Annotated in this window: 45 protein-coding genes (2 of these 45 running past the window's edge); 23 read left to right on the top strand and 22 right to left on the bottom strand. The window is 48.6% G+C overall.

What is annotated here, in order from left to right:
* The 3 genes in view from DXN05_RS19880 to DXN05_RS19890 are tightly spaced (at most 3 nt apart) and all read left to right on the top strand, a layout consistent with a single transcriptional unit that may run on beyond the window.
* Positions 1–591, top strand: partial view of a YfhO family protein gene (locus DXN05_RS19880; RefSeq protein WP_116849100.1) — the 3' portion only. Its footprint begins 1,893 nt before the window's first position; only the last 591 of its 2,484 coding nucleotides appear in the window; the start codon falls outside the window, past its left edge; it ends in the stop codon at positions 589–591.
* Positions 588–1,706: a glycosyltransferase gene (locus DXN05_RS19885; protein ID WP_116849042.1), complete on the top strand. Its 1,119-nt coding sequence runs from the start codon at positions 588–590 to the stop codon at positions 1,704–1,706. The genes DXN05_RS19880 and DXN05_RS19885 overlap by 4 nt, the downstream gene beginning before the upstream one ends.
* 3 nt (positions 1,707–1,709) lie before the next feature.
* Positions 1,710–2,495 carry a glycosyltransferase gene (locus tag DXN05_RS19890; protein ID WP_116849043.1) on the top strand — a complete coding sequence of 262 codons (786 nt, stop codon included), beginning with the start codon at positions 1,710–1,712 and terminating at the stop codon, positions 2,493–2,495.
* A 4-nt stretch (positions 2,496–2,499) separates the two neighbouring features.
* On the opposite strand, the gene DXN05_RS19895 is transcribed toward DXN05_RS19890, so the two are convergent.
* Genes DXN05_RS19895 through DXN05_RS19910 form a run of 4 tightly spaced genes read right to left on the bottom strand, consistent with a single transcriptional unit; the run spans position 2,500 to position 5,771 of the window.
* A complete protein-coding gene (locus DXN05_RS19895) occupies positions 2,500–3,141 on the bottom strand; it encodes a class I SAM-dependent methyltransferase (protein ID WP_116849044.1) in 642 nt (213 codons plus the stop codon).
* 41 nt (positions 3,142–3,182) lie between these two features.
* On the bottom strand, positions 3,183–4,151 hold the full coding sequence (locus DXN05_RS19900; RefSeq protein WP_116849045.1) for a glycosyl transferase: 969 nt from the start codon (positions 4,149–4,151) through the stop codon (positions 3,183–3,185).
* Positions 4,148–5,032 carry a glycosyltransferase family 2 protein gene (locus DXN05_RS19905; protein ID WP_158559361.1) on the bottom strand — a complete coding sequence of 295 codons (885 nt, stop codon included), beginning with the start codon at positions 5,030–5,032 and terminating at the stop codon, positions 4,148–4,150. The genes DXN05_RS19900 and DXN05_RS19905 overlap by 4 nt, the downstream gene beginning before the upstream one ends.
* A gap of 7 nt (positions 5,033–5,039) precedes the next feature.
* On the bottom strand, positions 5,040–5,771 hold the full coding sequence (locus DXN05_RS19910) for an FkbM family methyltransferase (RefSeq protein ID WP_116849047.1): 732 nt from the start codon (positions 5,769–5,771) through the stop codon (positions 5,040–5,042).
* Positions 5,772–6,255: 484 nt separating this feature from the next.
* On the opposite strand from DXN05_RS19910, the gene DXN05_RS19920 reads away from it, so the two are divergent.
* Entirely contained in the window at positions 6,256–7,782 is a 1,527-nt protein-coding gene (locus DXN05_RS19920; RefSeq protein WP_147314009.1) for a lipopolysaccharide biosynthesis protein, read from the top strand.
* Positions 7,783–7,801: 19 nt separating this feature from the next.
* Here the strand turns inward: DXN05_RS19920 and DXN05_RS19925 are convergent, their stop codons facing one another.
* Positions 7,802–8,566 (bottom strand): menaquinone biosynthetic enzyme MqnA/MqnD family protein, encoded by a 765-nt coding sequence (locus DXN05_RS19925; protein ID WP_116849050.1) that lies wholly within the window; start codon positions 8,564–8,566, stop codon positions 7,802–7,804.
* 59 nt (positions 8,567–8,625) lie between these two features.
* Between DXN05_RS19925 and purB the strand changes: the two genes are divergently transcribed.
* The gene (gene purB, locus DXN05_RS19930) at positions 8,626–9,972 is read left to right on the top strand and encodes an adenylosuccinate lyase (protein WP_116849051.1); all 1,347 of its coding nucleotides are present in this window, start codon (positions 8,626–8,628) and stop codon (positions 9,970–9,972) included.
* A gap of 174 nt (positions 9,973–10,146) precedes the next feature.
* Here purB and DXN05_RS19935 read toward each other — a convergent pair whose 3' ends face one another.
* Positions 10,147–11,733: a peptide chain release factor 3 gene (locus tag DXN05_RS19935; RefSeq protein ID WP_116849052.1), complete on the bottom strand. Its 1,587-nt coding sequence runs from the start codon at positions 11,731–11,733 to the stop codon at positions 10,147–10,149.
* A 253-nt stretch (positions 11,734–11,986) separates the two neighbouring features.
* On the opposite strand from DXN05_RS19935, the gene DXN05_RS19940 reads away from it, so the two are divergent.
* The 4 genes from DXN05_RS19940 (at position 11,987) to DXN05_RS19950 (ending at position 15,740) form a co-directional block, all read left to right on the top strand.
* The gene (locus DXN05_RS19940; protein ID WP_245975254.1) at positions 11,987–12,916 is read left to right on the top strand and encodes a hydroxypyruvate isomerase family protein; all 930 of its coding nucleotides are present in this window, start codon (positions 11,987–11,989) and stop codon (positions 12,914–12,916) included.
* Positions 12,917–12,926: 10 nt separating this feature from the next.
* Entirely contained in the window at positions 12,927–13,379 is a 453-nt protein-coding gene (locus DXN05_RS19945; protein WP_116849053.1) for an acyl-CoA thioesterase, read from the top strand.
* 291 nt (positions 13,380–13,670) lie between these two features.
* Positions 13,671–13,847 (top strand): hypothetical protein, encoded by a 177-nt coding sequence (locus DXN05_RS24765; RefSeq protein ID WP_158559363.1) that lies wholly within the window; start codon positions 13,671–13,673, stop codon positions 13,845–13,847.
* A 39-nt stretch (positions 13,848–13,886) separates the two neighbouring features.
* Positions 13,887–15,740, top strand: a complete 1,854-nt coding sequence (locus tag DXN05_RS19950; protein ID WP_170148883.1) for an ABC transporter ATP-binding protein — start codon at positions 13,887–13,889, stop codon at positions 15,738–15,740.
* A 521-nt stretch (positions 15,741–16,261) separates the two neighbouring features.
* Here the strand turns inward: DXN05_RS19950 and DXN05_RS19955 are convergent.
* Positions 16,262–18,217, bottom strand: a complete 1,956-nt coding sequence (locus DXN05_RS19955; protein ID WP_116849054.1) for a sialate O-acetylesterase — start codon at positions 18,215–18,217, stop codon at positions 16,262–16,264.
* Between the two features lie 228 nt (positions 18,218–18,445).
* Between DXN05_RS19955 and DXN05_RS19960 the strand changes: the two genes are divergently transcribed.
* The 3 genes from DXN05_RS19960 to DXN05_RS19970 are packed head-to-tail and all read left to right on the top strand — an operon-like array spanning position 18,446 to position 20,965.
* On the top strand, positions 18,446–19,390 hold the full coding sequence (locus DXN05_RS19960; RefSeq protein ID WP_116849055.1) for an ABC transporter ATP-binding protein: 945 nt from the start codon (positions 18,446–18,448) through the stop codon (positions 19,388–19,390).
* Positions 19,359–20,234, top strand: coding sequence for an ABC transporter permease (locus tag DXN05_RS19965; RefSeq protein ID WP_116849056.1), 876 nt, complete (start codon positions 19,359–19,361; stop codon positions 20,232–20,234). The genes DXN05_RS19960 and DXN05_RS19965 overlap by 32 nt, the downstream gene beginning before the upstream one ends.
* A gap of 5 nt (positions 20,235–20,239) precedes the next feature.
* Positions 20,240–20,965, top strand: coding sequence for a LolA family protein (locus tag DXN05_RS19970; RefSeq protein ID WP_245975255.1), 726 nt, complete (start codon positions 20,240–20,242; stop codon positions 20,963–20,965).
* Positions 20,966–20,993: 28 nt separating this feature from the next.
* On the opposite strand, the gene DXN05_RS19975 is transcribed toward DXN05_RS19970, so the two are convergent.
* Complete coding sequence (locus DXN05_RS19975) at positions 20,994–21,335, bottom strand: DUF7674 family protein (protein WP_116849057.1); 342 nt, start codon at positions 21,333–21,335, stop codon at positions 20,994–20,996.
* 243 nt (positions 21,336–21,578) lie between these two features.
* On the opposite strand from DXN05_RS19975, the gene DXN05_RS19980 reads away from it, so the two are divergent.
* The 3 genes from DXN05_RS19980 to DXN05_RS19990 all read left to right on the top strand — a co-directional run bounded on the left by DXN05_RS19980 (position 21,579) and on the right by DXN05_RS19990 (position 23,387).
* Positions 21,579–22,115, top strand: coding sequence for a Crp/Fnr family transcriptional regulator (locus tag DXN05_RS19980; RefSeq protein WP_245975256.1), 537 nt, complete (start codon positions 21,579–21,581; stop codon positions 22,113–22,115).
* A 46-nt stretch (positions 22,116–22,161) separates the two neighbouring features.
* The gene (locus DXN05_RS19985; protein ID WP_116849059.1) at positions 22,162–23,031 is read left to right on the top strand and encodes a class I SAM-dependent methyltransferase; all 870 of its coding nucleotides are present in this window, start codon (positions 22,162–22,164) and stop codon (positions 23,029–23,031) included.
* A gap of 77 nt (positions 23,032–23,108) precedes the next feature.
* Positions 23,109–23,387: a hypothetical protein gene (locus DXN05_RS19990; protein WP_116849060.1), complete on the top strand. Its 279-nt coding sequence runs from the start codon at positions 23,109–23,111 to the stop codon at positions 23,385–23,387.
* A gap of 15 nt (positions 23,388–23,402) precedes the next feature.
* Here the strand turns inward: DXN05_RS19990 and DXN05_RS19995 are convergent, their stop codons facing one another.
* The 8 genes from DXN05_RS19995 to DXN05_RS20030 form a co-directional block, all read right to left on the bottom strand.
* Positions 23,403–24,860 carry a SusD/RagB family nutrient-binding outer membrane lipoprotein gene (locus DXN05_RS19995; RefSeq protein WP_116849061.1) on the bottom strand — a complete coding sequence of 486 codons (1,458 nt, stop codon included), beginning with the start codon at positions 24,858–24,860 and terminating at the stop codon, positions 23,403–23,405.
* A 17-nt stretch (positions 24,861–24,877) separates the two neighbouring features.
* Positions 24,878–28,519, bottom strand: a complete 3,642-nt coding sequence (locus tag DXN05_RS20000; protein WP_158559365.1) for a SusC/RagA family TonB-linked outer membrane protein — start codon at positions 28,517–28,519, stop codon at positions 24,878–24,880.
* Between the two features lie 136 nt (positions 28,520–28,655).
* Positions 28,656–29,180 carry a DinB family protein gene (locus DXN05_RS20005; RefSeq protein ID WP_116849063.1) on the bottom strand — a complete coding sequence of 175 codons (525 nt, stop codon included), beginning with the start codon at positions 29,178–29,180 and terminating at the stop codon, positions 28,656–28,658.
* A gap of 46 nt (positions 29,181–29,226) precedes the next feature.
* The gene (locus DXN05_RS20010; protein WP_245975258.1) at positions 29,227–29,754 is read right to left on the bottom strand and encodes a hypothetical protein; all 528 of its coding nucleotides are present in this window, start codon (positions 29,752–29,754) and stop codon (positions 29,227–29,229) included.
* Between the two features lie 147 nt (positions 29,755–29,901).
* Positions 29,902–33,090: an efflux RND transporter permease subunit gene (locus tag DXN05_RS20015; protein WP_116849065.1), complete on the bottom strand. Its 3,189-nt coding sequence runs from the start codon at positions 33,088–33,090 to the stop codon at positions 29,902–29,904.
* A gap of 88 nt (positions 33,091–33,178) precedes the next feature.
* The gene (locus DXN05_RS20020) at positions 33,179–34,327 is read right to left on the bottom strand and encodes an efflux RND transporter periplasmic adaptor subunit (protein WP_116849066.1); all 1,149 of its coding nucleotides are present in this window, start codon (positions 34,325–34,327) and stop codon (positions 33,179–33,181) included.
* Between the two features lie 45 nt (positions 34,328–34,372).
* Positions 34,373–35,581 carry a TolC family protein gene (locus DXN05_RS20025; protein WP_245975259.1) on the bottom strand — a complete coding sequence of 403 codons (1,209 nt, stop codon included), beginning with the start codon at positions 35,579–35,581 and terminating at the stop codon, positions 34,373–34,375.
* A gap of 572 nt (positions 35,582–36,153) precedes the next feature.
* Complete coding sequence (locus DXN05_RS20030) at positions 36,154–37,014, bottom strand: DUF4382 domain-containing protein (protein WP_116849067.1); 861 nt, start codon at positions 37,012–37,014, stop codon at positions 36,154–36,156.
* Positions 37,015–37,499: 485 nt separating this feature from the next.
* Here DXN05_RS20030 and DXN05_RS20035 point away from each other — a divergent pair, with 485 nt between their 5' ends.
* The 7 genes from DXN05_RS20035 to DXN05_RS20070 all read left to right on the top strand — a co-directional run bounded on the left by DXN05_RS20035 (position 37,500) and on the right by DXN05_RS20070 (position 45,974).
* Positions 37,500–38,933, top strand: coding sequence for an SDR family oxidoreductase (locus DXN05_RS20035; protein WP_116849068.1), 1,434 nt, complete (start codon positions 37,500–37,502; stop codon positions 38,931–38,933).
* Between the two features lie 103 nt (positions 38,934–39,036).
* Complete coding sequence (locus DXN05_RS20040) at positions 39,037–39,498, top strand: DoxX family protein (protein WP_116849069.1); 462 nt, start codon at positions 39,037–39,039, stop codon at positions 39,496–39,498.
* A gap of 580 nt (positions 39,499–40,078) precedes the next feature.
* On the top strand, positions 40,079–41,908 hold the full coding sequence (locus DXN05_RS20050; RefSeq protein WP_211330107.1) for a M61 family metallopeptidase: 1,830 nt from the start codon (positions 40,079–40,081) through the stop codon (positions 41,906–41,908).
* Between the two features lie 156 nt (positions 41,909–42,064).
* On the top strand, positions 42,065–42,664 hold the full coding sequence (locus tag DXN05_RS20055; protein WP_116849071.1) for a hypothetical protein: 600 nt from the start codon (positions 42,065–42,067) through the stop codon (positions 42,662–42,664).
* A 263-nt stretch (positions 42,665–42,927) separates the two neighbouring features.
* Positions 42,928–43,233, top strand: a complete 306-nt coding sequence (locus tag DXN05_RS20060; RefSeq protein WP_116849072.1) for an RNA recognition motif domain-containing protein — start codon at positions 42,928–42,930, stop codon at positions 43,231–43,233.
* A 469-nt stretch (positions 43,234–43,702) separates the two neighbouring features.
* Complete coding sequence (locus DXN05_RS20065) at positions 43,703–44,401, top strand: DUF1963 domain-containing protein (RefSeq protein WP_116849073.1); 699 nt, start codon at positions 43,703–43,705, stop codon at positions 44,399–44,401.
* A gap of 247 nt (positions 44,402–44,648) precedes the next feature.
* Positions 44,649–45,974, top strand: a complete 1,326-nt coding sequence (locus tag DXN05_RS20070) for a DEAD/DEAH box helicase (RefSeq protein WP_116849074.1) — start codon at positions 44,649–44,651, stop codon at positions 45,972–45,974.
* Positions 45,975–46,184: 210 nt separating this feature from the next.
* Here DXN05_RS20070 and DXN05_RS20075 read toward each other — a convergent pair whose 3' ends face one another.
* Genes DXN05_RS20075 through DXN05_RS20090 form a run of 4 tightly spaced genes read right to left on the bottom strand, consistent with a single transcriptional unit; the run spans position 46,185 to position 52,177 of the window.
* Complete coding sequence (locus DXN05_RS20075; RefSeq protein WP_116849075.1) at positions 46,185–47,291, bottom strand: sensor histidine kinase; 1,107 nt, start codon at positions 47,289–47,291, stop codon at positions 46,185–46,187.
* 12 nt (positions 47,292–47,303) lie between these two features.
* Complete coding sequence (locus DXN05_RS20080) at positions 47,304–47,882, bottom strand: chemotaxis protein CheB (protein WP_211330108.1); 579 nt, start codon at positions 47,880–47,882, stop codon at positions 47,304–47,306.
* Between the two features lie 6 nt (positions 47,883–47,888).
* On the bottom strand, positions 47,889–48,716 hold the full coding sequence (locus DXN05_RS20085) for a CheR family methyltransferase (RefSeq protein WP_116849077.1): 828 nt from the start codon (positions 48,714–48,716) through the stop codon (positions 47,889–47,891).
* A complete protein-coding gene (locus tag DXN05_RS20090) occupies positions 48,716–52,177 on the bottom strand; it encodes a response regulator (RefSeq protein WP_116849078.1) in 3,462 nt (1,153 codons plus the stop codon). Before DXN05_RS20090 ends, DXN05_RS20085 begins: the two co-directional genes overlap by 1 nt.
* Positions 52,178–52,320: 143 nt before the next feature.
* Between DXN05_RS20090 and DXN05_RS20095 the strand changes: the two genes are divergently transcribed.
* Positions 52,321–54,366 (top strand): M13 family metallopeptidase, encoded by a 2,046-nt coding sequence (locus DXN05_RS20095; protein ID WP_116849079.1) that lies wholly within the window; start codon positions 52,321–52,323, stop codon positions 54,364–54,366.
* A gap of 107 nt (positions 54,367–54,473) precedes the next feature.
* On the opposite strand, the gene DXN05_RS20100 is transcribed toward DXN05_RS20095, so the two are convergent.
* The gene (locus tag DXN05_RS20100) at positions 54,474–55,487 is read right to left on the bottom strand and encodes a dipeptide epimerase (protein ID WP_116849080.1); all 1,014 of its coding nucleotides are present in this window, start codon (positions 55,485–55,487) and stop codon (positions 54,474–54,476) included.
* A 183-nt stretch (positions 55,488–55,670) separates the two neighbouring features.
* A protein-coding gene (locus tag DXN05_RS20105; RefSeq protein WP_245975260.1) for a 4-alpha-glucanotransferase crosses the window boundary here: on the bottom strand, positions 55,671–57,671 show its 3' portion. Its footprint extends 987 nt past the window's final position; only the last 2,001 of its 2,988 coding nucleotides appear in the window; its start codon lies beyond the right edge, outside the window; the stop codon is at positions 55,671–55,673.

Here is a 57,671-nt window from a genome sequence, read left to right on the forward strand (position 1 = left end):
AGGGCAACGCCCAATATGCGCGTATTGAACATGCTTGACACGCGTTACTTTATTATACCTGCACAGCAGAACAGCGGCCCTTCTGTTCAACGCAACGACAGCGCCATGGGCGCCTGCTGGCTGGTGAAGAATGTGACGTTTGTAAACGGTCCTGCCGAGGAAATGAAAGCACTCGACAGCTTTAACCCGCTTACCACCGCCATTGCAGATAACAGCTTCAAAAGCATTATCGGCAACCAGCCGGGTGCAGATACCACTGCCCGTATTGAGCTGGTTAATGCAGACAATGACCACCTGGTATACCGTTCGCAGGCTGCTGCCAACCAGTTTGCCGTGTTAAGTGAAATCTACTACCCCAGCGGCTGGAACGCATACATCGACGGCAAAAAAACAGACTACGCCAAAGTAAACTACGTACTGCGCGGTATTGCAATACCTGCCGGTGCCCACACTGTTGAATTTAAGTTTGAACCTTCGTTGTACCATACCGGTCAGACATTGAATTATATCGCCAACATCCTGTTATGGTTATCCATACTGGCTGCGGTGTTTACACTTTATAAAAGGCAAAAGCCAGGTGCCGTTGCATGATAAAACTGTTGAGTATTGTTCCTTATAAATTTTTGCCTGCCCAAACGGGCGGGCAAAAATTTATTGCCTGGTTTCATCGCTTTCTGGCGCATCACATCAGTATTACCTGTGCAGGCACGCAGCAAAACATACCTGAAGCGGCTGCGGGTTACGAGCTGCTGCCGGTGATGACCGGATCGTTTACACGATACTTTAATCCCCTGCTTGCATTGCGTTTGCAACGCTTAATACGCACACGGCAGTTTACCCATGTAATGATACAGCACCCCTACATGGGCTGGCTGGGCGTTTGCCTGAAACAGCTGACCGGTGTAAAACTGATTGTACAATCGCACAACATAGAGGGACAACGGTTTAAAAGTATTGGCAAGAGCTGGGCGCCGTTGCTGGCGCAATATGAACGTTGGGTACACCGCCGGGCAGACTACAATTTTTTTATTACGCCCGAAGATGCCGCATATGCCATTGAGCGCTTTAAACTGGCAGCCCACAAATGCATGGTGGCAACATACGGCATTGCAGCTACTGCCCCTCCCCGGCCTGCCGAAAAACAGGCAGCACAGGCCATATTACGCGCCACGCACAACATTGCACCCGGCGAACGTATTGTGCTGTTCAACGGCACATTTGACTATGCGCCCAATGCTGCCGCACTCAACCTGCTGGTACAGCGCATTTATCCTTTGCTTCAACAGCAGCAACAGCCATTTACACTCATCATCTGCGGCAAAGACATACCGCAGCACATACAGCAGCTGGCATTACCCGGGCTGGTTATAGCAGGGTTTGTGCCTGATATGGATTTGTACCTGCGTGGCGCCGAGCTGTTTCTCAATCCCATTACACAGGGTGGCGGTATAAAAACAAAACTGGTAGAAGCCCTGGCCAGCGATATGGCCTGCATCAGCTTTGCCAGCGGTGCCATAGGGATACCGGCAGCTGTTACCGGCGGGCAATTAGCCATTGTACCCGATCATGATGTAGCAGCGTTTTGTAATGAAACGGCCCGCATAATGTTATCTTTACAACCGCAACAACACATCCCTGCCGCGTTTTTCAGTTATTTTAACTGGGAGCATATTACAGAAAAGGCAGCGGCATTTATCAATTCGTGAAGTATGAACACGCGTATATCTGTTATTACCATCTGTTTCAATAACCTGGAAGAATTAAAGGTAACCTGTGCTTCAGTTGACATGCAAACCACCCCTCCGTATGAGCACTGGATTATAGATGGCTCATCAAATAATGAAATACGCGATTACCTGCAGCATACGCCCCAGCCCGCTTACCGCAAATGGCTGTGTGAACGCGACCGCGGTATTGCCGATGCATTTAACAAAGGCGTACTACGCGCAACAGGCGATATTGTAAACATGCTGAACTCGGCAGACTATTACATTAACGAACACATACTCGCCATTGTAACAAAAGCATTTGAACAAAACCCGGACATACGCTGGCTGCATGGCAAATACCAGCTGCTGCGCGGCAACATATGGGTCACAATCGGCAAACCGTTTGAAGCTTCAAAACTATACAGGGGAATGCGCAGCCTGGCACACCAAAGCATGTTTGTTCGCAAAGACCTGCATGACCAGTATGGTTTATACAAGGAAAATATTTCCATAGCCATGGACTATGATTTTGTATGCCGCATTGCCGCAGAACCCATGCTGTTTGTGCCCGAACCATTAATTGTTTTTGCACCGGACGGCACCAGCCAGCAGAATTACATGGAATCCCTTAAACAAAACAAGCAGGTATACAAAAGTTATTTCGGCAGCTCACTCAGGCTCGATGCCTGGCAAATACGCCTTAAACTGTTGCATTACCTGCTGCATTCACCGGTTGGACACCAGCTGTATAAATTAAAGGTTGCCCTGAAAATGGAAAACGTGTAAGCGCTTACTTTTTATTTAGTATCCTGCTCAGCAACCCTGTATTTTTCTGACCGAAACGGCGCTCAAACTGTGCCACATAATCCGCATCATATACACCTATCAAATCTGGCGGTATACAGTAAATAACATCGTCAGCAATTGTTACCAGGTTATCGGGGTATTGCTGTTTCAGCAATGCGAAAACCTCGTCAATACGGGGCCAGTCTGCATTGTTGTGCGGCGGGGGCAAAGGGCCAAGGAAAGCGCGCGCATCATCAATCAAAATCACAGCATCTTTCAGGTGTGCCAGTGCCCTTATCTCGTCCATCAGGGGGCATTCCATATCCTTGCCCATTTCTGTTACATTACACCAATGTCCATCCAGCCAGAAAATAGAACGGCCGGTGAGCGGTTTTACCATCTCAGGCAACACATCCTTGCTGTTGCCCACATAAAACCGGATATTGGCCGGGCAGTCGGGCTTTGAAGCAGTAGCCTTGCTGATAGCCGGATCTATTTCTACGGTGGCCACCTGTTCAAAATGGCGCGCAGCCCAAAAGCTTGTGCCACCCTGGTAGGTGCCTGTTTCTATAAAGTTGCGGATATTGCCCTTGTCTTTAAACTGCAGCACAATTTCACGAGGCATTGAAAAGCTGATATAACCCATAAAGACGATGTTTTTATAAATGAATTGGTTGTATGTTGATTTTAAACAGCCAGGTCTTTTCTAATGCGGTACCTGTTGTAATAATATTGCCATTTACCCAGCAGGCTTCGTTGGGTAAACACACAGGGCACCTGCGAGCTGTATACTGTTTTGGCATGCTGATATGCTTTTGCATATTGCTCAAACAGTGTTTTTACATCCGGACGTGTTTCAACAGTGTAACGTGTTTGATAACTTGCCAGTGACTGCCAGCTGTTAATTCTGAACGAACTGAAATGAAAGAACAGCAGATCACAGGCATCATTTACCTTATAGCGGCCGTTCTGCTCAGAAAATTGCCGTTCATGCAGGTTCCAGAAAGCTGCATTCATGCCCGGGTGGCGGGACACGTATACGTTATTGAAAAATACCGGCAACAGGTTTACCCACAACTGATCGGTGTATACACCCAGCTCTGCTTCGGCATAACACAAAGCAGCAAGGCGCTCTTTCAGCCACTGGATATAGGCACTGCTGTCAGGTGATTTACGCAGCGCTATAAAACCCAGGTTGTAAACACCATACTTGGTAAAAGCACGCTCCTGCGGGTGATGGCCGTCCAGCGGAATGGGCGTTAAACAATGCGGTGTAATAACCATGTCGTGCTGCTGCAACAGGTCATCAATTTCCTTGAAACTGTTGTACACATAAATATCCGGGTCAAGGTAAATAACCTGGCAGTTATCGTATTTGTTAAAGAAATACTCCACATAAAAAGGCTTTACGCTGGTATTCAGTTCTACAATTTTATACCTGGCTGCCATTTGCTGCAACAGGGCTGCGGGTACTACTTCCCTGCAGGAGATTATTTGCAACCCTTCACGCGCAGGATACCTGATGGAAGGCAGTACATCATCTACCAGGCCGATATAAAATTCATAATCTGCATTCAAATCCATAAAAGACTGTACCAGCAACGAAGCCTGTGCAAGGTAATTATTGGAGCAGATGGTAAAGGCAATTTTTTTCATGCAGGAGAATCCTTGTCGTTTTTGAAGATCAGGTAAAAAGGCAAAGTGCCTATCATCCAGGCCATGGCCAGGTAACAGGTAAGGCTATGCCCGGGCACCTGGCATGCTTTCTTCCACACGGCAGCCGGGTAACGTTGTACCAGCTTCCTGAATACCTTGGACAACAGGTTGATTTTTTGTGCAGCCGGCCATTGTCCCTGCGCTACCAGCCGGGTGGTGATAGCCGGGTAATCATGTACCAGCTGTGTATCACGGCCTGCCCCGCTTAAGCCGCCCTGTGCATACCAGGCAATGGTTAAAGGTACATATATTTGTTTCACCCGGCCGCTGAGCCAGCAACGCAGGTTAAATTCATAATCTGCCTCGCTTGGATATAACAAGGAATAATTGCCGAGTGCAGCAAAAACCGTGGCCCGGTAAAAAACAGCCTGGTGGCAAACATTGCGCTTTAATATTTTTTCGTGATCAAACATGCCATCGTACAGGCGGCTGTAAGCTTCATAATATACATTGCCGTACAAGAGCTGTACATCACTGCCGGCCTGTTGCAGGTGAGTGCCTATTTTTTCCAGCACATCTGTGCTGTACAGGTAATCATCTGCGCCCAGGAAAAAAAGCCATTGACCATTGGCATGCTGAATGCCCTTGTTCATGGCATCATAAACACCCTGGTCTTTTTCACTTACCAGGCGCAGGTTGGCATAACGTTGCTGGCAGTCACGTACCAGTTCAACAGTATTGTCGTTCGACAAGCCATCCACTACCAGGTGTTCAAAATCGACTGAGCTTTGCTGCTGCAGTTTTTCGATACACGATACGATCAGTGATGCTGCATTGTATACAGGAGTAATAATGGTGATCAGCGGCCTCTTTGCTTGCATAGCCATGTTATTGTCTCACAAAAATACCATCGGCCTGCAATACCTGGTTGGTTTCGGGGCTGCGCAGCTGCTCAAGACTGCCTGCATACCTGAACCCCAGCTGCTTCAGTTTTTCAACGATATCGGCAAACAGCAGCTGGCCTTTGTACAATTCCACGAAAGACAATTCACAAATGATCATGGTAGCCTGTTTCAACACATGGCCGCCACCGTTAATTACTTTGTCTTCGTAACCCTGCACATCAATTTTAACCAGCAGCGGCTGCTGCAGGGCAGCAGTATCCAGCACCGCATCGAGCTGTTCTATTTTAACGGAGATCTGCTGTGTTTTTACCGCAGTATCAAAATTGGAGATATGTGCGTCTGCCATTGGCAGCAACGAAGAAGAGGGCGTGTATTCGTTCTGGAAAAGCTGTAGTTCACCGGCTGTTTCACCCAGTGCTACATTAAACGCCTTGAATTTATTGTCATTGCGGAAATGCTGCTGCAGCTGCTGAAACGATTGCGGAATAGGTTCAAAAGCATAGATAAAGGCATCCGGCAGCAGCAGGCGCATTTTTTCAGAAAACTGGCCGTCGTTTGCGCCAATATCCACAACAGCAGCAAACTGGTAAGCTTTCAGCCATTTCAGCTCCTGCTCTACCGATTCACGGCTGATTTCGCCGGGCACAAATGGCCGGTTATATTTTACGATATCGTAACCAAAACGCTGTAGGAATTTCCTGATTAATTCTTTCATAAAATGCTATGACTTCGCCGTTTACCGGTCGAAAGCGGTAAATATAAGACAAACTCCGTTTTCTGCTGATGCGCCCGGTTATTTTTTGGTGCTGCGCTTTCTGCGTTAACACGCTCTTTAACGGATGAGCACCAGCGTACCTTCCTGGTTACATCACCGCACAATGTTTTCGCCAAAATCCAGTACACATAAGGTACCCGGGGCTGGGGCACATTTTTGTACCTGCCATCCCACGCACTGTTAACACGCTGGATATAGATGCCATTGCCGGCTCCGTAATGAGCATAGCCCTGGTATATACCATTTAACTGCACAGGAATTATATTTTCAGTATAAGGCTTTAAAAACAAGGCGTAAAAAATGTTGCAACATTAAGCCAGGCACCAACACCGTGGTACCGGAGGGCAAAAGAATCCCGCCGTTTTGGCTTTTTCCGGCTGTTTTGGTGCATCTTGCAGGTATTTTACACCGCAGTATTGTTGAAATGGGTATCATTCAAAAGCAAAGCATTCGTTCTACGTTCATTATCATGTTTGGTTTTGCGCTCGGTGCGTTCAATATCTTACTGCTGGCACCCCAGATATTAACCGCCGAACAACTTGGCTTAACACGGATGATCACCGATATTGGCCTTACCATGGCTACTTTCTGCACTTTCGGTTCGCTGCCGGTGATTTACAAATTCTTCCCGTTTTACCAGAGTTACCTGCCTGCAAAAAAAAATGATCTCCCGTTTGTTACACTTGTTATTTGCCTGCTGGGCTTTACGCTGATGCTGATTATAGGGCATTTTTTGAAACCGGTGATCATACGCAAGTACTCTACACAGTCCAAACTTTTTGTTGATTATTACTACCTCGTATATCCTTTTTGCCTTTTCATGTTGCTGTATATGTGGATGGAATGTTTTGCCTGGTCATTCAAGAAAACAGTACTGTCCAATACCATTAAGGAAACCACCCACCGGCTGATATTTGTGGTGCTGATGGTATTGTTTGCAACAGGCCTCATTAACCTTACACAATTGCTGTGGATATTTTCGTTTGCCTACCTGCCTGCCGTATTGTTATTGCTGTGGAGCCTGCGCCGGAGCGAAGGTTTTGCACTGGTGCCGCATATCAGCAGCGTTACACGCAGAATGAAGGGACGTATGGCCAACTTCGGTTTGTTTTTGTTTGGCGCACAATTCCTGAACCTGCTGTCTAAAACCTCAGACACGATGATCATCGCTGCCAAAACCGAAAACGGCCTGGCAGGCGCAGCGGTTTTCACCATTGCTACCTATGTGGTTACACTGATGGAAATTCCGCAGCGCAGCATTACCTCCATCAGCATTCCCATTTTGTCAGAATCCTGGCGCAACAAGGATATGGCCAACATCAACCATATCTATAATAAAAGCGTGACCAACCTGCTTGTGGTGGGACTTATCATGTTTAGTCTTACCCTGCTTAACTCCCATAATTTCGAAGCTTCGCTGAGTGGTGATTACAAAGGCATCGGCACCGTGATTTTCTTTATGGGCATTGGCAAGCTGATTGACCTGGGCACTGGCGCCAATGCGCAAATCATCGGCACATCCAGTTACTGGAAAACGGATTTTATTTTCAACGCGGTGTATACATCGCTCGCTATCCCGCTTAACTATATACTGATCTCCCACTATGGCCTCATCGGCGCAGCTTATTCTTCCTTGCTGTCACTGACTTTCTTTAACCTGATGCGTTTCAGTTTTCTCTGGTATAAATTCAAACAGCAGCCTTACACCTGGAAACACCTGCTGGTAATAATGCTTGCCCTGGTATGCGGCCTAATTGCCTATGCCCTGCCTGAAATGCACCTGCAGATGCAATTACCCAAGGTAGTACGCCGTGCACCCGATGTTTGTGTACGCTCACTGGTATTTCTTGCATTGTTTATACCCGGTCTTTATTATTTCAGGATATCTGACGAAATAAACGGCCTGCTGAAAAAATACACAGGTATGGCTTTCGGTTGGATCAAGCGCTGATACCGGTAAGGACTTAAGCTTATACCGTTTTCAGCAATTCCAGGAACTTCGCCAGTCCCTGCCGTTTTTCTTCGGTTACGATATAATCAATGTTCTGTGTGTAATAAGTATGCAGGTCATACACATCGTAAGGGTTTTCAGCAATCACTGCATCCAGGTGCTGCAACCCTACTGCATTGGCCTGGTTGAACAGCTGCAGGTAGTCTTCAGGCAAGGGCTTGTTGGATACCCAGGCCGCAAACATAAACGGCAAACCGGTAAAGCTGATCCATTCCCCGGCCAGGTCGTACACATACGGCGATATTTTACGCTGCTCCAGCGCCCGGTCGCCAATCACCACTCCTGCCGTAGTGCCTTTAATGTGTTCGCGGTAATCCTGCCTGCCGTCTTCCAGTACAGGCGCCTGTTTCCAGTGGTGTTTCAGCAGTATTTTGGCCAGGTTTACCGAGCTGCGGCTCTGGTAATCGAGCAGCACTTTTTCCACCTGTTCAATGGGTACTTCACTGAAAAGGCATACGGAAGCCACGGGACGAACGGCGCCAATGCAATAATCCGATACAATATGCCATTCCTTCAGTTTCGGGATCACCGCCACCGGCACCAGCCCCACGTCAATGGTTCCGTCAACCAGCATCTGCGCAATACGGCTGGGGTATTCTTCCAGCAGGTCAGTCCTTTCCATAAGGGCTGCAGAGCGTTTTACCCCGTATAAAAGGGGTTTCGTGTTCAAATAACTGACTGCGCCAACGCGTATCTTCTTCAATTCGTCTATTTTTGCGTGCAAAAGTAAGGCTTCCGCATTTTCTCACATTGATAAAAAGCAAAGCCGTTTAAAACAGAATCATGGAGTTAAACAATCTCACTGCCATTTCACCGGTAGATGGCCGTTACCGCAAACAGGTGGCTTTTCTGGATGAGTATTTCTCAGAATATGCGTTAATCAAATACCGGGTGCTGGTAGAAGTGGAATATTTTCTTTTCCTGGCCGACAAAAAGATCTTCAAACTTGCGGCCAAAGGCAGGACTGCCCTGCGCGCAGTGGCTGATAATTTCAGCATCGACAACGCACAGCAGATTAAACAGATTGAAGCAGTAACCAACCACGACGTAAAAGCGGTTGAATATTTCCTGAAAGAACAATTGGAAAAAGCAGGCATTACCGATGTAACAGAATGGATACATTTCGGTTTAACCTCGCAGGACATCAACAATACTTCTATCCCCCTGAGCTGGAAACACTGCATGGAAAATGAATACCTGCCCGGTATCCTGAACCTGCAGAAAAACCTGCACGAGCTGGCTGCCACCTGGAGGGATATTTCCATGCTGGCCCGCACCCACGGTCAACCCGCTTCCCCCACCAAGCTGGGCAAGGAGCTGATGGTATTTGTAGAACGCATCGATAACCAGGTGCAGCTGTTCTCCCACATTCCCTATGCAGCCAAATTCGGCGGCGCTACGGGTAATTTCAATGCACACGCAGTGGCCTTCCCTGCTAAAAACTGGGTGGCACTGGGCAACGAGTTTGTAGAAAACAGGTTGTCGCTGCAACGCATGCAGTTTACCACGCAGATTGAGCACTACGATAACCTTGCCGCCCATCTCGATGCCATTAAACGCATCAACAATATTCTCATCGATCTTTGCCGCGATATATGGACGTATATCAGCATGGACTACTTTAAACAGCAGGTAAAAAAGGGGGAAGTAGGTTCTTCTGCCATGCCGCATAAAGTAAACCCCATCGATTTTGAAAATGCAGAAGGCAACCTCGGTATTGCCAATGCCCTGCTCGAACACCTGTCTGGCAAACTGCCTGTAAGCCGCCTGCAGCGCGACCTTACAGACAGCACTGTGCTGCGCAACCTCGGTGTTCCCGTAGCGCATGTAGCCATTGCACTGCGTTCTATTGAAAAAGGCCTGGGTAAACTGCTGCTCAATGAAGCCAAACTGAAACAAGACCTGGAAGACAACTGGGCCGTAGTGGCAGAAGCCATTCAAACCATCCTGCGCCGCGAAAACTACCCCAAACCTTACGAGGCGCTGAAAGATTTAACAAGAGGCAAATCGGCCATCACCAAAACCGATATACAGCACTTTATACAGTCACTCAACGTGAGCGCTGCTGTAAAAAAAGAACTGAAAGCCATTACACCGCATAATTACACGGGTGTGTCTCCACAATATTAACGCCAGTCGTTGTGATTGTTTGAAGTTTAATGTTTGAAGTTTAACGTTGGAAGTTTAACGTTGGATTAGTTGGGAGAAAGCAGTTAAGGCCTCCCTTCGCACAAATGGAAACTTTAAACATTAAACTATTAAACTTGAAACATAAAAAAGCCTCCCGCAAAACGGGAGGCTTTTTTACTTGTGAATCTCACTCGTAAAGTGAAACTGTATATCCGGGTTGTTCTGTATCTCCGTGTTCAGGAACCATTCGCTTTGCGCGAGGTAAACAGGATGTCCGTCCTTGTCTTCTGCAGAGTTCTGCTGTTTAAAACGCAGGAAGTCTTCCAGCTTGGCGGCATTGTTACTGGTTAACCAGCAGGCTTTGTAAAACGGCAGCGCGCGAAACTCACAGGCTGCACCATACTCCTGCAACAGGCGGTACTGTATTACTTCGAACTGCAGTTCGCCCACACAACCGATAATCTTTTTGTTACCGCCAAACTGCGTGAACAGCTGGGCTACACCTTCATCGGTTAACTGGCTAACGCCTTTCTCCAGCTGCTTGGTTTTCATCGGGTCTTTGTTCACCAGTTCCTTGAATATTTCAGGAGAAAAGGATGGTATACCGGTGAAATAAAAATCTTCGCCTTCCGTTAAGGTATCGCCGATTTTAAAGTTGCCGGTATCAAACAAACCTACCACATCGCCGGGGTAGGCATCTTCAATAATATCTTTACTGCGCGCCAGGAAAGAATATGGGTTGCTGAAACGCATCTCTTTGTCAATGCGCACATGGTGATAATACTTGTTGCGCTCAAAACGGCCGCTGCATACGCGCAGAAACGCAATACGGTCGCGGTGTTTGGGATCGAGGTTGGCATGTATTTTAAACACGAAACCGCTGAACTTGTCTTCACCAACAGACAGCATGCGCTTGGTTGTTTCACGGCTGCGCGGAACCGGTGCAATGCGGATGAATGTATCCAGCAGCTCTTTCACGCCAAAGTTGTTGATGGCACTACCGAAGAACACGGGCGCCACCTTACCGTCCAGGTAATTTTGCACGTTCAGCTCACCATACACACCTTCAATCAGCTCTGCATCTTCACGCAGCTGGCTGGCATCTTTTTCGCCTACTTTTTCGTCGAGCACTTTATCATCCAGGTCTTCAATTACCACGCTGTCTTCTTCTTCTGCCTTGGTATTTGCGGTAAACAGCAGCAGGCTTTTATCGTGCAGGTTGTATACACCTTTAAAGTCTTTACCGCTGTTGATGGGCCATGTCATGGGGTGCAGCGGCAGGCTCAGTTCTTTCTCGATTTCTTCGAGCAGGTCGAAACGGTTTTTACCGTCACGGTCCATTTTGTTGATAAACACAATTACCGGTGTATCGCGCATGCGGCACACTTCCATGAGGCGGCGCGTCTGGGCTTCTACCCCGTTCACGCTGTCAATCACCAGCACCACGCTGTCAACGGCAGTCAGCGTACGGTAGGTATCTTCTGCAAAGTCTTTGTGACCGGGTGTATCCAGCAGGTTAATGAGGTGATCATGATATTCGAAGGTCATTACCGAAGTAGCGACCGAGATACCACGCTGGCGTTCAATTTCCATGAAATCGCTCGTGGCATGTTTTTTTATTTTATTGCTTTTTACCGCGCCCGCAGTTTGAATGGCGCCACCAAACAACAGGAATTTTTCTGTTAACGTTGTTTTACCGGCATCCGGGTGCGAAATGATAGCGAATGTTTTGCGACGGTTAATTTCCTTTTCGTATTTCATATTTTGTAAAGTCCGGCAGGGGCTGCATATACAGGCTTGCTGGCAGTTGAACAGCCGCAGCCTGTTTCCCCGGCTTTTTTTCAGCTTGCAAAGGTACAATTTTGCCCCTTACCATTTTGGCTATTTTGGGCATTAATGGCATGTGCTGTAAATATTTAGCCTTACATTAGGAGCCACAAATTACCAAACACGGTATGGCGCTGAACCAAACACCTAAAACATTACTACACAGCCCGTATCACAACACGATGTTATGCCTATGCAACGAAAAGACTTTATCCGGAATTCACTGCTTACCGGTGGCGCAATGGTCGCCGGAAAACTCACCGCCTCAGCCAGCGCCGCCAACACAACAACCCCGGCCGAAGGCACCCCGTTTCACCTGAATTACGGCGTACACGACGGCATGTTTAAAGAACAGGCCGGGAAGGAATACACCGATCAGCTGAAATTCGCGTACGACCTGGGTTTCAGGGCCATGGAAGACAATGGGTTTGTAAACCGCCCGGTTGACCAGCAGGAAAAAATCGGCAACACCATGGCCAAACTGGGCATGCAGATGGGCGTTTTCGTGGTTGACAAAGGCGGAAACGGCGCCAATACCCTGGCTGCCGGCAAACAGGAATACATCGATATTTTCCTGAAAGGATGCCGCCAGGCAGTAGAAGCCGCCAAACGCATCAACGCCACCTGGGTAACCGTAGTACCCGGCGATTTTTACAACAGGCTGCCGCTGGATGTACAAACCGCCAATGTGATCAGCGCACTGCGCCAGGGTGCTGCCATCCTCGAGCCGCACAAACTTGTTATGGTGCTCGAACCGCTGAGCGATACGCCCGACCTGTTTTTACGTACCTCTGCCCAAACCTACATGATCTGCAAAGCAGTAAACAGCCCCTCGTGCAAAATACTGTTCGACATGTACCACATGCAGCGCAATGAAGGCGATATCATTAACCACATTAACCAAACCTGGGATGAGATTGCCTATTTCCAGATTGGTGATAACCCCGGCCGCAAAGAACCCGGCACCGGCGAGGTGAATTACAAAAACATTTTCAAGCACCTGTACAACAAGGGCTACAAAGGGGTGTTAGGTATGGAGCACGGCATTTCGGGCAAGGGCGTTGATGGCGAAAAAGCCCTGGTAGCCGCTTACCGCGATGCCGATAATTTTATGTAAAACACAAGCTATGGCGCAACCATTTACGCAATCGTTCCCTGTTCAGTGGGCAGACCTTGACCCGAATTTTCATGTGCGGCACAGCGTGTATTACGATTGGGGTGCCAGCACACGTTTATATTACCTGCAATACCAGGGAGTAGATACCATGTTCCTGCTGCAGAACAATATTGGCCCTATTTTATTCAGGGAAGAAGCCATTTTTAAACGGGAAATACGCATGGGCGATACGATTGCCGTAGATGTAAAATTGCGACGTGCCCGCCGCGATTACAGCCGCTGGGGCTGGACACACCAGATCATCAAAAACGGGGATACCCTGGCAGCCATTATCAACGTAGACGGCGCTTTTATGGATACCCAGGCCCGCAAGCTTATTGCCCCGCCTGCCAAATTGCTCCACCTCATGGAAGACGTGCCCCGCACCGACAACTTCAGCTGGGACGAAGACGGGGCAATTTGAAAATGACATACAAAAGCACACCAGGCCCTGCCCTCGTGTGCTTTTCCTTTCCCGAATCATGACATCCTTCCCCAAAGCACCATTGAACCCGCTTAGATCATTGACTATTCACTTTTCACCAAAGAAAAAACACGCGGCGAAGCCGCCTCTTTAACCACGCTCCTGGTTGCCCTGCATACATGTTTGTACATTGATTTAATCTAAGCAATTTTTCCTCGAATAACAAACAGAAATTACGCGCTGCAACGTTACATTTGTCGCTTAAACGGGTAGAAAAACAAGAAGCATAGTATGGACGCAAGCGAGTATGGGATGATCACTGCCATTGTGCAAATGATTGAACAAAAACAATACAGCCAACAGCAAATTATAGAACAGATACAACAAACCAGTCACCAGCCTGTAAATACTGCCTGGCTCGAAAACAAGGTACAGCAGCTGTATGCAAGGCACAACACAACAGAATAGCCGCAGCCGGGCTTGGGTGTATTTGCGTAACTTGGTGTAATGAAGTGGAGAAAAATAACGACGCCTGCTGCCGTAAAGGCAACAGACCAGGTGAGTTTTAAAGATAGATTGGCAGCATTACGCGTATTACCCGCATTTTTTAAACTGGTATGGAGCGCCAGCGCCTGGATGACGCTGGTGAACATTTTACTGCGTGTTATACGCGCTGCATTACCGCTGGCGATATTGTATGTAGGCAAACTGATTATAGACGAAGTGGTGCTGCTGAACAGCACACACAACACCATACCCTCGCACACCTATCTCTGGAAGCTCGTGGGTATTGAATTCGGGCTGGCCGTTTTATCAGATGCACTGAGCCGCGCGGTGAGCCTGGTAGACAGCCTGCTGGGTGATTTATTCGCCAACCTCACTTCCGTTAAAATAATGGAACACGCGGCCACACTTGACCTTGACCAGTTTGAAGATTCGGTGTTTTACGATAAACTGGAAAGGGCAAGGCAGCAAACCACCGGCCGTACCATCCTGTTATCACAGGTACTAAGCCAGGTGCAGGATTTAATTACCATGGGTTTCCTCATTGTAGGGTTCGTGGTGTTCAATCCATGGCTCATTGTATTGCTGCTCGCCGCCATTGTACCCGCTTTTCTCGGTGAATCGCATTTCAACAACAAGAGTTATGCGCTTACCCGCGCGCAAACCGCACAACGCCGCGAGCTGGATTACACGCGTTACCTGGGCGCCAGCGACGAAACAGCGAAGGAAGTAAAGATCTTTAACCTCTCCGGTTTTATCATCGATCGCTTTAAAGCGCTCTCCAACAAATTTTATGTAAGCAGCCGCGCATTAACCATACAGCGTTCTGCCTGGGGTACTGTGTTTGCCTTACTGGGCAGTATCGGTTATTATGCGGCTTATGGTTATATCATTTATAAAACCATCAACGGCTCCATCACCATCGGTACCCTCACCTTCCTTGCCGGTTCGTTCAGGCAGCTGCGCAGTTTGCTCGAAGGCATACTGGGCCGTTTCACCACCATTTCGCAAGGCGCCATTTATTTGCGTGATTATTTTGATTTCTTCGATATACAACCACAGATCAACCAGCCACCACATCCATTGCCTTTTCCGCAGCCGCTGCGCGAAGGCTTTCGCTTTGAGAATGTGGGTTTCCGTTATACCAACTCAGAACGCTGGGCCAACCGGCATCTTAATTTTACCCTGCATGCAGGCGAAAAACTGGCGCTTGTGGGTGAAAACGGTGCAGGCAAAACAACACTGGTAAAATTACTCGCCCGTTTATATGACCCCACAGAAGGCCGCATTCTGCTGGATGGCATTGACCTGCGGCAGTACGACCTGGTACAGCTGCGCCAGAACATTGGTGTGATATTCCAGGATTACCTGCGGTACCAGATGAGCTTTTCGCAGAACATTGCAGTAGGTAATATTGGCGAGAAAGAAAACCGGCCGCTGATTGCAGAAGCCGCGCGGCAAAGTCTGGCCGATGCACTGGCCGCCAAACTACCCAATGGGTACGACCAGGCACTGGGCCGCCGCTTCAACAACGGCGTGGACCTCTCCGGCGGCGAATGGCAAAAGCTCGCACTGGCAAGGGCTTACATGCGCAATGCCCAGGTATTGATACTCGACGAACCCACCGCCGCCCTCGACGCCCGCGCAGAGTACGAAGTGTTTCAACGCTTCGCCGAACTCACACAGGGCAAATCAGCCATCCTCATCTCCCACCGTTTTTCCACGGTACGCATGGCCAACCGCATACTCGTGCTCGACAAAGGCCAGCTTCTTGAAATAGGCAGCCACGAAGAACTGCTCGCCAAACAAGGCCGCTACGCCGAACTGTTTCAGCTGCAGGCTGCGGGATACAGATAGATGGTGGGATGGTTATATAGTTTGATGGCTTGATGGTTATAAAGAAAACAACTCATAGCGTCATGCTAAGAGCTGTAACCTTGTTTAGTGCAAATCGCCTCCGGCGAAACCTATAATACTTGCTACGATCGTCTCGACTGTCGATGTCTCGATTCTCGAAACTAATACTCGCTCAGATCACTCACGACTGACGACTGACGATTCACGGTCTCGACTGTCGATGTCTCGATTCTCGAAACTAATACTCGCTCAGATCACTCACGACTGACGACTGACGATTCACGGTCTCGACTGTCGATGTCTCGATTCTCGAAATTAATACTCGCTCAGATCACTCACGACTGACGACTGACGATTCACGGTCTCGACTGTCGATGTCTCGATTCTCGAAATTAATACTCGCTCAGATCACTCACGACTGACGATTCACGGTCTCGACTGTCGATGTCTCGATTCTCGAAACTAATGCTCGCTCAGATCATCTCGACTGTCGATGTCTCGACTCTCGATGGCTTTCCCACTCACTTCGCCAACGTATACACCTTGCCTTCCGTTATGCCCTTCCATTGATCTGTGCGGAAAGGCACTGCAGGAAAACCGGCATTGTTAAACAGGTTGGCTTCACCAGCATCATCTGCCCAGGCATAACGCACTGCTACCGGGTGTGCTACATTAGCTGCAGATACCACTACCGTGCTGCCATGAATTGTAGCTGCTGCAGGATAAAACTGCTTGTCTGCACCGGCAACGTAAAAGCCTTTCAGCACATCAGTTCCGGTTTTGGTTTGCATACCTTCTGCATGGGTAAACGATAGCGTAACCTGGCTGCCGCTTGTTTTCATAGATGCATAAACAGGCCCGGTATATTCGCTGCTTAAACCATAGGTATTGTGCAACGCAACAGCGGCCAGTCTTTTGCCTACATCCTGTTTGTTTTTGGGATGAATATCTTTTGATTCACCAATATCCGTGGTAACAGCCATGCCTGTTGCAGGTAATGACAACGTGCGGGTTTGCGCTTCACGCAACTCGGCCCATGTGCTGCCATTGGCATTGCCGCCTGCGGAATTGAAGCTGGCCAGCTGTACAAAGTAAAAAGGGAAATTACCCTGCTTAAAATGTTTGCGCCAGTCGGTGATCATCAGCGGGAACGAAGTGCGGTACTGGTAAGCACGGCCTGCATTGTTTTCTCCCTGGTACCAGATAGCGCCTTTAACAGACAGTGGCAGCAAAGGATTGATCATGGCGTTGTACAGCAACGAAGGCATGGAATTAGGACCTACCGAAGTACTGATGGTCGATATGGCTTCCACCTGGAAAGACCAGTTGCCTGTTAATGATTGTTTGTGCCCGTTTACATCAAGAAACATTTCCGCAGCATCACCGTATATGCCGCCGCCACCACCGGTATCAAGCACCTTCACGGCAATCACATTCTTACCGGCTTTCAATACGCCTGCGGGAATAGTGTACACACGTTTGTCATTGTATACTTTACTGCTGCCTACATGCACACCGTTTACATAACTGTCATCAATATCATCAATAGTACCGAGCGATAATACGGCTGTTTTACCCGCATCGGCCGCATCTACGGTAATGGTTTTCCTGAACCACGCCGTTCCGTCAAAGTTTACAAGTTGTTTGGTTTCCCAGAGTGCGGGCAGTGCCATAACAGGCCATGACTGGTCGTTAAAATCAGCCTGGTTCCAGCTTGCCGTTGCACCCGGTGCAGGTAAGCCGTTCTGCAGCTGCTGAATCAGCTGCATCATTTTTTCGTGCTGGCGTTTGGCCAGTGCTTCCACATCACCGGGTTTTACAGTTGCTACCGCCTGCTTCAGCTGCGGATCGCCCGCAATACCGTCAGGACTAATCCATGTCTCCACATCCGTACCGCCCCATGATGTATGAATCAAACCAATGGGCACATGCAATTTCTGGTACAACGCTTCTGCAAAGAAATAACCTACTGCAGTAAAATCTCCTGCATTCGCCGGGTTGGCCGGCAGCCAGGCGCTTTTGTCCACATCATCTTTCGGTGTGCCCGATACGGTTCTGGGTAAATAAAAGTGACGGATATTGGGATTGTTGATCTGCTGGATTTCCTGTTTGGCATTTACCACACCACTTACATGAAATTCCATATTCGACTGGCCACTGCAAATCCATACATCACCCATCAGCACATCGCTGAGTGTAATGCTGTTGGTACCATTTACCTGCAAAGTGTATGGGCCGCCGGCCTGTTCGGCACGCAGCTGCACCATCCATTTGCCGTCTGCACCTGTAGTTACTGTTTTAGACTGGTGGTTGAACTGAACGGTTACCTGCTCCCCCTTGTCGGCCCAGCCCCATACCGTAATGGGTTTGCCGCGTTGCAGCACCATACCGCTGCCGAAAATATTGGGTAAACGCACCGTACTGAAAGCTGAGACACCCAGCAGCAGGGATGCTGCCAGCAAAAGATTTTTTTTCATATGCATTAGACAATTACAGTATGGTGCAACTTACTTATTTAACCCCGAAAAAAAACACCGTATCGGTGAGGCACGTTAAATAATTGTTGAAATGACAAATGACGGTTCGGTGGTTTCATTTGAACACTTGAACAATTGAACGATCAACCACGTGTTGAGTAACATGCAACTTCAAACATTAAACGTTAAACCCTTAAACAATTGCACCTCCTTTCCTGTATTACACACATGCAGCCAGTTATAGCTATCAACGATCTTTGCAAGCAGTTTGGCCATGTGCAGGCAGTCAGCCATTTATCGTTTACGGTACAGCCCGGTGATGTGTATGGCTTCCTGGGGCAGAATGGCGCGGGCAAATCAACCACCATTCGTATGCTGCTTACACTGATTGCGCCAGACAGCGGGGATATAACCCTGTTCGGGCTGCCCCTGCGCAGCAGAAGAAAAGAAATACTGCGCCAGGTGGGCGCTGTGATCGAAAAACCTGATGTATACCCCTACCTCTCCGCCTACGATAACCTGCGGTTGTTTGCACGCCTTAAGCAGGCACATACAGGCAAGCAGCAGCTACTGCAGCAACTGGAATTACTGGGATTGGCAGAACGTGCGTTTGACAAGGTAAAAACCTTTTCACAGGGTATGAAACAACGCCTCGGTATTGCCATTGCACTCATCAACGATCCGCAGCTGATTATACTCGATGAACCAACCAACGGCCTCGACCCGCAGGGCATTGCCGATATCCGCAACCTGGTTTTGTGGCTTAGCAGGGAGCGCGGGAAAACAATACTGGTTTCCTCGCATTTGTTGTCAGAAATACAGCAGGTGGCCACCAGGCTGGTGATCATCGACAAAGGCCGCCGGTTGCTGGAAGGCGAAACAGCACAATTGTTTAATCCCGCTGAAACCATCGTGGAATTACAAACCGGCAACAATGAACGCACCCTGCAATTGTTAGCGCAAAGCGAGTGGCAGCAAGGGCTGCAGCCTGCCAGGCAAACATCGGTGGTATTAAAAATGCACAGCAACGATATACCTGCATTGAACAAATGGCTGGTAGCAAACGGCGTGGCAGTAAACCTGCTGCAACCCCGGCATTCACTGGAAGACTATTTTTTACAAATAACCTCAGGCAAACAGCATGTGGACGATTTTACAGGCAGAACTGTTTAAGATATTCAAACGGCCGCGCACATATATCGCCTTCGCCGCCATTGCAGCATTGATCACCATGGTGCAGGTGGGCATGAAGGCAGATGGCGACAGCTATGTGAAATTTATGCTCAGCACACTCGGCGGCAATTTTGATGTACAGGGCAAGATTATGAACGGCTACCTGGTTTGTTACATCATTCTGCAAATGCTGCTGGTGCACGTGCCGCTGCTGGTAACACTGATAGCAGCCGACACCTTTTCCGGCGAAGCCAATACCGGCACCCTGCGGTTGTTACTCACTACACCGTATTCGCGCACGCAATGGGTACTGGCCAAATTTACCGCCGTGGTTATTTATACCCTGCTGCTGCTGGTATGGCTGGCCATACTGGCCCTGGTACTAAGCATGGCCGTGTTTGGCACAGACGACCTGTTTTTATTCAAATCAGATTATGTGGTACTTATCCGCGAAAACGATGTATTCTGGCGTTACTGCGCTGCTTTTGGCTTTGCAGCCCTGGCCATGATTACTGTTGCCGCCGTAGGTTTCCTGCTGTCCATATTTGCAGACAATTCCATCGGCCCCATTGTAGCCACCATGAGCATCATCGTATTTTTCTCTGTGCTCAGCACCATGAATATTCCCTTGTACAATACCATTAAACCCTACCTCTTCGTTACCCACATGAACAGCTGGAAAGAGTTTTTTGACGAACGCGTTACAGAGAACAACGAAGCGGTTGCAGGCAGTATTCAATACCCTATGCGCATTGTACACAGCGTGCTGGTATTGGGTATTCATATCCTAGTACTGCTGGGCGCAGCTGTATGGTTCTTCCGTAAAAAAGACATCTTAAGTTAAACAACATGAACATCGCACACCATAGTTTCCTTGTCCGTTACCGCCGTATGCTCTGCCTGTTATGCTGCATTGGTTTTACAGCTACCGCAGCACAGGCACAGGATGTATCGGCCCTGGTGGCCAAAGTACGCGCCAAGATTGACCAGGTAAATGACTATACCGCAGAAGGCCGCTTAAAAACCAATATTGCTTTTTTAAAAGTGCCGGTGAGCAGGATCAAGACCTATTTCAAGAAGCCCGATAAATTCCGGTTGCGCAAGGAAGGCGGCATTTCCGTATTGCCCAAAGGCGGCTTCAGCGTAAACATGCAATCACTCATACTCTTTAACGATGCCATGGCCATTGCAGCAGGCGATGGTGTGGTAGACGGTGTAAAGACAAAGATTGTAAAGCTGCTGCCCAACAATGAAAACAGTGATGTAATACTATCAACTCTGTACATTGATGAAACCAACCTGCTGGTAAAAAAAGCGGTAACCACTACCCGCGAAAACGGCACCTATGATATTACCCTTACCTATGGCCAGTATGCCGCCTATGCCCTGCCAGACAAGGTGATCTTTGCATTTAATACCAAAGATTACAAGCTGCCCAAAGGTGTAACCCTCGAGTTTGAAGATGCAGAGAAGCCCGCAGATGCCAGCCAGCTGAAAAACAAAAAAGGAAAGGTGGAGATTGTATACAGTTCTTATGTAATCAATAAAGGAATTGATGATGCGGTGTTTAAATGAAACCCCGCTGTTGCGGGATTTGTTACATTCAGTGTTTATAACACAACGAGATATAAATGTGGTAAAGCGAATAAGGCAGGTAAATCTTCAGCAGCTTTCCGCCCGCACATTGTCGCTCCATGCGGTTTTTGAGCACAGGCACATACACCCGTTCTATAATGTGTTTAATTTCTTCATCGCCGTGCTGGTACAGGTCGTCCACGGTATCCAGGCAGTCTTTCAGGTGCGATACATTGCACTGCTGCGCCTGGCGGCAGGTGTAAATAGCGAAGCCCAGTATTAATTCTTCCGTATCGCAATTGTAGCGATTGGTGTCTGGAAAACGTTTGGTTAAAACACCGGCTAATTGTTTTGACTGAATCATATCCATAACGCATGACCGTTTAAAAAAGTCATACAGCAATTATCACAAGCGCAATGCCGCATCCCGGCGCCGTGCCAATGCCTGCTGCCATTACATTTCAATAAATATATACGATAAAACCGCCATCTCCGCCCTGCCGAAATGAAAAAAACATTACCATTTTGATAAACGGCGGCGCATTACAACAAGTCCTTTTGTATCATTGCGGAAACACTGCCGCTGGAAAAGCTGAAAACATATCTCGAAAGAATGGGGCCCATTCCGCAGGCCGACTGGGAGCTGTTTGCCACTTACCTGCAGCAACGCTGTTTCAGTAAAAAAACGGTGATACTGCAGCCGGGCATGGTAGAAAACCATTTATCCTTTATAGAAAGCGGCATCACCCGTCATTACACGGAGCAGGGTGAAAAAGAAATCACTTTTGATATCGGGTTCGAAAATACTTTCGGCACAGCCTACGATTCCTTTTTAACCAGGCAGCCCTGCACCTATTTTGTTGCAGCCCTTACCGATGTAGTGCAGTGGAGTATTCAATACGATCACCTCCAGGAAATCTACCTCCGCACCAGTGTGGGGCAAAAAATCGGCCGCCTCAGCGCAGAAGAACAGTTTGTACGCAAAAGTAAACGCCAGATTTCGCTGCTGAAAGACACGGCTGAACAACGGTATCTCGGCCTGTTTACCGATTACCCGCACCTGCTGCAGCACATCCCGCTCAAATACCTGGCTTCGTATATCGGCATTACGCCGCAGGCGCTCAGCCGTATCCGCAAACGCATTTCTTAACCCAGGTTCATTGTACAGGTAACCGGCATGCTGTAGGTTTACAGGCATGAAACAACATACTGCAAGCAAAACCGCACGGTACATGGCTTTGTTCCGCGCTATGGAAACCCGGCGACCGGCAGGTGAAAGATTATTCAGCGATCCTTATGCTGCACGCTTTTTACCCGGCATACTGCGCCTTGCTGCAAAGCTGTTTGCCCGGCCAGGCATGCGTACTTTGTTAACCCGTTATATTGTAAAAAGAATACCCGGTGCCATGTCATCTGCACAGGCACGTACACGGTATATTGATGACCTGCTGCTGCAAACATTACCGCATAGCCGGCAATTGATTATACTTGGTGCAGGCTTCGATACCCGGGCATTGCGGCTCCCTGCCCTGCAGCAGTTACCGGTAATTGAAATTGATCATCCTGCCACAGCAGCACGCAAGCAACAGGCCTTGCAGCATATGCCTGCGCCGGCCCATATCCGCTACCTGCACACCGATTTCAACAACGAAAGCCTGCAGCAGTTACTGCACCGCCAGCATGTTAACCTCAGCCTGCCCGGCACCGTTATCTGGGAGGGCGTTACCAATTACCTTACCCGGCCTGCTATTGATGCTGTATTCAGCACATTCGCTGCGCTGCCGCCAGGCTCTGCCATCATTTTTACCTATGTGCATGCACAGGTGCTGCAACAGCCAGCCAGCTTCTACGGCGCGCCACGCCTGCTGCGTGATCTGCAGCAAATTGGTGAACAATGGCTCACCGGCTTTCATCCCCACCAACTGGCAACCTACCTTCAACAGTTCGGGTTGCAGCTCACCGCCAATAGCAGCGCTGATGACTACCGCAACCGGTACATCCCCTCACGCAGGGAAGACAATAAAGGCTATGGGTTTTACTACACCGCGATGGCCGTTATCCCATAAAATTCAACTAAAAAAACGCATTTTGCTATGCACTGATGATCAAAACAGGTATCTTGGCGTTATAAACTTCCTGCACCATGCAGTTTCACCCTTTCCCCATTTACCTGGATGCAGATGACGGCGAAACCGCGCGTCACCTGCTGGCTATTCCTTCCATCCGTTCCAACGGACTGATTGATTTTTTTATTCCCGAAGTACAACCAGATGATACCATGCTGCCTACCGGCCTGCATATGGTATACGATTTATTGTACAACGAGGTAAAGGTTTACCTCAACGCTTCCCGCATCAAATCCATCGACACTGTAAAAGAGGAAATCCGCAGGCAAGCCTACGCCTGGGCCAGGCTGTCATAAAAACCATCATACCCGCTAATTCCTGTTCCACCACAACTTTGTACCCTTGGTATCGCCGCCAATGGCCTCACCTGCCTGGTGGTAATTGGTACTGTTTACATTGCCTTCACTGATCGGGTAGGTTAACCGGTAAGGTACCAGCTGTACAGTAGGGTCAAGCGAATTGGGTGCAGTGAATAAATCGCTGCCATCTGTTTTTTTGAAATTGAGCCGCACGCGTTCTATCCACGACTGGATGCCCTGCATGTACAAGGCCAGCCATTTTTGTGTGCCGATGCTGTTGCGCCAGTTAGCGGCATCATAAGGCACGGTGGTGATATATGCCTGGGCTGCTGTATCTGCAATACCCCAAAATTTCATATTGGCAGCAATGGCATTCTGGTAATGCCCCTCTGCTGTACCGCTTACTGCATACCCCCTTGCTGCTGCTTCGGCCAGTGCAAACTCTACTTCCGAATAGGTGCAGACGATACCGGGAAAATCAGGCGCATACACCCTGGTGCCGGGATACGAATACACCGTGAAATCGTTGCCAAAGGGCAAACCCAGTCCATAAGGCTTACCCTGGTAACTGCCGTCTCCCTTTGTGGGGCGGGCATATACAGGCAAGCGCGGATCTTTGAGTGAAGTCATAAAATCAACCAGCGTTTTACACATCACATAATCGTTGGGTATGCCGGTGCCGGATTGTTCGTTAAACGGGAACTGGTCGGGCGTGGTAGCGAGGTAAGGAAACAGCGCATCATCGCCTGGTTGCAGCACACCTGCAGCTGCAGCAGCTTCTACCACCTGTTTCGATTTCTCCGGTGCAGCATCAGCCATACGTATACCGATGCGCAGCTTCAGGGAGTTGGCCAGCTTGCGCCATTTGGTAAGGTTGCCCTGGTAAATCAGCTCCCCTGTTTTAAAGGTGCTTTTGGTAGTGTCGAATACAGCCACCTGTGCGTCGAGCTTTTGCACCAGGCTATCGTAAATAGCCTGCGCACTGTCGTAATGCGGCGTAAAATTATTAAGGCCGGTAAGTGCGTCGTGGTAAGGTACATTGCCGTACACATCGGCCAGTGTCTGGTACAGCCATACGCTGAGGATATTGGCAATAGCCGCCTCATTCGGCGATACCGCCGCAGCATTTACACTGCTTAACCGCACTACCTCCTGCAGGTTCGACAGTGCGCCGCTGTACAAGCCCCACAGGGTATTGTTGCAGGCCTCATCCAGCTTGTACTGGCTGTCGCTTTCCTTTTGGGTTTGCGACCAGTATTGGGAATATAACATGCCTATTTTTCCATTCACGAAGTTGTTGTACAATACATCCGATGCCGCTTTCTCCGCACCCGTGATCAATGCATCCGGCGGGGCGGTGGAGGGTTTGGTGGGGTCTGTATTCAATCCTGTAAAACCTTTGGTACAGGCCTGCAGCATACCTGCGAGTAATATACAGCCTGCAGTTATTTTGAGCAATTGTTGTTTCATAGTATGTGTTTTTCCGGTTAAAAGCCAACATTAAGGTTAACGCCATAGGTACGTGTAGAAGGCAGCGCACCGCCTTCCAGGCCCTGTATATTACTGTCTGAATTGATGATGTTTGATGGATCTACATTCGGTGCATTGCTGTGTATCAGCCAAAGGTTGCGGCCGTACAGTGATATTTTGATGGTGCGGCCTTTAATGGCTTTGGCCCATCTTTCAGGCAGCTCGTAGCCCAGGCGCACTTCGCGCAGGTACACATAGCTGGCATCGTACACATTCGCTGCGTTTACATTGGTGCCGAAGTTGTTTTTGAAATGATCTGCAGCACTGATGTGTTTGGTGCTCTCCTTGCCATCTGCCGTAACACCCACCGGCGTAATACCGGTTTCGCGTATGTTATTGGCTGCGGTTACATCCAGCAGACCCGATGCCAGGCCGTACATATTGGTGTACGAGAAGAAGCTGCCGCCGTTCTGGAAATCGATCAGCGCACTCAGTGAAATATGTTTGTACGTAAAGCTGTTGCTTACACCACCCACAAATTTGGGCTGCGTGCTGCCGATGATATGCGTGGCATCGGTAGGTACATAGTGGCCGCTGGTGTCCAGTATTTTGTTGCCGCCGGCATCACGCGTATAGTCGGTACCGGTTAGTACAAAGAGGGGCTGACCAACTATTGCAGCGGTAGATACGGAGTTGCGCCTTCTTTCTGTGCCTACAATATAACGGTCTACATCGGGGTTGTTGGGTACGTTCAGGGCCAGCAGTTTACTGCGGTTCATGGAGTAGTTTACGCCAATATCCCAGGTGAAGTTTTTGCTTTCTACAGGGCGACCGGTGAGTTCTATTTCCAGGCCCCGGCTTCTTGATTTACCAATGTTGGCGAAGTAATAATTGTAACCGCTGGTGGGTGAAACCTGCAAAGGCACAATCAGGTTTTTCGTAGTACGGCTGTACACAGTCGCATCCAGTCCCACCCTGTTGTTCAGGAATTTCAGCTCAAGCCCTGCTTCCACTTCCGTGCTTTTTTCGGGCAGCAGCTGGTTATTGTTGAGGTTGGGATCTTTGGCAATAATGGGGTTGCTGCCAAACAAACCGGGTATGCCATACGCCAGCTGTGTTCTGTACGGGTCGGTATCACTGCCTATCTGCGCCACACTTGCCCTGAACTTGCCAAACGAAAGCCATTTCCATTTCACCCAGTCAGAGAATACGGCCGATAAAGATGCTGATGGGTAAAAGTACGAGTTGTTGCCTGCAGGCAGGGTCGATGCCCAATCGTTGCGGCCGGTGAGTTCCAGGTATACGCTGTTCATATAACCAATTGTAACATCACCAAACACGGAATTAATCTGCTTGCGGAACAGGTATGGTGTGTAGGTAACACGTCCTGCTGCATTGCGGTAATTGTAAATATCCGGTACAATTAAACCCGTAAAGGTGCCGGTGTTGATTTCATCCCGCTGCTGCATGATGTTACCACCTGCTGTGGCGGTGATGTCAAATTTCTTACCGATGTCTTTGCGCACTGTTGCAAGAAACTGGTAGTTCAATTCCTGGAAAGTACGGTCTGTACGGGTATAACCGCCTGTCTGGTAATCTTTCGGTATGCGTTCTTCCTGCAGGGTGCTGAACTGGTCTAAGAACACTTTGCCTGATAAATTCAGCCAGCTGGTGGCTTTTACCTCAACGCCTGCCATACCAAACAAACGGGAGCGGTTATCGCTTTCATAACCTTTGTTGGCTGTCCAGTAAGGTGTGGTGGCCGATGCAGGTGTGGGGTCACTGAATGATTTGCGGTTCCAGCTTACCTGCGATCCATCGGGGAACTGGTAGTATTTCAGTTTGTCAATTTCCAGTTGCCGCTGGCTGTACAGGCTGAATACTTCTGTTGGGTTGGTGCCCGAAAAGCCGGTACCCGGGCGGCCTGTAGCCCTGTTCACCGAGTAGTTGGCACTGGCCAGTGCAGTAATGGCGCTGTTCACTTTATACGTACCGTTAAAGCCCAGGTTATTGCGGCTGTTGTTGGCATTGGGCAGCATAAACTTTTGCGAGAGGTTGCTGTACGACAAACGGAAAGTGCCCTTATCACTGCTGCCTCCCACGCTTACACTATTGGTAAACGTTAAGCCGGTTCTGTAAAAATCACGCACATTATCCGGCTGCGGCAGCCATTTACTGGTGGTTCCGAAGTAGGGATTGTTTTTATCCCTGTCAAATGAATAATACGGGCGTATCACCTGTCCTTTCAACTCAGGCCCCCATGATTCATCCGCAGCAAACTGCGGCATCAGGTCGTACCCGCCTTTTACCGGGTCGGTGTACGTGCCTTGTCCGCTTGCAAACTGTTCCGGGTTTTTGCTGTACCATAAGGTATCAAAAGAAGAGGCAACAAAATTCGGATCAGCGAGATTGGCACTGCCGCCGCCATACCTGTTCTGGTAACCGGGCAGTTTGTATACTTTATCCATCTGCGCGTTGAAGCTGTAGGTAATACCGAGTTTACCACCGCTGCCGCCGCCTTTCTTTGTTGTGATCAGCACTACCCCGTTCGATCCGCGGCTGCCGTACAATGCAGTGGCAGCAGCACCTTTCAGCACCGATACCTGGTCAATATCATCAGGGTTGATATCTTGTATGGGACTGCCGTAATCGTAACCGCCGCCACCGATCTGCTGGTTGTAGCTGGGTACCGGGTTGTTGTTGCCCATGAATATGCCATCCACTACAAACAAGGCATTGTTGTTTCCCGTGATAGATTTGTTACCGCGTATGGTTACCTTGGTTGAACCACCCATGGAACCTGAGTTACCATTGATCTGCACGCCGGACAAGCGGCCCTGCAATGCATTCACAAAATTGGTTTCCTTGGCCGTTTGCACCACATCACCCTTTACTTCCTGCACACTGTACCCAACAGCCTTGCCTTTTTTCGACAAACCCAATGCAGTTACTTTTACTTCCTGCAATTGCTGTGTGTTGGCGGCTGAGTTTAACTGTACAGGCAGGGGCTTGTCAAATGCAGTGAGCACAACAGTTTTAGCCTCGTACCCTACGGCAGAAAACTTTACGGTTTCACCGGGTTTAAAAGGAATACTGAATGTGCCGCTTTCTGTACCGGTATAGCTTTTACCATTGCTGTACGTAACGTTTACAAATGCAATGGGATGGTTGGCAAAATCAGTTGCCGTTCCTTTCACCATCACTGAATCTCCTGTTTTGGAAGTATCAGGAACAGCAGCAGTTTTTGTACTGTCGTGCGGAACAGCTGCAGTGCTGTCATGTGGAGCATTTACCACACCTGTATCTTTCTTCAGCGAATCAGTTTGTGGTGTTTTTCCAACACCACTGCTATCTGCTGCAGGTGTTGCAGCTGCAAGCGGTGTAAACTTAAACTTGTTGCCTTCTGCAAACTGCACCTGGAAATTATCCATATCAGGCAGTTTGAAAGCACCCAGTTTTGCACTCTGGAAAATGATGATGATAGAATCACCTGCATTGGTTTTTAACGAGAACCTGCCGTCATCGGCAGTTGTGGCCTGGCTTTGCAGGGCCTTTGACTGAAGGGTGTAGCCAGACTGGGGTGTACCATCCAGGCCAAGCAGTTTTCCATTTACCGTTTTCGGTGAGCCCTGTGCCATAGCGAACAATGAAAAGAGCATACAGCAACAGGTTAGGACAGCGGACGTTTTTACAGGCATAGCGTAATAGTGGCTAGGTTAACAAAGAAATAATTCCGCTAAGCGACCAAAAACGTTGCCAAAGCTTAAGAAAATGGTTGAATGAATCCACTCACCCTCACGATATCGATTTCTTAAACTCCATCGAATCCGCCATAATATCGTTAAGATGCCTGTTCGTGTGATAGATGATGTATTTAAGCCAGTCCGTCACCGTCATATCGCCCAGGTATTGGTGCGGGTAGGTTTTATGGGTAATGGCAATTTCACCGCTCAGCAGTGCCTGCTTCAGCGCTTCGCGTTGCGGGGTAAAAATGGCTTCAAAACTGGAGTAGTCGGTAACAGCACCCTGCAGCTCCCGTAACTCTGTTTCGGTAATTTTAGGGCCTCCCTGGTAGTCAACTACAATCTGTTGCAGCCTGGCGTCACCGTATAATTCTTCGGTAGCTGCAACAGATGTGGTATCGCTTTTCAGCAAATTGATCGTGCGGTTGTCACTGATGCAGATGTGCTCCAGCAGGTCGGCGATGCTGCAGGTTTCTTCTTCTTTAAACAGTAATTCAGTAGCGGAGTATTTGTCAACAATATCCAGTGTGTTGCGTGTATTGTTATCGAGTTCGGCTAAGTAGTGGTTCAGATCCATGTGTTGTTGTTAGGTAGTTATTCAAAGGGCGGTACTGTAATGCAGGCTATTCAAGCCTTTTGTTGATGCGCTCATCAATCAGTTTAAACAGGTCTTCCGGTTTATAGGTACGCCAGTTTAAAATTTCCATGAGCTCTATATAGTAGTTGATCTTCTTTTTACGGAAATCATACTGCGAGGCTTCGGGCAGGTTCAGCAGCACAATCCAGCCGTTTTCGTCGGTTACTTCTTCAAACCATTCCTGGTAGTAGTCGCGGTCACCGCTGTGAAAATTCAGCACATTTTCGCCTACCAGGATGTATTTGGTAATGCCTTCCTTAAACAGGTGGTCAATTACATCACGCTTCAGCGTCATAATATCGTTTTCAATGGCATCGTTCCACTCGCCTATCAGTTCAATCACCACAAACTGCAATTCATAATCTGCATAAATAATTTTCAGGTACAGCGTGCGGCTGCCAAACTCATCCCATTGCGGGTGAATGTAATAGTTGTATACGGTTTGCGAAAATTCAAACTCGCTGTAGGTACGGCCAAAGAAGGGCGACCGCTGATCTTCTTCAGCGGTGTACATATGTCGCCAATTAAAAAATGGTTCTATATCATGCATACAGCTGCAAAGGTAACAATCTGCGAAAAAAAAAGTGCCATAGAATACTATGACACTTTTTATCATTATCTGGCATATACCCGCGCAGATAAACTGCACCCGGTATATTGGTTAACCATGATCGTGCGGCAGGGTTTGCTCGTTTTCGAGGGCTTTCAGTTTCAGCTCTTCGAGTTTCTTTTTGCTGTAACTCATTTTCGAAATCAATACAAACAATACCGGCACCACGAATATCGCCAGCGTGGTAGCCGCAAGCATGCCGCCCAGTACCGTAAAGCCGATGGTATTACGCGCCTGTGAGGCAGCGCCGGTGGCCAGTGCCAGCGGCATAATACCCAGGATAAACGCCAGGGAGGTCATGATGATCGGGCGCAAACGCAGCTGTACCGCCTGCAGGGTGGCATGGGTAATATCAATACCCCTGTCCACACGCTCCTTCGCAAATTCCACGATCAGGATGGCGTTTTTGGCTGCCAGACCGATAATGGTGATCATACCAATCTGCGCATAAATGTTATTGGACAAACGTGGTACAAACGTGAGTGCGAGGATGGCCCCCAGCAAACCGATAGGCACCGCGAACAATACTGAGAACGGAACAGACCAGCTTTCGTACAGCGCTGCGAGGAACAGGAATACGAATACTACCGATACCGTAAACAGCAGCAATGTACTGTTACCCGCAATAATCTCTTCGCGGCTAAGACCGGAGAACTCATAACTGTAACCGGCTGGCAGTGTCTGCGCTGCTACTTCTTTCAGCGCCTCGATGGCCTGACCGCTACTGAAGCCTGGTTTGGGTGTGCCGTTGATTTCAATGGAACGGTAAATGTTATAGTGTGATAACAACGCCGGCGCTTCTGTAAGGCGTGTAGTCACCAGCGCGTCCAGCGGAATCATATTGCCCTGGCTGTTGCGTACGTATATTTCGTGCAGGTTGCTCAGCGATGAACGGTAACTGCTGTCAGCCATCGTTACCACGCGGAAGTTGCGCCCGTACAGGTTAAAGTCATTGATATAACTGCTGCCCAGCATGGTGCTCATGGTAGCATATGCATCTGAGATAGATACACCCAGCTTCTTGGCCTTATCCCTGTCAAGGTCTACGCGGTAGTTAGGCGTATGCGTGGTAAAGAAGGTATAGGCGAGGCCTATTTCAGGGCGCTGGTACAACGCACCCAGGAATTTCCTTGCTACGTTTTCAAACACCTGCGCACTGTCTGTGCTGGTGGTTTGCTGCAGCTCGAACGTGAAGCCTGATGTTTGCCCCAGGCCCGGGATCGCCGGCGGAGCAATTGGCAGGATACGTGCTTCTTTAAGATCGCTGGTACGTTTTACGATTTCTGCAATTACACCCTGCAGCTGCTCTTCCTTGCTTTTGCGGTCATCCCAGGGCTTCAGGGCCACGAACATGGTACCCACGTTCGATTTATTGGAGAAGCTGATGGCATTCAAACCGGCCAAACCACCTACTACATTCACCGCAGGAATGCTCTGTACGCGCTGCATAATGTCTTTCAGCATAGCCACACTGCGGGCGGTAGAAGTACCTTCCGGCAATTCATATGTTACGAACATGCGGCCTTCATCTTCCGTAGGGATAAAGCCGGTTGGTTTTTTCGCAAACAGCAAGCCCAGGCCTACAAACAATACCAGCATCATGATGATCACATAACGGGTACCCCTGATCCATTTGGCTACACCTTTACCGTAAGCAAATGTTACCTTGCCAAACCACCTGTTAAACCGGTCGAAGAATTTCTCCAGGAAGTTCTTCCTGGCACCTGCTTCCTTGCTTGGTTTCAGCATCATGGAACAGAGTGCCGGTGTTAACGACAAGGCCACAAAAGCCGAGATAACCACAGACACGGCGATGGTGATGGCGAACTGCTGGTACAGGCGGCCTACGATACCGGGTGCAAAGCTCACCGGCACAAACACCGCAGCCAGGATAAGGGCAATGGCCACAACCGGGCCAGAGATATCTTTCATGGCCTTGTGGGTTGCCTCTTTCGGCGTCAGCTTTTCATGGTCTATATAATGTTGTACCGCTTCCACCACCACAATGGCGTCATCCACCACAATACCGATGGCCAGTACAAACGCAAACAGCGTAAGCGTGTTAATGGTAAAGCCAAAAGGAATAAAGAAGATAAAGGTACCGATCAGTGATACCGGGATAGCCAGTACAGGAATCAGTGTGGCACGCCAGTTCTGGAGGAACAGGAACACCACCAATGTTACCAGTATCAGCGCTTCCACAAATGTGTGCAGTACTTCTTCGATAGAAGCAGATACCACAGTGGCTGTTTCCAGCGGCACAGCATAATCCACATCAGGCGGAAAACGCTGCTTCAGCTCTTTCATGGTTTTGATGATACCGTTGTACGTATCAAGCGCATTGGCGCCAGGCGCCTGGTAAATAAGGATAAATGCGCAGGCTTTGCCATTTACAAGGGCATTGTTGCTATAATCGAATTTACCCAGCTCAACCCTGGCTACATCTCTCAAACGCACCAGGCTTCCATTGGCAGGCGTGGTACGAACGATGATATTTTCAAACTGCTCTTTTGTTTTTAAACGGCCGTTGGTTAAGATGGTGTACTCAAAGCTTTGTACCGTAGGCTGCGGGTTGCCGCCAATGGTGCCGGCTGCAATCTGCAGATTCTGTTCGCTCAGTGCAGCGGCAATATCCGTTGTGGTCATGTTCAGCGCAGCAAGCTTCTGCGGGTTCAGCCATACACGCATACTGAAGTCATCGGCACGGGTAATAATATCACCTACACCCTTCACGCGCAGCAAGGCATCTTTCAGGTAAATATTACTGTAGTTACCCAGGAAAATGGCATCGTGCGAACCCTTGGGCGAGTACAGGGCAAGGGCCATCATAATACTCGGGTTACGCTTGCGTGTGGTTAAACCCAAACGTTTTACCGCATCCGGCAGCGCAGGTTCGGCAATACTTACACGGTTCTGCACATCGAGCGTGGCAATGTTTACATCGGTGCCTATTTCAAAGTTTACGGTAATGCTGCTCTGGCCGCTGCTGGTACTGTTACTGCTCATGTACGTCATGCCAGGCGAACCATTGATCTGCGTTTCAATGGCTGTAGTAGTGGTTTGCTCCACGGTTTCAGCATCGGCACCTGTATATGTACCGGCCACAGATACGGTGGGCGGTGTAATATCGGGATACTGGGCAATGGGCAGTGTAGTGATGGAGATTAACCCCACCAGTACAATTACGATCGAAATTACAATCGCTGTAACCGGTCGTTTTATAAAAGTATCTGCTATCATTTTTTAACATCTTTTACGTGCGCAGCAGCTGCCTGCTTTTGCACGGCTCATGGTTGATGAATAGGTCTGTCTTATACTACACGCTATCTTATTTTTTCTGACCGCCGGCTGCAGCAGCACCGGGTGCCTGCGGAGCAGCTGTGGTTATCTCAGCACCTTCATGCAGGTTTTGCATACCCTGCACCACTACTTTCTCATCGCCTTTCAGGCCGGTTTTTATAATCACATTGGTACCCAGCTGTTTGCCCACTGTTACTTTGGTCTGGTGTACTTTGCTGCTGTCGCCCACTGCGTATACAAAAAACTCACCCAGCTGCTCGGTAATGGCATTGTAAGGAATAATGACAGATGGTATAGAGCTGTTGTTGCGCACACGCACCGTAGTGTTCATACCGGCACGCAGCAGTTTCTGGGTGTTGGGAAATACCAGGCGGGTTTTGATGGTTGCAGTCTGCGGGTCAACGGCACGGTCAATAAAGCTGATGGTGCCGGGATATTTGTATACATCACCTGCAAATGCGATGGTAAAAGTTGAATCTTTGGCACTATTGCTTTTCTGCTGCAGTTGTGCAAAGCGGTAAATCTCGCTCTGGTCAACCACAAAGTCAACCGCCATCGGGTCATCGGTAGAAACAGTATTCAGTACCGAGGTGCCTGCAACCACTGAAGTACCTACTTTCACCTGCGAAATACCGATGGTACCGGTGAAAGGCGCGGTAATGGTAGAGAAGCGTACATTGGCCTGTACAGAACGTACGGTAGCTTTGGCAGCATCTACCTGTTTCTGGGCTGCAGCGAGTGCGGCATCTGCATTATCTACCTGCTGTTTGGCTATCGCATCATTTTTGTCCAGTTCGTGGTAGCGGTCGGCATCTTTCTGCGCTTTCACCAGGTTGGCTTCCTGCACTGCCACATTGGCCACTGCCTGCTGGTAATTGGCATTGTACACCTGCTCGTCGATGGTATACAGTTTTTGCCCCTTGGTTACCTTGTCACCATCTTTAAAAAAGATACCCGTAACATAACCCGTAACCTGCGGGCGTATTTCAGTTTGATTCAATGCTGTAACAGTGCCGGGATACTCATCGTTATACACAGCATGAATGGTTGTTGCATCTGCAACCTTCACCGGTACAGCTTTGGGCGCCTGCTGTTGCTGCTGAGCATTTTTATTACCACAAGCTGCCAGAGCCAACATGCCAATCATTACAGAACCTGACCAACGTACATTTTTCATATTAAGAGATAGTTTACGCATGAATGAATTGTTGTGATGTTTTTCTTAAGGGTTAATGGTGCCAAGTGCTTTCTGCACGTCAATTTTGCTGCTCAGTACCTGGTACAATGCATTGGTATAGTTTACCTGTGCAGTGCGCAGGTCTGTTTCCGCATTTACTACTTCAATGTAGGCCTTCACACCCGAGCGGTATTGCAGGTTAATGGTGTTGTACACTTCCTGCGCCAGGTCAAGGTTATCTTTCAGAATGTTGTAGTCGCTGAGGTTGCTTTTGTAAGCGCTCAGTGCTGCCACATACTGTGTGTTTACATTGTTTTTCAGGTTCTGTATATCCCAGTCAACCCTTTGCAGCTGCAGTTTTGCCTGCTTAATTTCCTGCGTGCGTTTACCACCCTGGAATATCGGGAACTTGAGTGATACGCCTGCGTACGAGTTGGGCAGGTTGTCACCATATAATTTGGAGAATCTGTTGTCGAGATAGTTGGCATTGTAGTCGGCAAAGGCGCTCACTTCTGGAATAAAGCTCCATTTGCTGTATTTAACCTGTGCTTCCTGCAGCTGGCGCTGTGTTTGCAGCAGCTGGTATTCGATGCGCTGGTCGTACCGTACGGTTTGCAGGGTATCGAAGAAGACTTCATTTGCCAGTTGCACAGAATCGTAATGCAGCTTCAGCTGCAGGCTGTCCGGGTAGCCCATTTCCAGTTTCAGGCTGGCGTATTTGGCTTTCAGTTGTTCTTCCCCGCTTTTCTTCTGGGCTTTGGCATTGTTCAGGGCTATGCTGGCACGCTTGTAATCGGTTTTATCAACCACACCGCCCTGGTATTGGTTATAGGCATCTTTATAGCTGCGTTCAAGGCGTACAATATCTTCATCTACCAGCCGTATCTGCTGGCTGGTAAGCAGCACGTCAAAAAATGCCTTGCTTACGTTGGCCGCAATATCAATACGGTTGCTGGCTGTGTTTTGTTTGGCCTGTGTACGCACGGTTTTAGCAGTTCTGCTGGCAAGCAGTACATCCCTGTTAAACAAGGTCTGATCCAGTGTAAACTGCCCGGCAGAGACGTTCTTGGTGCCAGACTGTATGGTTTGGCCATTGAACACAATTTTCTGCAGCTGGAAATTGTGCTGCAGGCTGTAATTGAAATTTACCTGCGGATACCAGTCTGCCAGCCTGCCCTTGATCTGCGATTCGGTGATCTCTTCGTCAATCTCCGACTGCCTGGCAATGGGCTGGTGAACCAGTGCGTACTGCACACAATTTTGCAAGGTAGCTTCCGATGGTAAAGAATCGTTCCTGGTTTGCGCTTGTAATAATGAAAATCCGCTCCCTATCAAAAGGAACGACATTGTGTACATTGATCGTTTCATAAGTTCAATAATATCCGGTTTATTCAATTAAATCCCATTTACATTAATCGGCAGCAGGCTACAGGCTTAGATACTAAGCAGTCGAAACTTCAGGTTTTGTTTCTCTAAGGAAGAGTGCTGCAAATGTAAGGTGATTCCTCACAATAAATCAAACGTTTGTTTAATAATATTTATAGTCGGCCACAGTAGCGCTTTGTTATATTAAACTATTTTCTCATATTCAAAAGGGGATGGATACTTAACAGAAACAACATTTGTATCCTGTTGCTTGTGAAATTAATAAGTTTAGTCGACCCGCGGAAATCCCTGCGCTAATTACATTTCAGCTCCTGTGCCCTCTCACCCTTTCACCATTAATTTCTCGTGTTTATACATCTCAAACCGCTTATTGTTGTACATAAAAAAGCCACCCGCAATAATAATTGCGGGTGGCCTGTTATAAAATAGGGTGCTGCTGTTTATTTGTGCAGCTGAATCTTATCCAGTTTTACATTCTTGCCCGGACTAAGTGTAATGTTGCTCACTGTTGTATCGGCATAACCGTTCGATGCATTGACGAATACATTGTAGATACCTGCAGTCAGGGCGCGCACTTTAAATTCCCCGCCGGGGTTGGGCAATGCATAGGAAGTATCGCCATTGTTGTTGTACACCGTAATCACGGGGAATGCACTCATGGGTGATACCTTGCCCTGTATGCTGCCGGTTGTTTTGGCAATAAACCAGTGCAGTACCGGGTTCAGGTAAAACATGCCGTCGCGCACTTTGATGATAGAACGTGCAATGTCAAAGTCAAGCCACAGGCGGCATCTGCCACTTTCAAACTGTTCAAATTCATCGCCGCGGAATTTCAGCAGTATGGTGCCGTTAAAGGCAGCAGGCAGGTGCAGCGGGTAGGTTACGCTGTCTTTCACCAGGCTGTTTTGCGTGCCCAGCTGAATTTTGATATACTTGATTTTTCCCTTGGGCACATTGCCTTGCGCAAACAGCGTATCAAGCCCGTTGCGCAGGGAAAGAATATCGTACACACCGGCGCGTATCTGCAAATCATCCCACACGCGGCAGCTATCGCGGTTATCGTTGCCCCAATCGTTCCACTGACTGTTGCTGCAGGTATCAACCAGCACCTGTACCGATTGAATGTCTACATACACATTGTCGAAGAACCCGGGATCATCCGTTAAATATAAGGACACGGCCTGCTTGCCTGCAGGCGGAAGATTTTGTTGCGATGATTCATTTTTAGAACAGGCAATCAAAGCAACCGCAATTGTAATGGCCGCAGCAGCCATTCCCTTGAACAGGTTTGTAGTTTGCATACAGTAAATGTTTAAAAGTAGAATTGGGTTATAACCGCTTTAATTTATAATGAGGAAAGTTGATTTGCTTTTAGCGAAATCTGTGCCAGGGTTGGGTTTGGAGGTTCGATGGTTTAATAGCTTGATGGTTCAATGGTTCAATTGTTCAATGGTTCAAATAAAAACCCGCTACGATAGTCTCAACCTATCGGTTCCCAATCTGATACTCGCTCTAATTTAATACTCGCGCCAACTGACGACTGACGATTCGGCTCGCTTAGATAGTCTCGACGTGTCGATTCTCGATTCTCGATGTTTTCCCGCTCACAACTCAAGATTCGGCTCGCTTAAATAGTCTCGACGTGTCGATTCTCGATTTTCGATGTTTCCCCGCTCATGTTTCTTCCAGATCCCGCTATCGCTGCTTCCGTTGCCTGACCGTTTAAAACGTTGCGCTGTTCGCTGCATTTTCAACAAAGCAGCGACAAAGCTGTTATTCCATCTATATGAAGCTGCTGATAACAGGCGCCAACGGATACATCGGTCAACGTCTTATTCCCGCATTGCTGGCACAGGGACATGAACTATACTGCTGCGTACGCAGCCGCAGGCGGTTTGAACAGGAGCATGCAGCAGAAAATATTCATATCATCGAAATAGATTTCCTGCAACCGCCCGCCCATCCTGCATTCCCCGCAGATATTGATGCTGCTTTCTTCTTAATTCATTCCATGAGCACAGGGGCCGATTTCAGTGAAAAAGAACTGCGCGCCGCCACCAACTTTGTACAGCAACTGAATGCCACCAGCTGCAAGCAGGTTATTTATTTAAGTGGCATCAGCAATGAAACACATTTGTCGCAACACCTGCAATCCAGGCTGGCAGTGGAACAGGAACTGGCTAAAGGACCCGTGCCCTTAACCGTACTGCGTGCCGGTATAATTGTAGGCTCGGGCAGCGCATCGTTTGAAATTATACGCGACCTGGTAGAAAAGCTGCCTGTGATGGTAGCGCCGCGATGGCTGAATACACTTTGCCAGCCTATTGCCATACGCAACGTGATCGAATTTTTAACCGGCGTGGTGCTGCGTGAAGACACCTATCAGCAGAATTTTGATATCGGCGCGCCGGAAGTACTTTCCTACAAACAAATGCTGCTGCAGTTTGCAGAAGTCCGGCATTTAAAAAGATGGATCATCACCCTTCCGTTTATGACACCGCGTGTGTCTTCTTTCTGGCTGTATTTTATTACATCCACCTCCTATCCCCTGGCCATAAACCTAGTGAACAGCATGAAGGTAAATGTCACCTGCCGCCCCAATAACCTGGCGCAGCAACTGGGCATTACCCTGCTGCCCTACAAATCGGCCGTGCAGCTGGCTTTTGAGAAAATAGAACAGCAACTGGTGCTCAGCAGCTGGAAAGACGCTTTCAGCGCCTTCAACACCCGCACCGATGTAATGCAATACGTAGAAGTGCCCACCTTCGGCTGCTTTATGGACGTAAAATGGCTGCCCATTACCGGCGACGAACAGCAGGTGCTGAGTAATATTTGGAGCATTGGCGGCGAAAAGGGCTGGTACTACGGCAATACCCTGTGGCGCGCCCGCGGGTTTATCGACAGGGCTTTTGGCGGCGTAGGATTGCGCCGTGGCCGTACCAGCGCCACACAGATACACCCGGGCGATGCGCTGGATTTCTGGCGCGTGCTGGTGGCAGACAAGCAACGCAAACGCCTGCTGCTGTTTGCCGAAATGAAGGTACCCGGCGAAGCCTGGCTCGAATTCCGCATTATGCGCAGAAGCAACCAGCTGCAACTGCGCCAGACCGCCACTTTCCGCCCGCGCGGGCTATGGGGCAGGCTGTATTGGTACAGCATGCTGCCGTTTCACTATTTTATATTTAACGGCATGATTAACAGCATTGTAAAAAGCAAATAGCCCAAACGGCTGTAACCCGCTCCCCCACTGCATTTGCTAAATTTTGTAATACAGGCAACTTATTGTATGGCGCATCGTTTGAATAAGTATAAAAACTTCTATTATGCCGGTATTACAAAACATCCGTGCCCACTCGCTGCACCAGCCCAGGTGGCTTACGCTGCTGCGGATTGCCCTTGGCGCATTACTGTTTATTAAAGGCATTGCCTTTATCAGCGACAGCTCCAGGCTGGAAACCTTGCTGCAGGGCACCAGGCTGGCACACGCCAATACAGCCCTGCTTTCAGGCGTTATTACCTGGGCCCACCTGCTGGGCGGCTTTTTTATACTGATTGGCTTAATGACACGTATTATGAGCATCCTGCAGATCCCTATCCTGCTGGGCGCCATCTTTATCGTGAATCTGCCCCATTTTACCATGAACAACGGCTCTGAACTGGCGCTGGCGGTTATAACGCTGGTACTGCTGGTAGTATTCGTAATTGAAGGCAGCGGCCGTATTTCAGCAGACGAATATTTCAGAACCTACTACAAGGCGGGACTGAACAATAATATCCAGTTGTAAGGTGGTGGCAGCAGGGCTGCAAGTTTGGGGCACATAGCTTTTAGCGTGTGTCGCCGCCTGTGGCTGTGTCCTCACAGCCACCAACCCAAACATACATGCCGGTGAGGACACCGGCATGGGCCCTTTCCCGCCTGTGGCTGTGTCCGCACAGCCACCAACAGACATACATGCCGGTGAGGACACCGGCATGGGCCACTTTCCCGCCTGTGGCTGTGTCCTCACAGCCACCAACCCAAACATACATGCCGGTGAGGACACCGGCATGGGCCCCTTTCCCGCCTGTGGCTGTGTCCTCACAGCCACCAACCCAAACATACATGCCGGTGAGGACACCGGCATGGGCCACTTTCCCGCCTGTGGCTGTGTCCGCACAGCCACCAACCCAGACATACATGCCCGTGAGGACACCGGCATGGGCCCCTTTCCCGCCTGTGGCTGTGTCCGCACAGTCACCAACCCAGACATACATGCCGGTGAGGACACCGGCATGGGCCCTACCGAAATTAGCACCCGCTCAGATCACTCACGATTGACGGCTCACGATTGCCGATTTCCCTATCTTAGCGCAAACCAACGCAACATGACTAAATTGTTCTTGCTGGGCATGGCAACCCTATGCTGTTTACACACGCAGGCCCAGCAACTTGTGTACGAATTCAGCGCCCCCAATGCCGTTCACCACGAAGCCCGCATCAGTGTTACCGTGAAAGACGCCCCTACCGGCGCACCACTTTTGTTCAGGATGAGCCGCTCTTCGCCCGGCAGATACGCCACGCATGAATTTGGCAAAAACGTTTACGATGTACAGGTAACCGATGAATCAGGTACTGCGCTGGCCTTTACCAAACCTGACGGTGATGTGTACCGCGTGGCCAATTACACGGGATATGTGCAGCTTACCTATACCCTGTTTGGCAATTATGCAGATGGCACCTATGCAGGCATTGACGCCACGGGTTATCATTTAAACATGCCCGCTACCTTTATGTGGGTGAAGGGACTGGAGAATGCCCCCATCACCATCCATTTCAATACCCCGGCAGATTCGGCTTTTACCATCGCCACCCAACTGCTGCCCGGCAAGGATGAGCATACATTTACCGCACCCGGCCTGCAGTACTTTATGGATTCGCCTGTTAAAATAGGCAAGCTGAAGTATACCGGTTTCACACTCAATAACCCCGACAAAACTGCCTGCCAGTTTCGCATTGCCTTCGACGGAACAGACAATGACAACCAGCTCGATGCCTTCGGCGAAAAAATAAAACAGATTGTAACACAGGCCCAGGCTGTATTTGGTGAAACGCCTGCTTATGACCAGCACCGTTATACCTTTCTTGCAAGCATCAACCCGTATGTAAAGGGCGATGGTATGGAGCACCGCAACTCTACCATGATCTCTATTCCCGTTGCGTTTGACGGATCAAACCGCTTGCTGGGTGTATTTGCACACGAGTTTTTTCACTGCTGGAATGTAGAGCGCATTCGTCCTAAAACCATTGAGCCGTTCAACTTTGAAAAAAGCAATGAGAGCGATGGCCTGTGGCTTGCTGAAGGTTTTACGCAGTATTACGGCGAACTGCTCAAAGAACGCGCCGGTTTTACCACGCCTGCCGATTACTGCAACACATTATCGGGTCTTATCAATGCCAAGCAAAACACACCGGGAGCAAAATATTACAGTCCCATTGAAAGCAGTCAGCATGCAGTGTTTGTTGATGCAGGTGTATCGATAGACCAGACCAACTACCCCAACATGTTTACCAGTTATTACATGTATGGCGGAGCCACAGCACTGGCACTGGATCTTACCTTGCGCAGCCGCTTCAATACAACACTGGATAACTACATGCGTGCCTTATGGAAGAAATTCGGCAAAACAGAAATCGCCTATACCATGGACGGACTGCAGCAGGTGCTGGCAGAGGTAACAGGCGACAAAGCTTTTGCGGCTTCTTTCTTCAAACAATACATTCACGGGCATACATCATTTGATTATGCACCGCTGCTGGCAAATGCAGGTATGCAGCTGGTTGCCGCAGAGCCCGGTAAAGCATGGCTGGGCAATGTGCAGTATACCACCGGCAAAAACAATGAACTGATCATCAGCAGCAACACGCGACGCGATACCCCTTTTTATATGGCTGGTATCGACAATAGCGACACATTGTTATCGGTTGATGGCAGGGAAGTACATGCTGAAAAAGACATGGATGCCATACTCGCTGCACACAAACCCGGCGATGTTTTGCCTGTTATATACAAACATCGTGATATAACCATGAAAGTAACGGTTACTTCTGCGCAAAACCCGCAGTACAAAGTATTATTGCGCGAAACGGCAGATAATTCAGGCAATATTTCCCCAACTGAGCAACAATTCCGAAGCAACTGGCTAGGAAAGAAATAATTGCACGGAATGCTTCGGTCTGTTTGTCAATGGCTTAACCGTTACACAAATCAATCATAACGCAGCATCTATCTGTTTGGCATGAATTTTCTCTGTGCTAGGACGGACCTCCAGGCAACCATGAGAGGTCTGTTTTCTCCACATAAAAAATAACGTATGAAAAAAAGATTGATGACACTTGCAATTGTATTGGTGGCTTGTACCTGCACCGCAGTAAATGCCCAGATACAACGCGGGAATGTATTGATTGGCGCCGATCTCGCGAATTTCAACTTTGGCCTTAACCATGGTGCCGCTACCAACATTAACCTTACTCCAAAAGCCGCCTGGTTTATTAAAGACAATCTTGCGCTGGGTGCTTTTGTACATTTTGGATTGCAAACAGCGAAAGATGCACCAACTTATACCACCTATGGTGTTGGTCCGCTCGCCAGGCTTTATGTTAACAAAATAAACAACACCAATATCACAGTGCTTAAACATACCCTCTTTTTTGTGGAAGGAAATGTAGGCCTTGAAGGCACCAATATATCAAAAGGCGGTGGCAGTACTAATGGACTGGGTTTGGGTATCGGACCTGGTTTGGCCTACTTTATAACACCAAACATTGGTTTGGAAGGCTTACTGAAATACAACGGTGTGGTGGGTTTTGGCTCCAGCACAACTTCAAGCGCATTAAACCTGAACATCGGTTTCCAGATTTACCTGTCAGGTGCAAGGGTTAAAGCTGCTTCGAAGAACCAGCAAAACATGTAATATTTTTATAAGACCGGAAAGCACATGCAGCAATAAACAGCAGCAGCTTTCCGGTCATTTTGTTTTTAACAGATTATATTTGATAAAACATCGTTTTACCGAATTAACGTCGTATCTTTGCCGCGTCAGTTTGAGTAACACAGCATTTTAGTAATTGAACGGTCTATCTCTGCTACGCATTTTCTGCTAATAGTGATGCTTCTTTACACTCCTGTTTTCTCAGCTTATCAGCTCATTCATTTTATTAATTATCAGTACATAGTATGAACATTTACGTTTCAAACTTAAGCTTCAACGTTGAAGATGATGACTTAAGGGGATTTTTTGAAGAGTATGGCGAAGTAGTTTCAGCCAAAGTTATTAAAGACAAATTCACTAACCGCAGTCGTGGTTTCGGTTTCGTAGAAATGGCTATCGACGCTGAAGCGCAGAAAGCTATCGAAGAACTGAACGGTGGTATGGTTGAAGGAAGGGCTATCAATGTTACTATTGCTAAACCAAGGGAAGAAAAAACCGGCGGTAACAACGGCGGTGGCAACAGGCGTTCTTTCTCAAACAGCAAATGGTAATAGTGATCAACTATTCATCAGTATCCTGAAAATATAAAGGGATTTCCGCTTCTGCAAAGAGGCAGGAATCCCTTTAGTCTTTTTAGGGCCAACCCACTACCCTTACACCTTCACACTGCAAAGTGATCCCTAAACCTATGTACCTGCAGTATGCAATGCTTTGCGTTTTTCTCCTGCGTATTGTTGCGGTAAATGAACACTGCTGCTGCCCCAACCGCAGAGAAGGAAATGCTTTTCCCCACACTTCAATACGCCTTCCCTCCACACATCAATCAATTGCCCCCATTGAACAATTGAACTCTTGAACAATTGAACTCTTGAACAATTGAACTCTTGAACAATTGAACTCTTGAACAATTGAACTATTGAACTATCAAACCATTGAACAATTTAACATGTAACAGATACATCAAAAAGATGCATGTTTTTTTAACCAAAAGCCTTTATTTTGGTACAACAAAACAGCAGCATGAACATAGGGGAAATAAAACAGCAGCTAGCTAAAAAGACAGTTGAATTCAGAACAGGCGGATTTAAACCCGGCGATGCAGCTACAGAAAGCTGGATAGGCAATGTATACCTGTACAAAGAAGCAGAAGAGATACCACTCAACAGCGAGGGCGACGTAATGTATCCCCTGCTGCAATTACACGTGGCCTCACTCCCCTATATTCCCGAAGCATTGAAGAACACCGCAGTCATCACTGTTTTTGTTGGATATGATGAACCAATCGACAGCCACACACCACAAGGCGATGGCTGGGTATTGCGCGAATACACCGCAGCTGATCAGCTGGTGGTAAAACGCTGGGTACATCCCGAACCCCTGTTCAAAACATACCCGCTTAAACCCGGCAATGCAGAAGATGATTTCCCGGTATGGGACGATCCTGCATTCCCTTCAGCTATTATCACTGCCATTGAAACACTCGAGGAAAAAGAAGAAATCAGCAATTACTACGATGCAGTAAACCTGCACTACCACCATAAACTGGGCGGCTACCCCAGCTTTCAGCAGGCACACAACGGCTTTGATGAAGGCTTTGAATTCATGTTCCAGATTGCCCCCGACGATAAAGCCGGCTGGCCCATCGAAGACGACAACAATCTTTACTTCACCAAAAACGCACAAACAGGAGAATGGAAGGTGTATGCGGAGTATGACTAGTGAGTGGTGAAAGCCGGTGAATAGTGAGTGGGTGAATAGTCAATAGTGAATAGTGAATAAATACAAACGCCGTTGCCGGTGTCCCCACCGGCAACCTTAATAGCCGTAGCAAAGATTCAGCGCATTCCGCGTTTTTCGCCCCGTAGGAGCTCCTGTGAAGCGAGAGACGCTACCGCAGCGTGAAGCTTGCAGCTCGTAGCTCGAAGCTTGCAGCTGTATTACCAGCTTCTTCCGTACTTTTGCAGCAATGCAAACAAATTTCTCTACCGAACAAATACTGGCCAACCTGAACATCGATGCGCTGAATGCTATGCAGGAAGCATCCATGGAAACCAATGCCGGTAACAATGATGTAGTGCTGCTTTCAGCCACCGGCTCGGGCAAAACACTGGCCTTTTTGCTGCCTATATTGCAACGCCTTGACTTCTCCCGCAAACACCAGACACAGGCGCTGATTATCGCTCCTTCCCGCGAACTGGCCTTGCAGATAGAAAAAGTGTTCAAGCAAATGGGCACAGGCTTAAAAATCACCTGCTGCTACGGCGGACATTTACGTGAAACCGAAGAAAACAACCTGCAGCAGCCTCCGGCCGTCATTACCGGTACACCCGGCCGCCTTGCAGATCATATACGCCGCGGCAACATTCAAACAGATACCATAGAAACACTGGTTCTCGATGAGTTCGATAAATCTGTTGAACTGGGTTTCCAGGAAGAGATGTCGTTTGTTATCGGCTCCCTGCCTGCCATTAATAAACGCATACTTACCTCTGCCACACCAGCCGTGGAAATACCTGCATTTATTGGTCTGCAGAACGAAACTGTGCTCGACTTTTTACCTGATCAGCCTGTTTCAGAACGACTGGCGCTGAAAAAAGTTCTGTCACCCGACAAGGATAAAATAGACACCCTGTTCCGCCTTATCTGCGCACTGGGTAACCGACCTACCATTGTTTTCTGTAATCACCGTGAATCGGTTGAACGCGTAAGCGAACTGCTGGCAGAGAAAGGCATTCCCAACGAATTTTACCACGGCGCTATGGAACAGCGCGACCGCGACAGCGCTTTGTGCAAGTTCCGTAATGGCACCGCCTTCCTGCTCATTACCACCGATCTCGCTGCACGCGGACTGGATATTCCTTTTATCCGCTACATTATTCACTACCACCTGCCTGCCACGAAGGACATCTTCACGCACCGCAACGGCCGTACTGCCCGTATGGAAGCCAGCGGCACCGCAATACTGCTGCTGAGTGGTGAAGAAAAAATACCTGCCTATATTGAGGAAGACGTGGAAGAAATGATGTTGCCTGATACAGTAGAACTGCCCGAAAAAACCAAGTGGACCACCCTGTTTATCGCAGCCGGTAAAAAAGACAAGGTAAACAAAATAGATATTGTTGGCTTCTTAAGCCAGAAAGGACAACTGAAAAAAGAAGATATCGGCCTGATAGAAGTAAAGGATTTCTTCTCTTTCGCCGCCATCCGCAAAAGCAAGGCCAGCACCACGCTGCACCTGGTGCAGCAACATAAAATCAAAAACAAGAAGGTGAAAATTGAAGTAGCCAAGTAGAGAACAGCTGCAAGCTGCGAGCTGCAAGCTTTTAGCAGATAGCGTATAGCGGTTAGCCCGCAAGGTACACGCCGCCTGCGGCGTATGGACTAAGCTAGTTGCCGGTGGGGACACCGGCAACGGCATTTGTATTTATTCACTATTGCCCATTCACTATTCACCCACTCACCACTCACCACTCACCCACTCACCACTCACCACCGCCCTGGCTCACGCGCGCCATTCAAAGAAAAACGTACTTCCGATGCCTGGCTCTGATACTACGCGTATTTTGCCGCCTTGTTCTTCTACCAGCATTTTCAGGATATTCAAACCTACACCGGTACTGCTCTCCTGGCCCTGTGCCTTGTTCTGCGTGGTTTCAAAGAGTTTGAAAATACGCTGCTGATCGGCTTCTGCTATACCGGGGCCATTGTCTTTTACAAAAAACTCGTAGAAGTCACCCTTGCGTACTGCACCCACTTCGATAGCGCCTTCCGGTTTGTCGATGTATTTGATGGCATTACTGATCAGGTTTTGAAATACCTGCTGCAGTTTAAGACGGCGGGTTTTAAGCGTGGGTAAATCGGGCGATGCAGTGATCTTAATATGTTTGGGCGGAAACAGCAGGTAAGCGATCTGGTGTACCAGTTCCTGCACATCCACTTCTTCTACCGTTTGCTGCGTGGCGCTCTGGCGTGAGTACTCGAGAATAGAGTTAATCATGTCAGACAGGTGCATCGACGCCTGCGACAGCATCTCTACATTATCCTGCAACTCCGGGTGCTGCCGTACAACATCATCTGTCTGCATCAGCGAGAGAATAGTAATTACAGCAGAGAGCGGTGATTTAAGATCATGTGATACGATATATACAAACCGTTCCAGCTGTTTGTTGATGCGTTCTACTTCAAGCAGGGAGTTCTTTAACCCCTGCTGGTAAAAATACAGCTGTTCAAATACGTTAACCTTGGCCTGGGTAATATGTATGTCCAGCGGCTTTTGCAGGTAATCTACCGCGCCCTGGCTAAAACCCTTCAGCACATATTGTTCATCCTTGTTAATGGCTGTTACAAAGATGATGGAGATATCTTTTGTTTTGGGATTTGATTTCAGCAGCCTGGCAACTTCAAAGCCATCCATTTCCGGCATCTGCACATCGAGCATAATCAGGCCCACGTCATCATTCTTCAGCACATGCTTCAGGGCTTCATTGCCGGATGTGGCTTTTACAAAACGTCTCCCCTCCTGCTCCAGCATGTCTTCGAGGGCGAGCAGGTTTTCCTCCCTGTCGTCAACAAGCAGTATTTTGAATTCTTTGGGGGTTTGTGCGCTCATGATGTTTGCTGTTTACTCAACGGTTAATTGATGCAGGTATTCTACAATTTTCTCCGGTGCCATACTCTTTACTTTCGCGTTTTTTTCGATGGCAGCAACCGGCATGGCAGGGTACTCGCTGGTTTCAGGACTTTGGGCGATGGCTACTCCGTTGGCAGCCACTACGGCTTCCATTCCGTCGGCACCGTCCTGGTTGGCGCCGCTGAGTAAAATGGCAATTGTTTTGGGACCGAACACACGCACTACACTTTCAAAACTCACATCAATAGACGGGCGGCTGTAGTGCACGGGTTCTGAATAATCGAGGCTGAATGTTTTATCTGCTTCTACCAGCAGGTGGTAATTCTGGGGCGCAATATAAACATGTCTGCGTTTGATTGCTTCCTTATCTTCCGGTTCTTTTATTTTTTGTGTTTGCTGCACACTCGCCAGTATGCCCTGCAAATCGCTGGCTACATTTTTAAGCCGGTGCAGCACTACAATAACGGGTATGGAGAAATTAGGCGGCAGGTTTTCAAGCACCTGCAGCAATACCGGCAAACTGCCTGCAGAGCCGCCGATCACGATAATATGGTCTATTGACGTGGGCATCAATCGCTACTTTTTACGCTTGAATATTTTGGCTGTTGCATCCACGGTTTCAAATTTATCCCGCAAATCGGTAAACAGCAACGATTCCTTCATACCCAGGGCCAGGTAACCCATGGGGGGAAGACTGTTGTAAAACAGGTGAAACACGTGGTTCTGCAAGGTTTTATTAAAATATATCAACACATTGCGGCAACATACCAGCTGAAATTCATTAAACCCCTGATCGGTCACAAGGTTGTGCTGCGAGAAAACAATATTCCTGCGCAGGTCTTTCCGGATCAGTGCATTTTCATACCGTGCTGTGTAATACGTTGAAAAGTCTTCTTTACCGCCGCTTTGCTGGTAATTGGCCGTATAATCTTTCATGTAGTGCATAGGCACAATGCCGCTGCGTGCTTTTTCAATATTGGCCGGGTTAATATCGGTAGCATAAATCACTGCCCGGTTCAGCAGCCCGGCTTCTTCGAGCAGTATGCACATGGAGTATACCTCTTCGCCCGAACTGCAGCCAGCATGCCATATTTTGATAATAGGATACGCGGCCAGTTTGGGCAGCACCTTCTCCCGCAGGGAATGGTAAAATGCCGGGTCGCGGAACATTTCCGTCACATTCACCGTAATGGTTTGCAGGAAATAAGCAAAGAACGCCGGCTCGTTGGTTAAATGAAACCGCAGGTCGTACACGGTTTTGATGCGTGCAGTATCCATAAAACGCAGCACGCGCCGTATAAGCGATGCACGGGAATAATTGGAGAAATCATACCCATAATTATTCCTGATCACAAGCAATACATCGTCGAGGTCGGCAGCAGATATGTCTATCTTTTCCTTCATTATTGTGTTAACCAAACGCGCATAAGCGATAATAAACGGTTCAAATCAACCGGTTTTGTAATATAATCTGATGCTCCTGCCTCTATGGTTTTTTCACGGTCGCCTGTCATGGCCTTGGCGGTTAGTGCAATCACCGGCAGTTTGGTGAGGTTTAAATCTGCCCGCAACCTGCGTGTTGCTTCATAGCCATCCATTTCAGGCATCATAATATCCATGAGAACGATATTGATTTGTTCATTGCCCCTGAGTATGTCCAGCGCCTCCTTACCGTCACTGGCAGTGATCACATCCATCTGCTGCTCTTCCAGTGCGGTGCTCAATGCAAATACATTGCGCATGTCATCATCTACCAGCAATACTTTTTTGCCTTTGAGGATATTGTTATCGGCCAGGGTAATGTTTTGTTTCGCAGCCGGCTGGTCATCGGCTTCCTGAACCTTATACAAAAACAATTCCATTTCATCGAGCAGCCTGTCTTTTGAATAAGATGATTCCCTGATCACCACGTTGGCTACTTTCTTCAGTTTCATTTCATCGGTGGGTGAAATATCTTTATCGAGGTAAATAATCACCGGTATGGCGTCCTTTTCCACTTTGGGCTGCAGGCGCTCCAGGTCTTTCAGTCCCTGCTGTATGTCTTTGCCAATGTCGGCAATAATGCAGTCGAATTTCGTTTTCTCTGCAGCCTGCAGTGCTTCCGCTACATTGGCAGCGTATACGCATTCCACATCAAAATGGCGTTCATCTACCAGTTTGCGCAGGTTATCATCCTTGATATAATCGCCTGACAGGATGAGCAGTTTTTTCACTTTGCTGCTGAGATAACTGCCAATTACATCAAAGGCTTTTTCAAGGTATTCTTTTTCCACCGGTTTCTTCAGGTAGGCCAGCGCACCGTTTGAGCTGAGTTTCGATTCATCGGCAGCAGAGATAATGTGTACAGGTATTTTGCGCAGCACTTCATCTGCCTTCAGTACTTTCAGCAGGTTCCAGCCGTCAATTACCGGCAGCTGCATATCGAGCATAATGGCTGTGGGCCTGTATTTACGGGCGTAGAACAAACCTTCGTCACCCTGCAGTGCCACGATGGTTTTGTAATTTTTACCGCGTGAAAAGTCCTGTATAATACGGGCAAACTGTTCGTCGTCTTCAATAATCAGCATTACTTTATCATGCGGCTGCAGGGCATGCCGGTCGTCTGGCACTCTGGTTTGCTGCACAATCTGGCCTGCCTCTACTGCAGCCAGTGTTTTTTCCGCTTGCGCTGGAAGTGGGGCAATGCTGCCCGGCTGCACTGCCCTGGCACCTGCTTTCAGCGGCAGGTACACGGTAAAGGTGCTGCCCTGCCCTTCTGCGCTGGTAACCTGTATTTCGCCACCCAATTGTTTCACCAGTTCTTTGCTGATGCTGAGGCCCAGGCCTGTGCCGCCATACTTGCGGTTGGTAGAACCGTCGGCCTGCTGAAAGGCTTCGAAAATGAGTTGCTGTTTGTCGCGCGCTATGCCAATACCACTGTCGGTTACACTAAAGGCCACAATATCACCCGCGTTCACCAGGCTACCCTTGGTAAAATACTGGTTGTCGCCGGCTATGGCGACTGACAAGGTAATATGGCCGCCTTTGGGTGTAAACTTAAATGCATTGGACAACAGGTTTTTCAGTACCTGTTCCAGTCTTTGCTTATCCGTGAAAATGGCGGGTGTTGCTGTTGCATCAACCACGGTTTTAAACACCACTTCTTTTTCTTCGGCCACTACAGAGAACAGCTGCTGTATATCGCGCTCAATATCCTTTACCGGTACTTCTTCAAAATTGAATTCAATTTTACCCGCTTCAATTTTAGAGAGATCAAGAATATCATTGATCAGCTTCAGCAGGTCAGATCCTGATTTGTGAATCACATTGGAGTATTCTACCTGTTTATCGTTCAGGTTGCCGGCTTTATTTTCAGACAACAGTTTGGCGAGAATAAGGATACTGTTGAGCGGTGTACGCAGCTCGTGCGACATATTGGCCAGGAATTCCGATTTGTATTTACCCGTTACCTGCAGTTCTTCTGCTTTCAGCATCAGCGCCTGGCGAGCTACTTCTACCGCTTCGTTCTTTTCTTCCAGCTCGGCATTAATCTGGCGCAATTCTTCTTCCTGCACGCGCAGTTCTTCTTCTGACGATTGCAGTATTTCTGTTTGCCTTGTCAGTTCTTCATTGGTTTGCCGCAGTTCTTCCTGCTGGTGCTCCAGGGCTTCGCGGTGCTCCTGCACTTTTACCAGCAGGTTATCGATTTTCTCGCGCGATTGCAGGGCATTCAACCCGATGGAGATATTATTGGAGATGGTGCCCAGGAAATTCAGCTGGGCTTCTGTGAATGGGCTAAAGCGGCCTAACTCCATCACCCCTTTGGATTCGCCATCCATCCACAACGGCACACATACTATTTCACCGTGTCCGCTCATTTCACCAAGTGCAGAAGCTACTTTCCAGTAATGGGCAGGCACATCGCGGATCACCAGCACCTCTTTCTGTTCTGCGGCGCGGCCTACAATGCCATCACCCGGCGTAAACGTTTTTACCGATTCTGCCGAAGCGCCCACTGCAGCACACTGCTCCAGTTTGGTGGCATCTTCATTCATTACATACATAACACCTGCAGGCAATTGCAGGTAGTTCACCACAGCCTGTAATACATCCTGCGACAGCTTTTCGGTAGTAGTATCGCCGCGCATACTGTCGTTCACCAGTGCCACCCCCTGCAGCTGCCAGTTTTTTTCTTCTGCCACTGCATTCAGTTTCTCTGTTTCGCCCAGTGTTTCCTGTAACCGCAGGTTGGCTTTGTAGCGGCTTTTGAGCGTGGTTAATATAGCATTGATAAGTAACAAAACCACCATCAGCAATATCACAATACCACCAACCAGGATGGCTTTTGTCTGGTTATTGAAATCACTCTTGTTCTTTAAACGGATCACCAGCAGGCGGTCTTCTTCTGCCTTGGCTTTATCAAACAGGCCGTAAAGGGCGGTGAGCAGGCTCTCTTCTTTATCAATAACCGTCTTTACCTTGTCATGATCATCGGTTTTCTGCAAAACGCCATCTGTTTGCCAGAACCGCAGCAGGTTAGACGCTGCGGTTTCCATATTATTCACATTCTCCAGCTGCACCGGGTTATCCGCGATCTCTTTTTTCAGCGCTTCAATGGCAGGCAGCAGCAATGACTGACCTTTCACATAACCGGTTAAATATTTATCGTCACCGGTAACCCAGTAATCGCGGCGGCCGGTACGCATTTGCCCCAGCACAAAACGGGTATCCCGCAATTGTTCTTTTACCCGGTAGGTATGTTCTACCCACGAAGCTTCATCGGTTTGGCGCCACAGGGCCGTCATGGCCACACCGCCCACCATTAATACAAGCAATACGGCAATAATCAACCCGCCATACAACCTGAATGGGATAGATTGCTTCATTTGTTGGATATTATACATGGTAAAACGAACTATGCTAAAAGGTACAATATTAATCCAATCTGCGCCACACCGGCTTATAGAAGGCTTAAGTTTTTATAAATGAACAATAAAAATGTTGCTATTTTTAACCATAAACTTAACGAATGACACGACCCTATCGTATTGCATCAACCCTGGCAGCAATGCTTGCCCTCGCTGCCTGTACTGGTAAGCCTGATGCAGCCGGCAGCAAGGCCGGTGATATCCTTGCCATGAACAGGGATACAACAGTGCATCCCGGTGATGACTTTTTCAGCTACGCCAATGGCGGATGGATTAAGCAAAACAATATCCCGAATGAAGAAAGCAGCTGGGGTATCGGCAACCTGGTAGTTGACGAAAACCTCAACAGGCTGAAGACAATTAACCTGGAAGCTGCAAAAGCACATGCCGCCGCAGGCACACCGCAGCAAAAGATCGGTGATTTCTGGGCAACCGCGATGGACAGTACTGGCATTGAAAAAGCCGGTCTTGCCCCGCTGCAGCCTTACTTTGCCAGCATCGATTCACTGAACGATATTAAAGGCCTGCCTGCCCTGGTAGCCAGGTTCGACCAGCTGGGTGTAGGTTCCATCATCAGCATGTTTGTAGCGCAGGATGCCAAAAACAGTGATGCCTATGCCTTGCAGTTCTGGCAATCCGGCCTGTACCTGCCTGAGCGTGAGTACTACCTGAAAACGGATTCTACCTCGCTGAATATTCTTAAAACCTACCAGCAGCTGGTTGCCCGGTTTTTAACCATGAGCCAGCTACCTGAAGCAGAAGCCAACACACAGGCTGCCGCGATACTGAAGCTGGAAACTGCCATGGCCCGCGTACACCGCAAACTGGCCGACCTGCGCGATCCTTACCACAACTACAACAAAATGTCTACTGCCGCGCTGTTTAAACTGGCGCCGGCCCTGCAGGTTGACCAGTATTTTAAAATACTGAACGTACCCAAAGCCGACACCGTAATTGTTGGCCAGCCGGAATATTATAAAGAGCTGAACACACTGGTGACCAGCACCCCGGTAGCTACCTGGAAAGCCATGCTGCGCTTTCGTTTGATAGACAATTTCACCGAGGCATTGCCCGATACATTCGGCATCGAGAAATTCAAATTCAGCCGCCTGCTCAGCGGCGCCAAAGAACGCAAGCCTCGCTGGAAACGCGTTTTACGCAATGAAGAAAGCGTAATGGGCGAACTGCTGGGACAGCTGTTTGTAAAGGAATACTTTAATGCAACAGCCAAACAACGCTACGAAAACCTGGTAGAAGCCATCCGCGGCGCATATAAAACACGGATAGAAAAACTGAGCTGGATGAGTGACAGCACCAAGCAGAAAGCCCTGCAGAAACTCGCTGCCATTAAAAAGAAAGTGGGATACCCCGATAAATGGAAAGACTTCAGTTCTTTACAGATCGGCACGGCCAGTTATGTACAGAACCTGATTAACGGCAACCAGTTCTGGTGGCAATACAACCTGAATAAACTGGGTAAACCGGTTGACAGGAATGAATGGGACATGACACCGCAAACCTACAATGCCTATTACAACCCCAGCAACAATGAAATTGTACTGCCTGCAGGCATCTTCACCGTTCCGGGCCACCGCGATGAAGACCTCGACGATGCCCTGGTATACGGTTATGCAGGCGCCAGCACTATTGGTCATGAAATAACACATGGCTTTGACGATGAAGGCCGCCAGTTTGATAAAGAGGGTAACCTGAAAAACTGGTGGAGCGATGAAGACGGTAAAAAATTCAATGACCGCGCTGAAGTAATGGTACGCCAGTTCAACAACTATGTAGTGGTAGATACTTTTAAAATAAACGGCAAAGCCACGCTCGGCGAAAACATTGCAGACCTCGGCGGCATACTGCTGGGCTGGGATGCGTTTCAACAAACCGAACAGTATAAAAAGAATGAACCCATCAGCGGCATCTCCCCTGCTGAACGCTACTTCCTTGGTTATGCCCTCGGCTGGCTGGGCCAAACACGCCCCGAAGCCCTGCGCAACCAGGTGTTAACGGATGTGCACTCCCCCGCCAAATTCAGGGTAAACGGACCGTTTGCCGATGTGGATGCGTTTTACAGCACCTATAAATTAACGCCGGCGAATAAGATGTACCTGGCGGATAGTGCAAGAGTGAGGATCTGGTGAGCACAATGCGGTAATGTGTGAATTTGAAAATGCAAATACAAAAAAGCTCCGGCATGCCGGAGCTTTTTTATTTACCAATATTTTCAAATCAGCACATTTTCAAATTTTCAAATTATCTCAATCCCCAATCCCGGTTTGCCGCTGAGTGATACGTTACCGTTATCGTACAGCAGGCCTTTGGCGCGGTCTTCGGTGAGCAAGAGGGGGCCATCCATATCAACATAATCCAGTTGGGGAATAAAGTTGCCGATGGCGGCAGAGCCGATGGTGCTTTCGTTCATGCAACCCATCATCACCTTCATATTAAGTGAGCGGGCCTTTTGTATCATGCGCAATGCAGGTGTAATGCCACTGCATTTGGTAAGTTTGATATTGATGCCATGAAAGTGGTTGTGGCATTTTTCCACGTCGTGCTCAAACACACAACTTTCATCAGCCAGTAAAGGCAGGGGCGATACGCGAAACAATTCCTTCATGCCTTCCCAGTTGTCTTTTGCGAGTGGCTGCTCAACAAACTCTACACCCAGCGCTGCCAGCTGCGGTATTTTTTCAAGCGCTTCTCCTGTTGTCCAGCCGGCATTGGCATCTACCCTGAATACAGCGTCGGTATTGGAACGCAGGGCTTTCATGATGCTGATATCTTCCGGTGTGCCGAGTTTGATTTTATAGATGGGCCATGGTTTGGCTTTCATTTTGGCCACCATTTTATCGATGGTGTCAATGCCAATGGTGTAGTCTGTTTTAGCAGCAGCCTGCCAGGATGTACCCCACAATTCGTACAGGGGTTTCTGTTTCATTTTGCCCATCAAATCCCAGGCGGCCATATCCAGTGCGCATACCAGGAACGGGTTGTTCGGAATAAGGTGGTGCAGGTAATGCCAGTAACGTTCCACTTCAGTGAAGGCAAATTTTTCGATCATTGATTTTTTGGCTTCAATGTCGGCGATCATCTGTTCAACCGTGATATTGTAATAGGTAATGGCAGGCGCTTCGCCATAACCAATGTAATTGCCCAACTGCAGCGCAACAATCAGGGTTGGCTGGTGTGTTTTGGTACGCCCGTTTGAAATGGTGAACGGGTATTGAAAGGGTAATTCGTACTGCTGGTAATAGAGTTTCATGCGGGTTGCAAGATAACGCAAAAGAACGCAAAAGCATTTACATTATCTGCCACTGGCTGTGTCCTCACAGCCAGTTCATGTTGCCGATGCGGCTGTGAGGACACAGCCGCGGACGTGCCTGCTATTTAATACTCGCTTAGTTAGTCTCGACTGTCGACTGTCGATTCCCGATGGCTCTTCGTCTCACCTTCCCCCTGCTTTAATCATCTGCTGCAGCATGTTGTTGAAGTTGTCGCTTTCCAGCAGTTGTTCCAGCGTAAGATGCATGCGGTAGCGCCAGTAATGATGCGGGTTGGCCGGTACATTAATGCGCTCATCATCCGGGTTGGCCACACGGATCTGTTCATCGGAACCCATTAAGTCCTGCAGCTGAAAAATGCTCCACATAGCGGGCGAGGATAAGTGCTGCTGTACAATTTCCCTGTTAATCCATGCATCGCAGGTGGCGGGAGCCTGGCCCCACTGGTACAATTCCTGGTTGTAGAACTGCTGTGTGCGTGCAGCGTCTTCCTCCCACCAGCCGCGGATGGTGCTCATATCATGGGTGGATGGTGTAACCACGCTGAGATAAGGTGCTGCATTGGGCCTTGCGAAACTTTGCGCAGGATCTTTTGGCATGCGCTGTACTTCGAGCGAAAGCAGGCCCAGATCTTTCATTACCGAAGGTACGCAGCGCGGCACCAGGCCAAGGTCTTCGCCGCAGATGAGCATGTTGGTCACGGTTTTCAGCAGCGGCAGCTTTTGCATGGCTTCTGTTTTCCAGTGTGCATCCTGCCTGCGGAAGAAATAGTCGATGTACAATTCATTCAGCCAGTAACGCGCATGCGGGTCAAGGTATTTATAGGAAGTAGTGGCTGTAATATTAAACCGGAAATGGAAAGTTAGTCCCTGCTGTTCCGGATCGGCCTCAAAGAAAATTACATTGGAGATCAGGTCAAACACCCCTTGCTGAATGCGGTCGTTTGCCTCGTGCGGGATTTGTTGCGCAAACCAGGCAGCCACTTGCTTTTGTGTGGTGAATGCGGGTTTTAATGCATAACCGCCTGCCCCATCGCTTTGCAGAAACTGTTGCTTCACACCTTCTGCATCGTTGCCGAATATTTCGGCCAATACGGCATCGGTGATATAAGGTTGTGTATAGCGTTTGTAATCGAAGTTAATACCATGCTCGTGCAATTCGCGGATATGTACGGGCAGTGCGGGCACAAAGCGGCCCATGATACCTTCCACAGCATGCAAAGGGATACTCCAGATGCGGAAGAAGCCGAGAATATGATCAATGCGGAAGGCATCGAAATAATAACTCATCTGCTCAAACCGGCGCTGCCACCAGTTAAACCCGTCGGCTTTCATGCGCTCCCAGTTATAGGTGGGAAAGCCCCAGTTTTGTCCCTTAATGGCAAAATCATCCGGCGGAGCACCTGCCTGCATTTCCATATGATATAATTCCGGCTGCTGCCAGGCATCTACACTGTTGCGGAATATACCAATGGCGATATCACCTTTGAGAATAATGCCAGATGCATGCGCATAGGCTGTGGCAGCCTGCAGCTGCGTGTGCAGGTGGTATTGAATAAAGTAGTAAAAGGCAATGCTGTTGTATGCCGCTGAACTGCTGCTGAGCAGGGGGGCAATGGCAGCTTCTTTATACACATTGTATTCCGGCCACTGGTTGTAATCCGGTGTGCCGTAAGTATCGCGCAGGTAGCTGAATACAGCATAAGGTTGTAACCAGTGACTGTTCTGATTAAAGAATACCTGGTACGCTTTCGTAGTAAAGGTCTTCTCCCCCTGCAGTTCGTACAGCTGCTTTAACAGGCCCAGCTTCAGTTTCAGCACAGCTTCATAGTCCATCAATGGCAGCTGGTTAAGCCGGGTTGCTTCTGCCTGTACGGCTGTTACCAATGACTGGTTGGCTTTGGCGGCTACCTGGCCTATGTTTAAATAAATGGGATGCAGGGCAAAGGCCGAGATGGCGGCATAGGGATAAGAATCCGTCCATGCACCGGTTGCCCTTGTATCGTTGATGGGTAATATCTGTACCAGTTTTAAACCCGTTTTCTTTGCCCAGTCAACCAGCAGGTTTAAATCGGTAAACTCGCCGCAACCCATGCTGGCATTGCTGCGCAAACTGAATACGGGTATGGCCACACCGGCGCCGCGCCAGGTATTGGCCGGCAGTTG

Origin of the sequence: Deminuibacter soli, from assembly GCF_003412455.1 — a bacterium.
GTDB lineage: Bacteria > Bacteroidota > Bacteroidia > Chitinophagales > Chitinophagaceae > Deminuibacter > Deminuibacter soli.

Coding starts and splice junctions, on each gene's coding strand:
- DXN05_RS19885 (WP_116849042.1), top strand. CDS start 588: ATGATAAAACTGTTGAGTATTGTTCCTTATAAATTTTTGCCTGCCCAA.
- DXN05_RS19935 (WP_116849052.1), bottom strand. CDS start 11,733: ATGAAATACGAAAAGGAAATTAACCGTCGCAAAACATTCGCTATCATT.
- DXN05_RS19990 (WP_116849060.1), top strand. CDS start 23,109: ATGCAGTTTCACCCTTTCCCCATTTACCTGGATGCAGATGACGGCGAA.
- DXN05_RS20055 (WP_116849071.1), top strand. CDS start 42,065: ATGAAAAAAAGATTGATGACACTTGCAATTGTATTGGTGGCTTGTACC.
- DXN05_RS20080 (WP_211330108.1), bottom strand. CDS start 47,882: ATGCCCACGTCAATAGACCATATTATCGTGATCGGCGGCTCTGCAGGC.
- DXN05_RS20020 (WP_116849066.1), bottom strand. CDS start 34,327: ATGAAAAATGTACGTTGGTCAGGTTCTGTAATGATTGGCATGTTGGCT.
- DXN05_RS19905 (WP_158559361.1), bottom strand. CDS start 5,032: ATGCAAGCAAAGAGGCCGCTGATCACCATTATTACTCCTGTATACAAT.
- DXN05_RS19955 (WP_116849054.1), bottom strand. CDS start 18,217: ATGAAAAAAAATCTTTTGCTGGCAGCATCCCTGCTGCTGGGTGTCTCA.
- DXN05_RS20005 (WP_116849063.1), bottom strand. CDS start 29,180: ATGGATCTGAACCACTACTTAGCCGAACTCGATAACAATACACGCAAC.
- DXN05_RS20035 (WP_116849068.1), top strand. CDS start 37,500: ATGAAGCTGCTGATAACAGGCGCCAACGGATACATCGGTCAACGTCTT.
- DXN05_RS19910 (WP_116849047.1), bottom strand. CDS start 5,771: ATGAAAGAATTAATCAGGAAATTCCTACAGCGTTTTGGTTACGATATC.
- DXN05_RS19975 (WP_116849057.1), bottom strand. CDS start 21,335: ATGGATATGATTCAGTCAAAACAATTAGCCGGTGTTTTAACCAAACGT.
- DXN05_RS19900 (WP_116849045.1), bottom strand. CDS start 4,151: ATGAAAAAAATTGCCTTTACCATCTGCTCCAATAATTACCTTGCACAG.
- DXN05_RS19940 (WP_245975254.1), top strand. CDS start 11,987: ATGCCTATGCAACGAAAAGACTTTATCCGGAATTCACTGCTTACCGGT.
- DXN05_RS19970 (WP_245975255.1), top strand. CDS start 20,240: ATGAACATCGCACACCATAGTTTCCTTGTCCGTTACCGCCGTATGCTC.
- DXN05_RS19890 (WP_116849043.1), top strand. CDS start 1,710: ATGAACACGCGTATATCTGTTATTACCATCTGTTTCAATAACCTGGAA.
- DXN05_RS20100 (WP_116849080.1), bottom strand. CDS start 55,487: ATGAAACTCTATTACCAGCAGTACGAATTACCCTTTCAATACCCGTTC.
- DXN05_RS20000 (WP_158559365.1), bottom strand. CDS start 28,519: ATGCTCTTTTCATTGTTCGCTATGGCACAGGGCTCACCGAAAACGGTA.
- DXN05_RS19895 (WP_116849044.1), bottom strand. CDS start 3,141: ATGGGTTATATCAGCTTTTCAATGCCTCGTGAAATTGTGCTGCAGTTT.
- DXN05_RS19945 (WP_116849053.1), top strand. CDS start 12,927: ATGGCGCAACCATTTACGCAATCGTTCCCTGTTCAGTGGGCAGACCTT.
- DXN05_RS20050 (WP_211330107.1), top strand. CDS start 40,079: ATGACTAAATTGTTCTTGCTGGGCATGGCAACCCTATGCTGTTTACAC.
- DXN05_RS20085 (WP_116849077.1), bottom strand. CDS start 48,716: ATGAAGGAAAAGATAGACATATCTGCTGCCGACCTCGACGATGTATTG.
- DXN05_RS20065 (WP_116849073.1), top strand. CDS start 43,703: ATGAACATAGGGGAAATAAAACAGCAGCTAGCTAAAAAGACAGTTGAA.
- DXN05_RS20060 (WP_116849072.1), top strand. CDS start 42,928: ATGAACATTTACGTTTCAAACTTAAGCTTCAACGTTGAAGATGATGAC.
- DXN05_RS20070 (WP_116849074.1), top strand. CDS start 44,649: ATGCAAACAAATTTCTCTACCGAACAAATACTGGCCAACCTGAACATC.
- DXN05_RS19950 (WP_170148883.1), top strand. CDS start 13,887: ATGAAGTGGAGAAAAATAACGACGCCTGCTGCCGTAAAGGCAACAGAC.
- DXN05_RS19980 (WP_245975256.1), top strand. CDS start 21,579: ATGGGGCCCATTCCGCAGGCCGACTGGGAGCTGTTTGCCACTTACCTG.
- DXN05_RS20010 (WP_245975258.1), bottom strand. CDS start 29,754: ATGTACACCGCTGAAGAAGATCAGCGGTCGCCCTTCTTTGGCCGTACC.
- DXN05_RS20015 (WP_116849065.1), bottom strand. CDS start 33,090: ATGATAGCAGATACTTTTATAAAACGACCGGTTACAGCGATTGTAATT.
- DXN05_RS20075 (WP_116849075.1), bottom strand. CDS start 47,291: ATGAGCGCACAAACCCCCAAAGAATTCAAAATACTGCTTGTTGACGAC.
- DXN05_RS20095 (WP_116849079.1), top strand. CDS start 52,321: ATGACACGACCCTATCGTATTGCATCAACCCTGGCAGCAATGCTTGCC.
- DXN05_RS19920 (WP_147314009.1), top strand. CDS start 6,256: ATGGGTATCATTCAAAAGCAAAGCATTCGTTCTACGTTCATTATCATG.
- DXN05_RS24765 (WP_158559363.1), top strand. CDS start 13,671: ATGGACGCAAGCGAGTATGGGATGATCACTGCCATTGTGCAAATGATT.
- DXN05_RS19965 (WP_116849056.1), top strand. CDS start 19,359: ATGTGGACGATTTTACAGGCAGAACTGTTTAAGATATTCAAACGGCCG.
- purB (WP_116849051.1), top strand. CDS start 8,626: ATGGAGTTAAACAATCTCACTGCCATTTCACCGGTAGATGGCCGTTAC.
- DXN05_RS20040 (WP_116849069.1), top strand. CDS start 39,037: ATGCCGGTATTACAAAACATCCGTGCCCACTCGCTGCACCAGCCCAGG.
- DXN05_RS20090 (WP_116849078.1), bottom strand. CDS start 52,177: ATGAAGCAATCTATCCCATTCAGGTTGTATGGCGGGTTGATTATTGCC.
- DXN05_RS20030 (WP_116849067.1), bottom strand. CDS start 37,014: ATGCAAACTACAAACCTGTTCAAGGGAATGGCTGCTGCGGCCATTACA.
- DXN05_RS19985 (WP_116849059.1), top strand. CDS start 22,162: ATGAAACAACATACTGCAAGCAAAACCGCACGGTACATGGCTTTGTTC.
- DXN05_RS19960 (WP_116849055.1), top strand. CDS start 18,446: ATGCAGCCAGTTATAGCTATCAACGATCTTTGCAAGCAGTTTGGCCAT.
- DXN05_RS19995 (WP_116849061.1), bottom strand. CDS start 24,860: ATGAAACAACAATTGCTCAAAATAACTGCAGGCTGTATATTACTCGCA.